This window comes from Acidovorax sp. LjRoot117 (assembly GCF_964252695.1).
GTDB lineage: Bacteria > Pseudomonadota > Gammaproteobacteria > Burkholderiales > Burkholderiaceae_C > Acidovorax.
Genome location: NZ_CAXUPO020000013.1, coordinates 1 through 57,671, shown reverse-complemented (window position 1 = coordinate 57,671; position 57,671 = coordinate 1). Strand labels below are relative to the sequence as shown.

Here is a 57,671-nt window from a genome sequence, read left to right as displayed (position 1 = left end):
AGATCGGGGCGTGGGAGCGCGTCGCGCGCCCGTGGCTAGCCTGGCATCGGTGGCGGCCGACGTGCTGGACTACCACGAGGCAGCGCTGGCCGAGGCGGGTCTCACCGCGAAAGTGGTCGGCGATGCGCATGGCACCTTCGATGTGCCGTTGTTGCGCCGGGCATTGTCCAACCTGCTGGGAAACGCAACCCGCTACGCGAGCACCGGCTCCATCGTTCAGATCAACTTGAGAACTGGTGACGAGGACCGCGTGTTGATCAGCGTCACCAACTACGGCAACACCATCGATCCCGAAATACTTCCCCAGCTGTTTGACCGGTTTTTCCGGGCAGATCCTGCTCGCAGCCATGGGCAGAGCAACCACGGCCTGGGTCTGGCCATCGTGGGCGCGATTGCCCGCATGCACCAGGGCAAGCCGGTGGCCAAGTCAGAGAATGGGGTGACAAGTGTCGGGTTAGAAATTCGCGCTCACTGAAAATCAGCGTCGTTTGTTGGCCCGCTGCCTCGGAGCCACGCCAATATCATGATGAGCACCTGGCGGGTGGGCCTCGCTGGGCTGCATGTGATTGTGTTGAAGTGCCGCAGTGGCCAAGCCGCCCAAGATGCCGCACTCACCGGCGAGGTGGCCTGGTGAGCACTGCTGCTGCAAGCTGCGCAATTCCGACTCCAGTGCCTGGAGTTCCCGGATGCGAGACACCACGTGCCCGATGTGCTCCTGAAGAAGTGCGTCCACCGCGCCGCAGTTTTCATCCGGAGCGTCCTTGAAATGCAACAGCACCCTGATCTCATCGAGGGTCATATCCAGGCATCGGCAATGGCGGATGAAGGCCAGACGCTCGACATGACTGCTGTCGTAGACCCTGTAGTTGCTTTCTGTGCGCATCGCGATCGGCAGCAGGTTCTCGCGCTCGTAGTAGCGGATGGTCTCAGTCTGCGTGCCGGTGGCCTTGGCAAGTTCGCCGATTTTCATAAAGCGTCCTTTGCAAAATCTGGTTTCCGTAGGACAAGGCGGCGAGATTTGGGGAGTCGCTTGACTTTAAGGTCACTACAGGGTTTCCAATTAGGCCATGAAATCAGAAACCAGCACTTCCTCTAGCGTTAATGACACCTGCTGCTCCTCGGGCTGCTCCAGTACCGTTGCCTCGCCTCCTGCCGCCGCAAGCAGCCCAGGCAAAGGCACGCTGTTGCGCATCGCCACCATGGACTGCAGCGCCGAGGAGTCAGAGATCCGCCGGGCGCTGGAACCTCTAGAGGGAGTCCGGTCATTGGGCTTCCAACTGGGCGCGCGCACGCTGAAGATCGATGCAGAGGATGGTGTCTTGCCCTTGGCGCTGGATGCCATCCGCAAGGCGGGTTTCGATCCACAGCCGGTGTCTACTGCGGCACACACTCAGGGTGGCCAGGGCCGGGTGTTTCGCATAGCGACCATGGACTGCAGTGCCGAGGAGGCGGAGATTCGCCGGGCGCTGGAACCTCTGGGTGGAATCCGCTCCCTGGGTTTTCAGCTGGGCGCACGGACGCTGAAGATCGACGCAGAGGAAAGCACCTTCCCGTTGGCACTCGACGCTATCCGGAAAGCGGGCTTCGATCCGCAGCCTGTGGCCAGCTCCGAGGGTGGACAGGCGGGCGGAGCAGCCGACGACCACGACCATGGACATGGTTTTGCAGGTGGCATTACCCGGTTGGTGGCTGCGCTGGTGTTCGCGACTGGGGCAGAGGTCTTGTCGTTCTTTGCACCGGACCAAATGGTCTGGAAGGTGGCGGGCATGGCCATCGCCGCCGTGGCGATCTGGCTGGCGGGGATCGACACCTACAAAAAAGGCATTGCGGCACTTTTGCGCGGCAAGCTCAACATCAATGCGCTGATGTCGGTGGCAGTCACCGGGGCATTCCTGATCGGTCAGTGGCCCGAGGCCGCCATGGTGATGGCCCTGTATGCGATTGCCGAACTCATCGAGGCCAAGGCAGTGGACCGGGCCCGCAACGCCATCAAGGGCTTGCTGGAACTGGCGCCGGAAGAGGCACTGGTTCTGGGAGCAAATGGGTCGTGGTCTGCTACACCGGTGGCTTCGGTGGCCATTGGAGCAACCGTGCGCATCAAGCCAGGCGAGAGGGTGCCCCTGGACGGCAAGGTGACCAAGGGCAACGGGGCCATCAACCAGGCGCCGGTGACTGGAGAGAGCATTCCAGTGGACAAAGCGCCTGGCGACCAGGTGTTCGCAGGGACCATCAACGAAACTGGTGAACTGGAGTTTGAGGTTACTGCCTTGTCCAGCAACACCACCCTGGCCAGGATCATCCAGGCCGTGGAGCAGGCGCAGGGCACGCGTGCACCGACGCAGCGCTTCGTCGACCGCTTTGCCTCGATCTACACCCCGGCTGTCTTCGCCATTGCCGTGGCGGTAGCGGTGCTGACCCCTTTCCTGATGGGCCTGACCTGGCTGGAGGCGCTCTATAAGGCCTTGGTGCTGCTGGTGATCGCCTGTCCATGTGCTCTGGTCATTTCCACACCCGTCACAGTGGTCAGCGGATTGGCCGCGGGAGCGCGCCGCGGGATCCTGATCAAGGGCGGAACCTACCTGGAAGACGCCCGGCTCCTGAAGGCCGTTGCGCTGGACAAGACGGGCACCATCACCGAGGGCAAACCCAAGTTGGTGAAGTGGCAGGTGTGGGGTGCCGGCGATGAGTCCGCAATCCAGCTGATGGCGGCCAGCCTGGCGGCCCGATCCGATCACCCGGTCTCGAAGGCGATTGTTCAGGGCCTGGAGGCGCAAGGCCCAGAGGCTGAGAGCTTCAAGGCCTTGCCGGGGCGCGGTGTCGAGGGCTGGGTCAATGGTGCGCGCCTGGTGCTGGGCAATCACCGGCTGATTCACGAGCAGGGATTGTGCGGGCCGGAACTGGAGGCGGAGCTGGCCATCCACGAAAAGCAAGGTCGCACGGTCACCCTTCTTGCAGACGAATCGCGCGTCCTGGCGCTCTTCGCGGTAGCGGACACCATTCGCGAGACCTCAAAACAGGCCATCGCCGATCTCAAGGCACTGGGAGTGACTTCGGTCATGCTGACAGGCGATAACACGGCCACTGCAAAGGCCATCGCAGCGCAGGCCGGCATTGATGATGCCCGCGGAGATCTGCTGCCCGAAGCCAAGCTTGATGCTATCAAGGAGATGCAAAAGCGCTATGGCGCCACCGGTATGACCGGCGATGGCATCAATGACGCGCCGGCGCTGGCGCAGGCCGACATCGGCTTTGCCATGGGCGGTGCGGGAACCGACACAGCGATGGAAGCGGCCGACGTGGTCATCATGAACGATGACCTGCAGCGCGTCGCCGAGACCGTGCGCCTGTCCAAGCGCACCCATGCCGTTCTCTGGCAGAACATCACCTTGGCGCTGGGTATCAAGAGCGTTTTTCTGGTGATGGCGGTGGTGGGCACTGCGACCATGTGGATGGCCGTTTTTGCGGACATGGGGGCCAGCTTGCTGGTCGTGGGCAATGGACTGCGCCTGCTTCGCGGCACGCGGGTCGAGCCTGCCGCCAAGGCCCAGCCTGCGCAGCCCAAGGAGCATGCCCATTCCCACTAGCGATTACCCGGGACGCACGATGCCTATTTGCCCGCCTTGGAGACCTCCTGGGCTACCAGCTCAGCCAGTTGCTTGGCGCCAAAGCTGGGCAATGGCCGCCCATTCACAAAGAAGGTCGGGGTCTTGTCGACCTTGAGGGCAGTCAGGTCCTGCACATCCTGCTGCAGCATCGCTTCCAGCGTGGGCGATGCCATGTCGGCCCGAGCTCTCGCAATTCCAGACCTGCCTGCTCGGCCGCACTGTAGGCCAATGCCAGATTGGGACTTCCATGGTCTGCCCACTGTGGCTGTGCCGCCAGCAGGGACTCCAAGACCAGGAGGTACTTGTCCTGCCGCCGGGCGGACTCCAGCAGCTTGACCACCTCTCCCGAGCCCTGGTGAAACGGCGCATACCGAATGACCAACCGTACCCGGGTAGGATACTGCTTCATGAGATCTTTCACGACCGGATAGAAAGCGCGGCAGGTTTCACACGCGGGATCGAAGAATTCGACAATTGTCACGGGCGCCTCGCGGGGACCGATGACCGGCGAATGCATGCGCACCAGCCGCTCAGACTGCTCGGAGGCCTGCTGCTCTTGCTTGCTGTGCACACGGCTCTGGTAGAGACTCGCACCTACCCCGAAGGCGGCAAGTGCGACGCCCAGCACGAGGGCGATGATGTATTTGCGGTGGATCATTTTGCTGTTTTGCGCAGATAAAGGCAGAGTGAAACGGCGATAACAATGAACGCCGTCAAGGAAAGCCAGGGCAGTTCAATGCCATAGAAAAAGTCGAGCTTCTGATCGGCGCAGGACACTCCTACAGCGCATGGAACCCATGCCCTGGGAACCAGGCCTGCAGCCAGAAGGCTGTGGTACCCCGCTACGGCCGCGCCTGCAATCGCCAGGGGCAAGGCATAGACCGCTCCCCGGCGGTCATCGCTGTAAAAGGCCATGCCCAGCACCAATGCCAAGGGGAACATGGCAATGCGCTGATACCAACACAGCACGCAGGGGGCCATGCCCATCACCTCGCCGATGAACAGCGCGCAGCCAGTTGCCACAACAGCGGTCAACCAGGCGGCTAGAAGCAGCAATGAGGTCCTTTTCATCGGTGCCTCCATTGCATCCTCAGGGGAGTGCAGCAAGGGGGTGTCGCAGGACTACTTGCGGTGGTTTGCGGGCCAGGCGGCCCAATGGCTATGGACATGAAGAGATCCCGAAGGCATGCGTCAAGGCCGGCCCACAGGGGGCGGCACGCTTGGCAGGGATCGCAGTGGATTGCTGGGCGATACCCTGGTCAGGCCAGGGCGTGCCACTGAGGACGTTCGGGACGGCTGGCAGGCACTGGGGACCAGCGCGCTCTGATAGAAATGCCAAAGTGCTCCTGCCCGACGGCCGCGCAAACGCCGCGCCGCGCGGGCAGCGCCTCTGGACCCTGGGCGTGGCATGTGCCGCACTCCACTTCGATAGCGGCAGTGCCCATTCGAGCTGACTCCCGAGCCCGCTTCTCGTCGGCCGCAGCCAGGCCCATTTGGTGGTGTTCGCACAAGTGCCGTGCTGTCATGAGCGAAACCCCGTACTCCGGCGCGCTGTCGTGCGGCCCCACTGCAGCCCAGACCAATTGCAGCGGCAAAAGCACCAGCAAAAGAACAAGCAGTGGGGAGCGCATCCAGAAAATTGTACTGGCGTCTCGAACGCAGTCGGCACGCGCGCAAGCATGCAGGCGCGCCGGCCGTGCGGGCCACACGGCACGCCCGAGTGGGCGCTATGAACATAACAAACTTGTAATCCTGCGGTGCGCAAGCTGTCGGCATGCGCTCAGCAAACTGTCTGTTGATTTCCACGCAGAAGTGACCCACTGGGGGTGCGGATAAAAAGTTGGACTGGTTTTATGCCGCAAGTCCAAGGCTCGCCCGGTATTCGATGGGGCTGAGGAAGCCAAGGGAGATCTTGATCCGCTTCTCGTTGTACCAGCGGATGTAGTCATCGACCACCTCAATGAACTGCTCAATGGTGACGCTCTTCCAGTCCCGAGGATAGAACAGCTCATTCTTTAGCCGCCCGAAGAAGCCCTCGCAAGCCGCGTTGTCAGAAGAGCAGGCCTTGCGGGACATCGAGCGGGTGAGGTTCGCGTCATTCATTCTCGAGAGCCAGCCAGGCCAGCGATAGTGGCCCCCGCGGTCAGAGTGGACCACTGGTCGGGCGCTTGTTTCAGTCACCGTCTCTATGGCTGCATCCAGCATTGTGTTGACCAGCTGTGCATCAGGGCTCGTGCCAATGGTCCAGCTCACCACCATCCCATCGAAGCAATCGATGATCGGCGACAGGTAGACCTTGCCTGCCGGTATCTGGAACTCCGTGATGTCGGTCAGCCATTTCTCGTTGGGGGCTGCTGCCTGGAAGTCACGGTTGATGATGTTCTCCGGTGCCGGGCTGATCTCGCCCAGGTAGGACGCATACCGCCGCCTCTTGGGCTTTGCAACGACCAGGCTCTCTTGCTTCATCAGCCGCTGCACCACCTTCTCCGAGATGGTGACGTCCTGCTTGGTCAGCGAGGCCTGCAGCCTGCGGTAGCCGTAGCAGCGGTGGTTGGACTCGAAGATCTCGGTAAGGGATTGGCGCACCCCAAGGTACTTGTCGCCAACCGCTGCATGGGCGCGATGGTAGAAGTACGAACTACGTGCAAGACCCAACTTTCCAAGGAGCTCTGGCAAGCCGTAGTGCTCCTTGAGGGCGTCAATCAGCAGTGTCTTCTCCCGGTTGGACAGGAGCTGCAGATCGACGCCCAGGCCTTTTTTTAACAGTTCATTGGCCTTATTCAAGAGGTCCTGCTCCAGGCGCAGTTGCCTGACTTCGCGGCGCAACGCCTCAACCTGGCGCTCGAGCTCGTCGCGCTCACGTGCCTGCGGTGATTGATGAGTGTGTTTCATGGATGCGGGCGCCTCACGTCCCAGAAGCTGGTTCTTCCAGTTGTACAACGTTGGCCGGCACACGCCTAGCTTGTCAGCCACTGCCTGCGCACTTTCCTGCCGAGTGCAAAGCTCCATGACTCCCGATTGCTTCAAGCTCTCGGGATACCTTCGTTGGCCCACACTGCCAACGACAGCCCTCCTAGCCTCAGGGAATGCCTCACGCACCCATTTGGTAAGCGTTCCACGACAGGGGTAGCCCAGCGCCCTCATCGTGGCCGCGATGCATCGGTCATGGGTGAGGTAGTGCTCGATCGCCGCCGCTTTCTGGGCCGGTGAGAACTTGGGTTCTCGACCTGCGTAGCCGGCTGGCAAATCAAGACGTTGCTCGTATTCACGGAACCAGCCCTTCAAGGAATTCTTGGTGGGGTAACCCAGCTGACGGATTGTGGGTCTGACGCGTTTGCCCAGCTTGATATAGAGCTCAACAGCTCGGATTCGATCTTCGTAGGAATACATGAACTACCTCCTGGTAGTCCAAGTTTTTGTCCGCATCCCCGGTGGGTCAGCTTTGCGTGGAAATCAACATCGAGCGTCTTCTACTAGTCGAGGCCATCAGCATTAGCGTGCGATGCGTCGTCGCCCTCAGAAAAGCGTGGCCATCAGGCGCCGAATCCCGCCAACCTCACCCGATACGGCGGGAACGCGGCAGGCACGCCAAGGTACCAGTGCGTGAGCTCCCGGAAGATCTTCGCCTTCGGCGGGCCAGCGACGACGGGACAACACGCGACTTCACCGCAACCGAGGCGACGCTGATCTACAGGCGCACCAAAAACCTACGTGCCTTGCAACTGCTCCTGGGGCACTCCAAGCTTGAGTCGACCGTGAGAGCGGGACCGCTGCGCCCCTGCTGGCAGCCTAAAGACATCGATTGAAGCGCGTGGCCATGGCCGCTATGCGGTACATAGCGTGAGTTCGGCTATACGAATCGAACGGCAGCAAGCGCTGCAGAACCGGCGTCCGGCTTGGCTGCTACAGGCTGATCTCAGTCATTCGTCGATCGAGGCTGGAGTGACTGCTGTTGCCACAAGCCGTCGTGTGCCCTGAGCAACCGTCTTGGAAGTCAAGCGCAATGGTAATTTGGATCCCAAGTGGAGCCGTGCTTGGCAATGGCGTTACACAGCAGCAACGCCGTGAACGTCAGCATGACGACGCGGCAGCCCAGGCGCCTCGTCAGCAGTGCAATGACGGCGCCCCGACAGCTCCGAACAGCGCTGTGACCGTGATCGCTTGGCCAGCGGCGCCGTCGCTGATGCCCAGGTCGGTGGCCATCGCCGTCAGCAGGCTGATCGACAGGAATTCGGCCATCACTAGGCCGAACACGCCCAGCGTCAGCGATGCGATGGCGGGCCAGATTGAAGTGTCTGCAGCTGGCTTGGAAGGCGACTGCACGGGGTTGCCCGAGCAGGTAGAGCCACTGGACGAGGAAGACACTAAAACCCCTTCAAGAAGACGGGAGGCGATACCAAGCTTGGCAACCAGCCATTGCCAGAAAAGACCGGGATCGAAGACGGCTGCTTTCACAACCGCTTCACCCCGTGACCAAAAGCAGCTTGAGGATCTGCTGGGGAACATCGCCAAGCTCAGCCGCATTTGTAAGTTGTTTTTTGTGGTTTTCTGCGCAAAATGCTTCCAAAAAACCAACTTACAAACTGTCGAGCACAAGAAATGTGCGGTGCTGGAGCGCCTTGTTATGAGTTTCCACCACATGATGTACGATCTATTGTGTATTCAGTAATATTTTTTTCATCATTACCTTGATATACATACCTAAACACGACACCTTTAGATAAAGCGATCAACATATTTTCGCTTCCACACAGGCTTTGTGACATAACTGGAAAATAGATTGATTTTACTTCTTCTGGGTCCACTTCATTAGAGGATGCAGAGACTACCGTATTCAAGAAAGTGATTTGCAGTCCATTCTTTTTAACGCTTTCCAATCTCATTTCATCATTTATCATTTTTGGTGTTTTGCCATTTGACTCGGCAACCAAAGCATCAACAATGTCTTTAGCATCAATTTTTTCAATTTCTTTCGCACTTGTATTGAGTGTCGCAATACCTCTATAGGCTCCAAAAACAATGACCGCCAATAAAATAAATGCTGATAGTTTCTTAATCACAAAATAACCTCCAATATTCTCATAACTTGGCGATGGCAAAGTCAAGAGGCGGCGCACGTTCATCGCTACTACGCCGTCGAACGAGCGAGAAGACCGCTCGCTGCAACAACGTGATGAGGCCAAATTTATGCGTTGGCTGCGCCGTCCACCGTAAGTTCCGCTCCGTTGATCGACCGAGCCTGTGGACTGGCAACAAAGGCATACAGAGCGGCCAGCTCGTCGGGGTCCGCGTAACGCGGAATCGCCATGCGCTGCAACTGGAACTGCGCATGCTCGCCGTCCGCGGGATTCATGTCCGTGTCGGTTGAGCCCGGGTGGATGACATTGACCGTGATACTGCGGGAGCCGAGGTCGCGTGCCAGCCCTTTGGTGAGGCCGATCAATGCGGCTTTGCTTGCCGCATACAAGGTCATTCCGCCTCCCGGCACACGAGTCGCTAGGTTGCTGCCTGTGTTGATGATTCGGCCACCATTGCTCATGTAGGCGAGCGCCGCTTGCGTGGCGACGACAACCGCACGCAGGTTGACAGAAAGGGTCTCGTCAATATCCGCGAGGCTGGCGGATTCGATGGAGCCCGTGCGGAAGATCCCGGCGTTGTTGACCAGGATGTCGAGCCCTCCGAGTTCTGCCGCTGCGCGATCGACCGCTGCTTTCACTGAAGTCGGGTCGGCTGCGCTCATCGGGACCGTGACGGCATTGCGTCCGGTGCTGCGAATCGCCTTGGCAATCGCATCCGCTGCCGTGGCGGACTTCTCGTAGCCAATTGCGACATCGGCACCTTCAGACGCAAGGCGACGCGCGACCGCAGCTCCGATTCCACGGCTTGCGCCAGTGACAAAAGCACGTTTTCCAAGAAGTGTTTTCATGATTGCAAGTCCATTTATGTATCGAACGGTGCCTAATGTTGGCGAGCAGCCGAGTTGTGCCGTGCACAGACGCAATCCGTCCCGACCTGCTGGCCGGAACTCGATGCGGAGATTCCCGAATGGGGCTGGCCCTGCGGCTGAAGCCCCGGATCCTGAAAGGAGCGCCCTGTTACGCCTTGTGAGGCGACGTATTCGAGTAGCGCTTCGCAACGTCCCGAAGCCGTTCGCCAAAACGCCTGGCCGTCTCGATATCGCCTTCCAACATTTCGTCAACCCCCGCATCGACCGGTGTTGTGGCCATTGCGCCTGAAGATGAACCGACATAGTTCACGTCGTTGCGCAGAGCTGCCTTGGTATTGGAGGGCATCATGCCGGTGCCCACCCACAGGCCGCTGTGTTGCATGGCAAATGTCATGAAGTACTGCAAGGTGGACAGCTTGTCGCCGCTCATGCTTCCGCTGTTGGTGAAGCCTGCGAAGAGTTTGTCTTTCCATTTCTGGGCCATCCAGGCCGCCGAAGAGTCATCGGCAAATCGCTTGAACTGCCAACTCGCGCTACCCATATAAGTGGGTGAGCCCAGCACAATCAAATCCGCGGCAGCCAGCCCCATCCAGGCGGACTCAGGCAGAGTACCTTGCGCATCAATCTCCAGCAATGCGGCCTCCGCACCTTGGGCAACGGCCTGTGCCAATCGACGGGTATGGCCGTAGCCGGAATGGTAGACAACCACAATGGATGGCATGGTGTGTTTCGCCGTCATTGGGCAGCCCTCCAGCGCTCAGCCGTTTCCAGCGCATAGTCGCGGTAGCTCCGCAACGACGTGCCCAGTTCTTGCTGCATGCGCTCGACTGCACCAGCGGAGCCCACCTCGCCATCCATCTGCATGCGCGCCATCATCAGCCGCATGTCGTACGCCATCCAGGCGGGTGCAAAACTCCGGAACCGCGCTTCAAAAGGTCCGATGTCGTCACCCGCGTACCGGACGGTCTTGCCTAGCACATCGCTCCATACAGCTGCGGCAGTTTGACCCGACAACGCGATTGGCCCCACGACATCCAACACCTCCGTTGGCAAGGGTTCGCTTGCGGCGTCTCGGCGCAGCAGATGTCGCGCGGCAACTTCCGCCACGTCACGCGCGTCCACCATGGAAATGCCTGCACTGCCGATAGGCATGGGGTACACGCCCCGCTCCAGAACATCGGACTGAATCAAGGCATCGTCGTTCTGCATGAAGTAAGCGGGACGCAGAATGGTCGCGTGCATACCGAGCTGTCCGATCATGCGTTCCACCGTGTGCTTTCCAGTGAAATGCGGAACATCGGTGAAACGGTCGCAGTGCATGACAGACAGGTACACGATGCGTTCGATACCCGCTTCGCGCGCCAGGTTGAGCGCAATCAGTGCCTGGGTAATTTCGTCTGCGGCCACAGTGTTGAGCAAGAAAAGCGTTCTCGCGCCAGCCATGGCAGCGCGCATCGAATCCACGTCCTGGAAGTCTCCCTTGACCGCCGTAACGCCGGGTGGAAACTGTCGCTTCTCTGGTGTTCTGGAGAGGGCATGAACGTCTGCGCCTTGCGCGGCTAGCAGCGCTACCACATGTGAGCCGATAAGCCCCGTGCTGCCCGTAACGAGTATGGTCATTAAAGTTCCTTGAGTGTGTGCAATGGTTTCGTGAAGCGGGTCTACGGGCAGGCAAGGAAGCGATCCATGTGTGCTCGTTCGACCCGGCAACAAGCTGAATTGTTTATGGTTTAACCTTGCACAAATAGACTCGTTGTGTAGACACCGGCGTACCGAAATATGAACAATCAAAACTACTCGATCGACGATCTCCAGTGGTTCATCAAGATCGCGGAGGCAGGGAGCCTCTCAGGGGCTTCTCGCCAACTGGAGGTTCCCAAATCAACCTTGTCGCGCCGCCTGGCGCGCATGGAAACGGCAGCAGGGGTCAGCCTCGTCAAGCGCAATACCCGAGCCTTCGCATTGACCGACGCTGGCCAACGCCTGCTGGACGGAACAAGTCCGCTGATCCATAAATTGAACGCCGTCACCCATGACCTTCTTTCTCAGGATCAGACGCCAAGTGGTCGCGTTCGCCTAGCTGCGTCAGCGACATTTGGCAAAGTTGTGCTGCTTCCGCTGGTGACTGAGTACCTGTTCAAACACGAACATTTGGAACTGGATGTCAAGCTCAGCAACCGCCACGTCAACATCGTCGAAGAAGGCATTGATCTGGCGGTGCGCATTGGCGAACTTGCCGATTCCAGTCTGAAGGCCCGTGCCATAGGCACCGTACGTCCAGCTCTATTTGCAAGCCCCGCTTATGCGAACCAACATGGGTTGCCGGTGCATCCCGGTGAACTCAGTGCTCACGCTGGCCTGCTGCAGTCGAGGGAAGCCGCAGAAATCAAGCTGCATTCGCGAAGCAGAACCGCAAAAGGACTTTTGCGCTCACGTTTGATCATCGGCCCTTCCGACGCCTTGCTGGCGCCGACATTGGACGGACTGGGAATCGCCGTACTGCCCGAGTTCCAGGCAGCGCCGCTGGTCGCATCAGGTAAATTGGTCAGAGTGCTGGAGGGCTGGCAAATGTCCGCGCTGAAAGTCCAGCTTGTCTACCCCATGCAACGCCATCAATCGCCAACAGTTCGGGCACTGATGGCGTTTCTCGCGGAACAGATCCCCAAAAGGTTGAAGACACTGTAGATCTGAATCGCCCCGGCATTCCTAGACACCGTTGAGCCGTTGGGAATGTCGCTGTTCGAACTCTACAGGGGATAATCCTGCCGCCGATGAATGACGGCGCTGTGAGTTGTAGAACATTTCGATGTAGTTGAAGACGTCCGCTCTCGCATCATCACGGGTTGCATAGACCCGCCTGCGGATGCGTTCGCGCTTGAGCAGTTGGAAGAAGCTCTCGGCCACAGCGTTGTCGTGGCAGTTGCCACGCCGGCTCATGCTGCTGACCAGGTTGTGCTCGCGCAGGAAGGTCTGCCACTCGTGGCCTGTGAACTGACAGCCTTGATCGGAATGAACCATGACAGGTGCACGCGGCTGGCGGCGCCATAGCGCCATCAGCAGTGCATCGAGGACCAGGCTCGTGTCAATGCGGCTGCCCATGGACCAGCCCACTACCTGGCGTGAGAACAGATCGACCACAACCGCTAGGTACAGCCAGCCTTCGTGGGTTCGGATACCCTCTTTCGCGAAGCCATTTGCCTGCACAAGCAAAAGCACATGTACGACGAATAAAAATCTCAGGCGCATCGTCTTCTCCCTCGAATAAGGCTATTGTTTGCAGCAATTGTCTTGGATGGCCGCACCGCTTCGCATGCGTACTCGTCGGCCTGCGCTTGCACTGGCAACGCAGGTTGCGTTGGTGCCGCCTGAATCTGACCTTGTTCGGTGAGTCCGGCGAATCGAAGCTCAGCTTCCTGACGCCGCCGTGAAACCACGCAGTCGGCGGCACCGTGAGTCGTTGCTTTAGGACACCCGCTTAACCGCCAGAGCAATATTTGGTTTGAACGCCCGGCCAATCGTCACAGCGGCAACGACGCTCGGACGATGGAAAGCAAATCCTCGCTTGGCTCCTGATCGAAACGGGCCACGCCGTTGTTCGTCAACAGCACCGTCAAGCGCTTGGGGCGCATGAACCGGATCTGAACCTTCTCGATAACATGCTTCTTACCGTGTACGAGTGCCTGGGTTGCCCCGAGAACGTCGACACTGCCCTTGATGACCGCTTTGGCCTGGACATTGGAGGCGAGTTCCATCGCTCCCAATTGCAGTGAATCCACGATCCCCACTTCGTTCAAGCGCCGCTGCACTTCGCTCGCCCAGTCCAGCACGTTGACCGAAAGCGGGCTGATCGCCAAAGCAAAGTCGGTTGCCTCCGCCAGCCGGCTGATCATGGTCTGAACGCCGCGGGGGGCGTCCACGAGTTCCAATCCTGGGCCGGCCACTGCCGCCTTGAATTCACAACTTCGGTATTCGACGCGGTGAAAACTCGCCTCCACCCCAAATGGGTCGGTAACGGTATCGTCGTACTCGATCTTCTCCACGAATCTGGCATCGAGAAAATCGTCTCTGACCCGATCCAGAACGAAGCCTTCGACCTGCTCTCCATCAAACGCCTTCACGCGAAGGCGTTTGGCCAGAACTCGCATAGAGATTGGCCATCGAGCCTTTAGCCAGCGATAGCGTTTCATGAAGTGGTCCCCGCTTCCGAATCCGCACCAGCACCCGCCGCCTCGGCGAGCAATTGCGCCAAGACGGTACGGGCAGTCTTCTCGATCATCGCGAGCAGGGTTGCCTTCTCCGCCTCGCTTACCGGGCGGATGTTCTTTGTATACGCGCCATTCTTGAACTTGAGCGCACCATGAATGGAGTAGCGAAACTTCTTGCCGGCCTGCCGATCCTCAAAGCCCGCGTCGCATTCGATGATCGCGTAGGGGTGGACGTTCTGCTTCGCGCGCCAAGTGATCGACGTGATGAAGAAGCCCTTGTCCTTCAGCTCTTGGTACATCTCGGAGGCGACCAGGTTTTCACCGCTGAGCGCCACGTTCTCGACCACGCCGAGCATCTTCTCTTCGGCCTCGTCAACGTCGTCACCGTCCATATCGAAGTCATCGTCCTCTTGCTCCGAGGTCGAATGGGCGACCCGCAGGCGTGAGACGGTCATCAATGGAAAGTCGGGTAACGACGAGATCAGCCGCGTGAAGAACGTCGTTCGCGCCTCAGCCGAGGTCAGGCCAGTCAGCTCAATCTCTTCGAGTTGCACAACGGCCTTCTTGTGAGCTTCAATTCGCTCCCGCAGCTTGTCGACCATGGCACGGGCGCGGTCGGTTGCCGGTATGCGGATCTCGGTGCGCTCCCCGACCTTGGTGAAAACCAACTCTGCATCTCGATCTTGGCGCTGCAGCAGCCGCGTCTTGGAGTAGTCAAACTCGGAGTAGGTCACGTTCATGACGAATTCGGATTCGCTCTTCTTGTGGGCGCGAACGACCTCCTGGACTTCGGCCTTTTGGTATTCGCTGACGATCTCCTTGAGCTCGTCTGGCGACAGTTCGGTGTTCAACGAGATCGTAGCCGTCTTTTCGCCCCGCTTCGAGGCCTCGCGCCGCTCCAGAATGCCGCACACATCCGCGTAGTCGTGTGGGAGCAGCGACAGGTACTGAACCAGCGCCTCTCTTGACTCGGCTGGCGAACTGAAGATGCCGCGGTCGCGCAGCAGCTCCAGCAAGACCGCTTCCGTCACCTTCTGCTTGGCGGAGAACAGCAGGTCGTGGATCTCTTTGTTCGTGGCGAAATACAGCTGCCCAGGATCACGCATAGTCCATCCCCAGATCGATCGAAGAGAACTCCGTGATGGCCTGCGTCATCTTCGTGTAGCCGATGGCGTTGACCTTCGCGGCCAGCTCAGTCGAGTGGCCGTCGTCGCCCAGGCTCTCGACGTAGCGCTGCTTGGCCTTTTGAAAGCGTGCAGCGGCTGCAGCATCCGAGGCCATGGACCGAATGTCCACCTTGGTCGCATCCTCCAGGACTTGGTAGTGGCGCAAGAAATCGAGAAGGTACATGAACTCCTCTTCGGTTTCTCCGGATCGGCGATAGAACACGATGACACCTCGCTGGGCGAGAGCAGGCCCATGTTTGTACTCGAACACGATCCAAGGCGATGTCAGCATCTCCAGCGTGGCCGCGCGTGCCTTCTCCGGCTGGAGATTGGCTCGTCCGTCCAATTGCGGATAGAAGAACTTGCAATGCTGCGCCGCCGGCAAGGCAGCTGGCCCAGCGGCGCCACGCAGTTGTCGAATGTCGTACCGAACGTTGTCGATCCAGTGCACGTCGCGCGGGCCCAAGACGAACAGCCGCGCACCCTTGGGCAGCAGCAGATCCTTGGGCGTGGCTGCGCTCAGCACAGACGAGAAGTCCTTGTCGTACTCACCGTCGTGGTTGTAGACGAAGAGCAGTCCGCAGACGTTCGGCGTCACGTTGCCATGCATGTAGAGGTCCCGCCAGCGCTCGCTCTTCTCTGCGCAGGCGATCTGCTTCGCGAGGCTGGCAATGGCCCCCTGCAAGGTCGCGGTAGTGATGGAGCCCTTTGCGTAGCTCTTCAGGTCGCAATGAACGAACGTCCTGCGCTGCGCATACGGCTCGTCGTAGTAGAAGACCACATCCGCCGGATGCGTGTCGACTCCATGAAGGACCTTGTCCTCACAGGGCCAGTTCTGATCTTCGGGGCCGACCTTTGTCCAGAAGAATTCTGAGAACACTTCATCAGACAGTTTCATAGCCATTAATGCGATCTTGCTCGTTTCTGACACTGAGCCTCCCTAAATACGGCTTCTTTACACTGTTTATAGATTATGGATGGAGCCGTGCTTTTGGTGGCCAGCGGTCACGGGAGGTCGTAGTTGTGTTCCTTGGCAAGTGCTAGCGCCCTTGCGCGGACGACTGCTTGAGGTCAGCCAGCGTGAGTTCGCTCACGTCAAGCCACCGTCTGCAACCGCTGCATTGCAGACAAAGCCTAGTATCGGTACTTTTCTGAGAATACCGTCTACGCTGTGGTGACTCGATGAGGAGACGCGATTCCCGAGCACGACAGGATTCACTTGTTGCCCGCAAAGTGGGTAAATCTTCAACGGCTGCAAGGATGCGCTCCTATACGCCTAACAGGCTGCTGAAATACTCCCCGCCAACCCTCTGCGCCTGCCACCGAGGCAGGACAATCGAGACATTCCCCCGAACCACCAGACAAGCCATCCATGCGCGGAGCCGACACCTTCACCGAGAGCCTGTTCACCATGCGCCATCTCGATGACTTCGTGCCCGCGGACCATCCTCTGCGCGTGATTCGCGTGATGGTCAACAAGACGCTGGCAAACATGGATGGGCTGTTTGCCCAGATGTACGCAGCCGACATCAAAGGTGGACGCCCCAGCATCGCCCCTGAGAAGATGCTGCGCGCCATGCTCATTCAGGTGCTCTACAGCGTGCGCTCAGAACGCCAGCTCATGGAGCAAACCCAGTACAACCTGCTGTTTCGCTGGTTCATTGGCCTGGCCATGGACGATGCGGTCTGGGTGCCCACCGTCTTCAGCAAGAACCGCGAACGCCTGATCGAGCACGATGCGGTCATAGAGCTCTTCAACCAGATCGTGCAGCAAGCCCAGGAACAGGAGCTACTCTCGGGCGAACACTTCAGCGTGGACGGCACCCTGATCCAGGCCTGGGCGGGCCACAAGAGCTTTGTGCGCAAAGACCGCCAGGGCGACGACGATACCGATGCGGGCAACTTCAAAGACCAAAAGCGCAGCAACGACACCCATGAATCCACCACGGACGGGGACGCACGGCTGTACCGCAAGGGCAAAACGGCCAGCGAGTTGCGCTTCATGGGCCACACGCTCACCGACAACCGCCATGGGCCGGTGGTCAGTGCCGTGGTCACCCAGGCCGACGGGTATGCAGAGCGCGAAGCGGCCAAGGCCATGATCAACGATGCGCGACAGGCATTGCCCGGCGATGAGCCCATCACGATCACGCTGGGCGCGGACAAAGGCTACGACGCCAAGGAATTCATTGAAGCCCTGCAAGAGATGAACGTACTGCCCCATGTGGCGCAGAACAAATCAGGGCGCCAATCTGCGGTGCCCGAGGGAATAGCAGACAGCGAAGGCTACGCCATCTCGCAGCAAAAGAGAAAGCTGATCGAACAGGGCTTTGGCTGGGCCAAGACGGTGGGTCACATGCGCCAGGTGCTGGTGCGCGGGATCAAGAAAGTGGACCAGATGTTTGTGCTGACGATGGCGGGCTACAACCTCACGCGACTGCGCAGCCTGGGGCAAATCCGTCTGCAGGGGCGGGTGTGAGGGAAAAAGAGGCGGGAGATGGGCCGGGAAAGGCAAAAAACCGGCCTGATGGAGTGCTGAATTTCAAGATACGGAAACTTGGCGAAAAAACAGCGCCAGGGCCAAGGGAGGCAGGCCGCAGGTGGGGGAGTATTTCAGCAGCCTGCTAAGGCCTCAAAGTAGCGCTTGAGGACAGCTTCAGCATTTATGTCTTTTGCGACTCTCGTGGCCAGGCCCTTTGTGTCGGCAAAGCCCGGGAGCAGACTCTGTGGAAGGAAATGAATCTCGTCTTCAACAGAATGCGTGATGTGCAGACCATAGCCCTAGTACATCACCCGGAGCGCAATCAGGAGTTCAAACCAGGCTACGAGAAGCTACGTCAACCCAAAGACACCAAACTGGAATTGTTCGATCTCGCTTGGTACTTCAGCGCATATATCGTTGACGATGGAATGATTGACGACTTGGAGCTTTGATGGTGAGGAGTTTCGCCAACAACCTGCTCAACGTGCGTATGGAAACCTTTGCTCATTCAAAAGCTTAGGCCCTAGAAGGCATCCGAATCAGTACTCACGCCAGTATCTTACGGTGGTATTTTTTACATGCATCCATTGGCATGTAAGAGGCCAATACCTCGCCTGAATACACCTTGGTTCACTAGGTACTGGAATAGGTCATCAACATGGATGACCTCATTGCCATCACAGAGAGACTCATCACCCAATAGGGGCTCAAACAAATAGCCTTTGCTTGCTCTCATCTAGCGAATGCTTGTTCGCTGTATAACAGCCTATCAGTAATTTTTTACTGTGAACCTCCCTATGTTATGGATAAGAACAAGGTAGGGATAACAAGGTGCATGTAGGTACAGAACACTCATTCGACCAATGGTCGTGATATCACTGATTCAAATAGCACAGGAATAAACACGCGCACTTACCGTTTCTCAAATGATGCGTCAATCAAGCGCACCAGAGAGCACAGCCCTTCCTACTTGTTTACATCCAAAGCACGCCCCTTTGAGGGGCGTTTTTACTTTTGACCTCGAGAAAGGGTATTACCATGACATATCACCTCAGCGTGAAGACGGGAGGCAAGGGCGCTGCAGCGCGCCATGCAAAATACATCGGACGTCGCGGAGCCTTTGAGAGCAAAAGCGAAGACCTCGTGGACACATTCTCCGGCAACCTTCCCGGTTGGACCAGTGGCGATACCACCAAATTCTGGCAGACCGCCGACAAGTACGAGCGTAGCAACGCTGCCGTGTACCGCGAGTACGAGGGCGCGTTACCAGCCGAACTAACCCATACACAAATGCGCGAGGCTCTCGAGGAGTGGATGCAGCACGTCGCACCCAACAAGCCCTATGAAGTTGCCATCCATGAGCCCGTTGCCGCCCTTGGTGGAGTGCCACAACCGCATTTCCATGCGATGGTTTCGGATCGGGTACTCGATGGAATCGACCGCCCGGCGGAGCTGCATTTTCGACGTTACAACCCCAAGAAGCCGGAAGCAGGGGGCAGCAAAAAAGACAGCGGTGGCCGCACACCCTTGGCCTTGCGCAACGAGTTGAAGGAAACACGCAAAGCGTTTGCCGATCTCTTGAACCGGCATTTGACAGCGAATGGACATGACCCGCGGCTCGATCATCGAAGCCACCAGGAGCGAGGACTCTCCGCCGAGCCGGGGCGGCACCTCGGACCTGCCAGGGTCCAGCGACTGCGGGCGGCACAAGCGCAGTCTGCGACATCGCCATAGGCTCAAAACGCGAGATTTCTGCTGCCGGCAGCAGAAATTCCGTGTTTTTAGACACAGAGGCCTTCAATTTTCGCTCGAAGAACGCCGTGAGCCGAGGTGACTAAAAAGCTCTTGGCGGTCTTGGCTGCGCAAACTGCACCAGATCGATCTGCGCCTCACGTCCAAGGTTTTCCAAGAAGCGCCGTCACACGCCAAAGGACTAAAGGTAGGTGGATTGGTAGAACGGCGAACACCACCGCAAGCAACCTAGCTGCAGGTCGGCGGAGAAAAGCCTGCCGCCTCAGTGGTCCATCGGCATCTTGCAGCGTGCATTGAGCATCACGAGTCACTGTTCAACCAATCGCCACAATGGTAATGTGGGTTCAGATGATGTCCATTGGAATCCTAAAACGTCCAACCTGATCCAGTGTTCATTGGTAGAAAGGATGGAGCTCAGGTCCCTGGCAAAATCCGCTGCCCAACTCGTGGTGAAGGCGATCATGGCTCGGAAAGCGAAGGACTTAACTGCCCTTGAAGTGTCACGACTGACCTGCCAGGGTCACCATGCCGTGGGAGGCGTTGCTGGGCTGTATTTGTATGTCACGGGCTCTGGTGCGAGATCCTGGGTGCTGCGCATCATGATCGGCGACAGGCGGCGGCACATGGGCCTTGGGAGTTTTCCAGAAGTCACACTTGCGCAAGCCAGATCAAAAGCCCGTGAAGCCAAAGACTGGCTGGATCAAGGGGTCGATCCGATTGAGCGTCGGACCGCACTCATGACCTCTTTGAAAGCACAGCAGGTGCTACCCATGACGTTCGAGCAGGCAGCCAATGCCTACATCGCAACACGCGAGAGTGAATGGAAGAACCTCAAGCACCGCAGTCAGTGGTCTTCCACTCTCAAGACCTACGCATATCCTCATATTGGAAATACGGCAGTTCAGGACGTATCGACTGAGCAGGTACTGTCCATCCTCAAACCGATATGGACCACCAAAGCAGAGACAGCTTCGCGCCTTCGGGGGCGGATTGAAGCAGTACTGGATTGGACGACCATTGGGGGACAGCGTAGTGGCGACAATCCAGCTCGATGGAGAGGGCACCTAGACGCGTTGCTGCCTCGACCATCCAAAGCCCGGGAGATCCAACTCCACGGCGGACATCCGGTCACCAACATGCCAGAGTTCATGTGCAACCTCCGCCGTCGCCCAGGAACTGCAGCACGTGCCCTCGAGTTTTGCATTCTCACTGCAGTCCCTAGCGATTGGGTGCTCATGGCCCGATGGGGTGAGATTGATTTGAGAGCTGGTGTCTGGACGGTGCCCGCTGAGCGTGCGGCGTTGGATGAACCGTATCGAATCCCACTTAGTAGCAGTGCGATATCTGTACTGAAGTCAGAGGTGCTTCACATTCCGCCAGACACTCACTTGGTCTTTGCAAAGGACAAAGAATCATCCCTCTCAGAGGCGATACTGGTTGACGTATTGAAACGGTTGAGTCTGGAGCTCTATCCCGACGACTTCAGGCGCACTTTCCGAGACTGGGCTGTTAATAAGGCCCGGTACCCCCAGAAACTCGTAGATATTTCATTGGCGAGTGCTGCCAAGAGAAATGAAAAATCATTAAAACCTGATGACGTTGAATTGGGGCAGAGAAGGGAAATGATGAACGAATGGGACCAATTTATCATGCAAAAAGCGTCGAAGATCGCTTTTCCGTTTGCTTTGAGAGCCTTTTGATCTATGAGCTCAGCCTATAAAGATGCCTCTAGTCGCTTAGAAAACATCGCTGGAAAATTCGGCTTGGCCCCTAAAAAGGTGCTCGCCAATTTATTGGAGCACGGTTTCAAGTTTTATGTTCAGATTCCGAGTGACCTTGTTGCGGTAGCTGTTAATAAACAGATCTTCGATGGCCATGGTGTGGATAACCGGCAAGCGTATGCAGTGCTGAATCACATCAGGCCATTCGTTCTGAAGTCAGCTCGGATGCTTGAGATTGATGCCGCAGGATTGCTGAACGCCAAGGATTTTTGGTGCACGGATTTTGCAATCGCTCTTCAACTCGAGGCGAAGCGCTGGGCTGCCTGCGATATTTTTTCAAGTTCATCTGAAACTGGCCGCCGCCTCACATTGGGTGGTGCAAATATCATTTTGCAACTCCGCCCATCCTCTGAAGAGTATTTTGGGGAGCGTTACAGTGATCTCCGGACTGCGGAGCCAATTCAGATAACCATTGATAATCTTCATGTGCATCCAGAGAAGGTGGGTGATGCGGAAGCTTTATTGCATGTTGACGGCAAAGAAGTCGATCCTCTATTGGATTTGAGTGCGCCTCACTTTTCAGAGGCTTTGATCGTACTGTGGGATATTTTTAGGGAGACCTGGTTCCTTCGAGACCTAACAGTTCAGGAAGTCCGTGATTGGAAACGCTCAGCCATCGTTGAATTGAAAGCCAGGTCGGAAGTTTTTAATTCGGCAAATTCAAGTGAAACAGCATTAAAATTTATTACTCCCCGTGACCTTGATTTGTATAAACGAAAGTGGACGGATGGCGTTGTAAAGCCCGCCGAGAACGGCGAGATTGATCCTCGTTTCGATTGTCTATTAAAAGCCTCGGATCATTTTTGGAAGCCGTATTTTGAAAAATCCGCTAAAAGCAATGGGCAAGTAAAAATTAAGAAAGTGAGCCAGGAAAATATTGCTCAGTACATTCGGGATTCCAATGGTGAGCTGTTTACTCAGGTTGAGAGTAAAGTGGCGGCTATGATTATTAATCCTTTTCCTGATCTTGCAAAGCGGAAGAGTCGCAAGAAGTCTTTGGAGGTAATCAAGCAGAATAAAACAATATTTGGTCCTAAGGTGCTGTCCGATTTATGATGCCTGTATTGCCAGAAATTTTCTGATCTCATCAGCCTCGCAGTGGAAAATTGTGGTTGAGCGCAATGTCTGCAACTCCATTGTCAATGTTCTGCCTAAACGACAAACAGACCAAGAGCCTATTGAGCCAAAACTGATGAATTCGCGTGAGAGGGTCTTTACACCACGCGCCGAGACGAGACTTGATGTGCTCGATTAGGATCATGCCGACCTCACATGCCGATTGGGGCTAGCGCCGAGTTCGCCTCGTTTTGATGTCCTGTTGTTGCCTGCCGACGTACTCCCCGCATCTGTCGTACCGAGGCGCGCGGCGTGTTCTACACATTGGGCAAAGTCCAACAGCTTGCGAAGTGTTCCAGGGATCTTGACGAGGTCACGGTGGCGAGCCTTGCTATGCCCGGACTTGTTATTGATCAATTGAAACGCGCGTTCGACTTTGAAACCGATGGGGGCGTTGACCAGCACAGATTGTCTTGGATTTGCGGTTCGCGCGCTTGTGTGCTGCATCTTGCGCTTGCCGTACTGTTTGACTGCATGCCCGTTGACTTCGATGCCCTACTGGTCATCGCGCTAGCTCATTCCCTGCTGGTTCACGTCGGCCACTAAATCTGTAGGTCTCCACGCACAAACACATGCGCTTGTGTCACGTCCTTGAAGTTGGCCGCTTTACTCACAGCCGAGCATGAGCCCCAAGCCCGGGTCTCCCCTTGTGCGCCTGCTATTTCTGAGATCCCAGTGGCTGCCCTATTGGTCAGGTACTTCGTTGGGGACTCGTCGGATTCAATTGCTTAGATTGCTTCTTCGTCACATCTCACCCGGGGTGCCAGAGTTGTGCAATTCCCCCTTGGTGACAAGCCTGACCGGGGTCATTGAGCGCATGCGGTCCTCTATGTATGACTAGCCGTTTGCTGACCTCTTCAGCTCATCTCCTCGTTATATGGCGGCAGAGATCTTTAGTTGCCAGGAAAGCAGAGTAAGAACCAAGAAGTTGTATGCCCGGCTCGTAGGCTTACGTGGCCTATGCTCACAGTGCTGGTATTTTATACAGTGAAAATTCCGAAGATGACGCTAAGTTGAGCTTTGGCGACCATTGAGTCTCTTTGAAAGGAGTCGCAATGACCACAACAACTTCCGGCATCTGCCGGTTAAACGAGCTAAAGGCTCTCACCGGCTTAGGCCGTTCCACGATCTATGCCAAGGGAAACCCCCGCAGTCGTCAGTATGACGAGAAGTTCCCGCGGAGAGTGCGCTTGGGGACCGCCAATAGCCGATCTGTTGGCTGGCCTCGGGCAGAGGTTCTCGCGTGGCTTGATCTGACGGCTACAACGCGACGTGTGGTGTGACTATGCACAAACCGCAAACCCCTAACGCGCTAGTTACTAGACGCTACATCACGACCGCCGACAATCAGGTCTTTGAACCTGGGCCGTATCCCGTTGAGCAATTTCCAGATCTCTTACGTGAAGTCTTAATTGAAATTTCCCAACGGCGGGGCTTGAAGCCCCAGCTTATCGGAGGAGCACTCCTTGCTGCTTGCGCCGCTGCGCATCAACCTGCCATCAAGGTGCAAGGGTCCAATGCCCAAACTGTCGGATTGAACTTGAGTGTCCTGACAATCGGGATTCGCGGAGCGGGTAAGACGACCGTCGATGATTTGCTTTTTTTTCCTGAGAGAGTATCAGAGTGAGCAAGATAAAATTCATGAAAAGGCGTTGAAGACGCACGAAATTAAAATTCGAATTCATAAAATAAAGGTTCGCTTAATCGATAAATTCATTAATCAATGCGTCAATCAAGGTAAGGACTATGATGATTATGAAAGAGATCAGGAGGAACTCCAGGAAAAAGAGCCGCGACTGCCAAAGGAGGAAAATGTATTAATTCAGGATGCAACTCTTGCTGGAATTCTTGAGGTTTTGAACAAAGGAATTCCTGTAACTACCATCAGTATTGCGGAGGCAGAGAGATTTTTTTCTGGTAAATCCAAAGGAGACTTGGCGACGCTCAATGATCTTCACGATCCTTCCTCACATATGTCTGTTCTTCGGAAGGGATGTAAAATGGTATTTGAGGAGCCTGTCGTAACTCAAAACTACTCGATCCAACATGATGCAGTAAAAAAGTACATTCAGCGGTCTCGTGAAATGGGCAATGTTGGGCGTGCCCTCATTTGTGAAATTTCCGAGATCCCTGAGACAGTTGCAGAATCCAATGCTCCCTTTAAGGCTCTGCCATTGCTTCAGGCCAAGCTAGCAGATTTTTTAAGTATTGGAATGAGGAGAAGGCATGATGATAATTTTAAATTTGATGTTATCATGACTTCTCCGAGCGCCGACATGATGTTTGTTGAGTATTTCGCAAAGCTGCGTGAGTCCATCAAACCGGGAGGGCGCTTTAGCGATGTTGATGATGCTGTCGCGAAGATGAGAGCTAATGCCCTAAAAATCGCAGGGATTTTTCATCTGATGGGGGGAAAAACTGGATTCATCGAAGGCGACACCATGAAAGCAGCGCTCCACGTTTGTACTTGGTATCTGCTCGAGTTCCAACGCCTCTTTGGCCGAATCGGTGAACTGAGCGACGAGCAAACCTACGCACGAGTGCTTGAGGAATGGCTATGGGCTCGCTTCAAAGTAAAAAGGGCCATGTTCAACGTCAGAGTGGGGGAGGTCAGGGACATGGGGCCTAATTGTTTCAGGCCACCGAAGCGAGAGAATTTGGACTTGGCGATCCGCGCGCTGGAAAAGAAAGGTGTTGTTGAGGTGCAGGATATTAGGGGGGAAATGCAATTGAAAATTAATCGCGAGTATTTTCTGACAAATCCAGCCCCTGGCAATGTGCTGAATCTGATGAAGGATTTTGCTTACTTGGACAGTCCGAACGGACGGTATGGCCTTGGATCCAGAAGTTACCAGCCGCCGACGATTGGGAGGGGCTGATATGTGGGTAGGGGCAACTGTAGATGGTTGCCTCCTTCCCTCGGTGCTCTTCAGCCTAGGATTGAGTTGCAATGGACCGCAGTTGTTGCTGGCGATGCCGACGATGACACTCCCAAAGCCGCCTTGTCAGGCGGCTTTGTCATTGTGGGGCGCTCATCTTTTCTATCGCTCTAAGTATGGAGGCAATGTTGCGTCCGATGGCTCACCAAGCGTCCTTGCGAAGCTAGTTGATGCTGCGCCCGCCGAGGTGTTGATAGCAACGCACGAGTGTCCCGCGTGCACGACCCGGTCCAGATTCAATAGCAGCCAACAGGGTGCGATCAGATAAAGGGAAAGGGTCTCAGGCCACTGATAGGTTAGGCTGAGATGGAACTGGCTGAAAACACAGTGTTTCTGTATACTGGATAAACAATCAGTATTTCATCCAGCCTTATCCGGAGCATGCCATGACCGTCCAGCAAAAGTACCGCCAGTACAGTACGCCTCCTCGCGTGTCTTCGCCCACATGGCTGCGAAAGGTCTGGGGCTGGCTGTGAGCATTGGCCATACGGTGTGGCAGATGCATCGGGCCGACATCCACGTGAACTCGTGGATGGGTCCGCGACAGTGTTCAGTCTGTGCGGGATCCGCATCGACTTGGCCAGGACTGACTCATGTAAGGTGAGGTTCCATGGCCACTGGTAGGCCGGGGGGCTGACTCCAGCGTTCCGATATTGGTCGGCGATTTGCGTCCTAGCTCCGTCCAGGCCGGGTTCCCATCGCCCGCAGAAGACAATATGGTTCAGCGTGTGGATCTGATGGCCGAACTGATTAAACATCCACAAGCCAGCTTCCTGCTGCGCATCCGTGGGGAGTCCATGCGTGATGTCGGCATCTTTGACGGGGACGTGGTGTTGGTAGATCGCGCCATCACCCCCCCGCTCTGGTCATGTGGTCGTCGCTGTTGTCGAAAACGAATTCGTCTGCAAAACCTTGCAGATAAGGGCAGGGCGCATCAAACTCAAAGCCGCCAACCCCACGTACCCCGACCTCGTTCCCAAAGAAAGCCAGACTGTTCAGGTGTGGGGCGTCGTGGTAGCCGCCATCAAACAGTTCAAGGCCTGACCAACGTGTACGCCCTGATCGATGGCAATAATTTCTACGTGTCCTGCGAACGCGTATTCAGACCGGACCTTAACGACCGTCCCGTCGTGGTGCTGTCCAACAATGACGGCTGCGCCATCGCCCGCAGCAACGAAGCCAAAGCGCTGGGTATCAAGATGGGGGCCCCCTGGTTCCAGATCAAACATCTGGAAGAAGAAGCTGGTCTGGTAGCCCCGTCAGCCAACTTCTCTCTCTACGGAGATATGAGCGACCGCATGATGAGTCTCGTGGCGGGATTAGGCCACCAGCAGGAGGTCTATTCCATCGACGAGAGCTTTATCGATCTCGCAGGCATTCGGGGAGACATGATCCGAAGAAGCCGACTCATCAGGCAGAGGCTATTGCAATGGACCGGCATCCCCACCTGCATCGGTATCGGCCCCACAAAAACCCTGGCCAAACTGGCCAACCACATCGCCAAAACTGCCGAACGCAAACCCGGTGTCTATCCCGAGCGCTTTCCAGGTCATGGTCCAGACGGCTCCATCGCCCAGATTTGCCACCTGGGGATACTCAGTGACGACGACAAACGAACCTTGTTCGAACGCACCGCTGTGACTGAAGTCTGAGGGGGTGAGGCCACAAATCGGCAGACAGTTGAAAGACATCGACATCGCCACCGTTCAAGATCTGGTGCAACTCGACCCAGTGGTGGTTGCCAGACGTTGGTCAGTAGTTCTGGAACGCACCGTGCGAGAGCTGCAAGGCATACTCTGCATAGACTTGGAAAACGCCCCCTTGCCTATACAGCAGATCGCCTGCACCCGCAGCTTCGGTCACCCTGTGACTGAACAGGCAGAACTGGCGCAGGCGATTACAGAGTTCGCGTCGCGTGCTGCTGAAAAGCTCCGGCGCCAAAAGCAGCAGGCCAGCCAGATTCTCACCTTCGTGAGAACCAGCCCGTTCAGGCGTCAGGACGATCAATACTCCCTTTCCATGGCCTTGGCTCTGGTGCGTCCCACGCTGAACACCGGTGTGCCGGTCAACGCCCCATTGGAAACCCTCAAGGCCATCTATCGCCCAGGCTTCAACTACGCAAAAGCCGGAGTATTGCTGTTGGACCTCATGCCGGAAGGATTTGTGCAGGGTGAACTGGCCTGGGGTGAGCCTTCATCCGCAACGGGCCGAGACACCAAAGACCGCAGTCGAGTGATGAGTGCTATCGACAACCTGAACACCCGCTATGGCCGAGGAACTGTCAAACTGGCAAGTGGTGGTATCGAACATGGCCGCTTGCTCCAACTAGGAGCCGTACAATCCAGCTGGAAGATGAAGCAGGAGAGGCGCACGCCGCGCTACACCACCCACTGGCAGGAGTTGGCTGTCGTTAAAGGCTGACTGACCTGCTTCGGTCCGGACGAATCAATTCCGCCAGAAGGCAGAACAGCGGATACTCCTTCATGCGGAACTACCCTCAGGTGCATCCAGTAGGAGGAACAAGGTTTCAAGCGCTTGCCGCTTCTCTTCCATATAGTCATGCCCGTCATAGTGACGGTTCTGTACCCCGCTGATACCGTGCGACTGCAAGCGGCCACGATCATCTGAGCTGATACGAGCGCGGGCAAGAATGGTCTCCACACCTGAACGAATACGCTTTGCTTGGAAGTCGGCCAGCGTGGTGGCATCGACTGCCCACGCGCTCAGTGTGGTCGCGGCAAGGTGAGTAACGCCTTTGTCGGTGCTCAAGGCATAGGTGCCTTGTGGCTCGCACTCCTGCAGCGCAGTCGCTGCTTGAGGAATCAGCGGCACCGTATGTGGGCGGGGAGGCTTGCCAGGTCTACCCTTGCCATCGAAGAGCACGATGCTTTCAGCCGTTACGTTTTCCGTACGCAGTTTCACCAGTTGCGCGATGCGTTGCCCACCAGTTAGGAGATGTAGCCTCAGGACCGCACCCCGAAATCCTGGCAGGAGCTTGATGGCTTGCCAGTAGGAACGAAGCTCCTCAGTTGTCAGGGGGCGCTTGTCAGCCTTGTTGGCGCTTTCGTCGGGTTCTGTGTCTGCCGCAGGGTTGTGGGTGACGTTGTAGCTTTTGAACTTCACCGGAATGCTGGGTTTGGAGCGTGCAGCCTTCGCGGTCTGGTATGCAGCCCTGATATAGCTGCGCAGCTTGTTACTTGTGCGAGCTTTTCCCTGCTCAATTACCTGGCGCATCATGTCTGCTATCTGTTCTCCAGTCACTTCATTGGCAGGCAGGGCAGCGATCTTGGGCCATGCCTCCAGCACATGCAGCTTGAAGATGCTTCGGGCGTCACTGTGCGAATCGCGTTCCAGGGCTTTCAGGTGGTCGCAGTAGTCAGTCAACAGCGCCTGCAATGTGAACTTTGCAGCTTCTAGCTTTGCTGTTTCGGCCTTGTCCTTCGCCTCCTGCTCCGCCGCCTTCACGCCAGCGAATCCACCGTTGGCTAGATTGGCATGGTGCTGCTCTGCAAGGGCCTCCGCAGCACGCATTGCGGCCAAGACAGAAAACCCCTTGCCTGTCGGCTTCAGGCTTTTGGGCGGTGCGCTCGGGTCGTATATGCCGATCACTTCGCGAGCAGTCTTGCCGTTGATCGTGACGCGCCAGTAGAAGGTGACGGCACCAGATGCTAGTTTTCGTACCTCCAACGATCCTGACGGGATCACTTTGCCCATTTTCAGGAACTGCCCTGGCGACAGTTCGTTGATACTTTGTCCGCTGGTTTTCGTAGCCATGATCTAAGTCCGTTTGCCACCCTGGTGACAGTCTGGTGACAGTTTGAGCGTGAATGGTATCACCCACTAACGGACTGATTTGGACAATAAATCTATTAAAAACAAAGGTTTATGGTGCTGGTGACAGTCCAGCAATGTCCATTGTTGTCTAGCTTTTGGGGACTTTTAATCCGTTGGTCACTGGTTCGAATCCAGTACGTCCTACCAAGTACATGAGGCCCTGTAGCAATACAGGGCCTTTTTTGTTGCCCCTGGTACCCTGGCAGGCAGGGAGCAGGGGCGGTGTGGGGTCAGGGTGGCGTCGAGCGGTTGCCAGTGCTGGGCGCAAACAGGTCCCAGGTGGCAATGAACAGCGCCGCAATCACGGGCCCGATGACGAAGCCGGTCAGGCCGAACAGAGCCATGCCGCCCAGGGTCGAGATCAGCACGACATAGTCGGGCATCTTGGTGTCCTTGCCGACGAGGATGGGACGCAGCACGTTGTCCACCAAGCCGATCACGAACACACCGTAGGCGATCAGCACCACGCCCTGCCACACCGCACCCGTGGCGAGGAAGTAGATGGCCACCGGCAGCCAGATGAGGCCTGCGCCCACGGCCGGCAGCAGTGACAGGAAGGCCATCAGCACGCCCCACAGCACGGGCCCCTGGATGCCCAGGATCCAGAAGATCAGGCCGCCCAGGGCGCCTTGCGAGGCCGCCACGACGATGTTGCCTTTGACCGTGGCGCGGATCACGGTGGTGAACTTGTCCACCAGTTGGCGCTTGTGGGCTTCGTCGAGCGGTGTGGCTTGGCCAATGCGCAGGGCCAGGCTGTTGCCGTCGCGCAGCAGGAAGAACAGCAGGTACAGCATGATGCCGAAGCTCACCACGAACTCCAGGGTGTTCTGGCCGATGCTCAGGGCCTGCGCGGCGACGAACTGGCTGGCTTGCACGGCCACCGAGGAGAATTTCTCCTGCAGTTCGGATACGGACGTGAGATTCAGGCGTTCGAGCAGGTTCACGGCCCAGCCGGGCAGGGCCGAGATGATCTGCTGCAGGTACAGCCCGAAGTTGAGTTGCCCAGAGCGCATGCGCTCGTAGACCACGGTGGCTTCCTGGATGAGCGAGATCGTGATCGCTGTCATGGGCAGGATCACGACGACCAGGCATAGCGCCAGCGTGCTCAGGGCTGCGAGGTTGGTGCGCCGGGGCATGCGCCGCAGCAGCTTGCGGTGCAGGGGGGCAAACAGGATGGCGAGAATCACGCCCCAGAAGACGGCCCCATGAAACTGCCAGAGAATGGCCCCGAAGGCCACGGTGACAAGGATCAGCAGCAGCAGAAAGGCTTTGGACTGGAGGTTGGCAGGCGTCATGTTGTGTGTGGCAAAGGAATACACGCAATGTAAGCGAGCCGCGCCCGATGCCCCAGATGGAGACTGCTTTTTTGGCCCCTGCAAGACCCGCAAAGTTGGGTAGTTGGCGGTTCGGTGGCACAATGGCGCCCGCAACCAGGCCCTTCCCCAGCCACTGTCGCATCCGCCAATCGGTTCAGCCGTGTCGCGGAAGGTTTCTCAACCAGCTAATGCTTTCCCAAGGAAAGCGGAGGTCAGCGGAATATGAGCGATACGACATCCGTCTATCAAGCCTACCAAGGCAACACCTACCTCTTCGGCGGCAACGCGCCGTATGTCGAAGAGATGTACGAAAACTACCTTGCCAACCCAGGTAGCGTGCCAGACAACTGGCGCGAGTACTTTGACGCACTGCAAAATGTGCCTGCAGTGGACGGCAGCAATGCCAAGGACGTCCCGCACCTCCCCGTCATCAATGCCTTTGCCGAGCGTGCAAAGCAGGGCGGCACCAAGGTCGTCGTCGCCACGGGCGCCGACTCCGAACTGGGCCGCAAGCGCACCGCCGTTCAGCAGCTGATTGCCGCATACCGCAACGTGGGCCAGCGCTGGGCCGATCTGGACCCCCTCAAGCGCACCGAGCGCCCCGCGATCCCTGAACTCGAACCGTCGTTCTACGGGTTCAGCGACTCCGACCAGGAAGTCGTGTTCAACACCAGCAACACGTTCTTCGGCAAGGAATCGATGCCGCTGCGCGAACTGATCAACGCCCTGCGCGAAACGTATTGCGGCTCCATCGGTGCCGAGTACATGTACGCCACCGACCAGAACCAGAAGCGCTGGTGGCAGGAAAAGCTGGAAACCATCCGCAGCAAGCCCAGCTTCGGTGCAGACAAGAAAAAGCAGATTCTCGACCGCCTGACGGCTGCTGAAGGCCTGGAGCGCTTCCTGCACACCAAGTACGTCGGCCAGAAGCGTTTCTCGCTCGAAGGTGGCGAAAGCTTCATCGCCGCGATGGACGAGCTGATCCAGTCTGCCGGCGCCAAGGGCGTGCAGGAAATCGTGATCGGCATGGCCCACCGCGGCCGCCTGAACGTGCTCGTCAATTCGCTGGGCAAGATGCCCAAGGACCTGTTCGCCGAGTTCGACCACACCGCACCCGAAGACCTGCCATCGGGCGACGTGAAGTACCACCAAGGCTTCAGCTCCGACGTGACCACCCCTGGCGGCCCGGTCCACCTGTCGCTGGCGTTCAATCCTTCCCACCTGGAAATCGTGAACCCCGTGGTCGAAGGCTCGGTGCGTGCCCGCATGGACCGCCGCGCCGACCCCCAGGGCAAGCAGGTGCTGCCCGTGCTGGTGCACGGCGACGCGGCCTTTGCCGGCCAGGGCGTGAACCAGGAAACGCTGGCACTGGCACAGACCCGTGGTTATTCCACGGGCGGTACGGTGCACATCATCATCAACAACCAGATCGGTTTCACCACGTCCGACCCGCGCGATGCACGCTCGACGCTGTATTGCACCGACATCGTGAAGATGGTCGAGTCGCCCGTGCTGCACGTGAACGGCGACGACCCTGAAGCCGTAGTGCTGGCCACCCAGCTCGCCCTGGAGTTCCGCATGGAGTTCCAGAAGGACGTGGTCGTGGACATCATCTGCTTCCGCAAGCTGGGCCACAACGAGCAGGACACACCTGCTCTGACGCAGCCGCTGATGTACAAGAAGATCGGTCAGCACCCCGGCACGCGCAAGCTGTATGCCGACAAGCTGGCCACGCAAGGCCTGGGCGAGACGCTGGGCGACGACATGGTCAAGGCCTACCGCGCCGCCATGGACTCGGGCAAGCACACCATCGACCCCGTGCTGACCAACTTCAAGAGCAAGTACGCCGTGGACTGGAGCCCGTTCCTGGGCAAGAAGTGGACGGACGCTGGCGACACGGCCATCCCCCTGGCCGAGTGGAAGCGCCTGGCCGAGAAGATCACCACCATCCCCGAGAGCGTGACGCCGCACCAGCTGGTCAAGAAGGTGTACGACGACCGCGCTGCGATGGGCCGTGGCGACATCCCCGTGGACTGGGGCATGGGCGAGCACATGGCTTTCGCCTCCCTGGTGGCCAGTGGCTTCCCGGTGCGCTTGTCGGGCGAAGACTGCGGCCGCGGTACCTTCACGCACCGCCACTCGGTCATCCATGACCAAAAGCGCGAGAAGTGGGACATCGGCACCTACGTGCCACTGCAGAACGTGAGCGAGAACCAGGCTCCGTTCGTCGTGATCGACTCCATCCTGTCCGAAGAGGCGGTGCTGGGCTTCGAATACGGCTATGCGTCCAACGACCCCAACACGCTGGTGATCTGGGAAGCCCAGTTCGGCGACTTCGCCAACGGCGCGCAGGTCGTGATCGACCAGTTCATCGCCTCCGGCGAAGTGAAGTGGGGCCGCGTGAACGGCATCACGCTGATGCTGCCGCACGGCTACGAAGGCCAGGGCCCCGAGCACAGCTCGGCACGCCTGGAGCGCTTCATGCAGCTGTCGGCCGATGCCAACATGCAGGTGGTGCAACCGACGACGGCGAGCCAGATCTTCCACATCCTGCGCCGCCAGATGGTGCGCGATCTGCGCAAGCCGCTGATCATCATGACGCCCAAGTCGCTGCTGCGCAACAAGGACGCCACCTCGCCGCTGTCCGAGTTCACCAAGGGCAGCTTCCAGACGGTGATCCCTGAGCAGGACGAGGCCATCGTGAAGAAGGCCGCCAAGGTCAAGCGGGTGATCGCCTGCTCCGGCAAGGTGTACTACGACCTCGTGAAGAAGCGCACCGAGCGTGAAGACGACGACGTGGCCATCATCCGCGTGGAACAGCTGTACCCGTTCCCGCACAAGGCCTTTGCTGCAGAGCTCAAGAAGTACCCCAACGCGACGGACATCGTGTGGTGCCAGGACGAGCCACAGAACCAGGGCGCCTGGTTCTTCATCCAGCACAACATCCACGAGAACATGCTCGAAGGCCAGAAGCTGGGTTACTCCGGCCGCGCGGCATCGGCGTCGCCTGCGGTGGGTTATTCGCACCTGCACCAGGAACAGCAAAAGGCGCTGGTCGACGGCGCATTTGCCAAGCTCAAGGGGTTTGTCCTGACCAAGTAAGGCCAGCTACCCGAACGAACACAGAACAAACAGAACCCTACTGAAAGAATTCAAAATGGCTATCGTAGAAGTCAAAGTCCCCCAGCTGTCCGAATCCGTGGCAGAAGCCACCATGCTGACCTGGAAGAAGAAGGCCGGTGAAGCCGTGGCCGTGGACGAAATCCTCATCGAGATCGAAACCGACAAGGTCGTGCTCGAAGTGCCCGCGCCATCCGCTGGCGTGCTGGCTGAAATCATCCAGGGCGATGGCGCCACCGTGGTGGCCGACCAGCTCATCGCCAAGATCGACACCGAAGGCAAGGCAGGCGCTGCGGCTCCTGCGGCGGCCCCTGCCGCTGCTGCTGCACCGGCACCCGCCGCTGCGGCTCCTGCACCTGCTGCTGGCGGTTCCAAGGGTGACGTCGCCATGCCTGCCGCTGCCAAGCTGCTGGCCGAGAACAACCTGTCCGCATCGGCTGTGGCCGGTACGGGCAAGGATGGCCGCGTGACCAAGGGTGACGTGCTCGGCGCCGTCGCTGGTGGTGCTGGCGGTACCGCCAAGGCTGCGGTCGCAGCCCCCAGCACGATCCCGACGGGCGTACCCACCAAGGCGCTGCCCCAGGTGTCGGCCCCTGCTGCCAAGGAAGACCTGAGCGGCCGTCCCGAGCAGCGCGTGCCCATGAGCCGCCTGCGCGCCCGCGTGGCCGAGCGTCTGCTGCAGTCGCAGTCGACCAACGCGATCCTGACCACGTTCAATGAAGTGAACATGGCCCCTGTGATGGACCTGCGCAAGAAGTTCCAGGACTCCTTCACCAAGGAGCACGGCACCAAGCTGGGCTTCATGTCCTTCTTCGTGAAGGCCGCCGTGCACGCCCTCAAGAAGTACCCCGTGCTGAATGCGTCGGTGGACGGCAACGACATCGTCTACCACGGCTACTTCGACATCGGTATTGCCGTGGGCTCGCCCCGCGGCCTGGTGGTGCCCATCCTGCGCAATGCAGACCAGATGAGCTTCGCCGACATCGAAAAGAAGATCGCCGAGTTCGGCAAGAAGGCGGCCGAAGGCAAGCTGGGCATCGAAGAGATGACCGGTGGCACGTTCTCCATCTCCAACGGCGGCACCTTCGGCTCGATGATGTCCACCCCCATCATCAATCCACCCCAATCGGCCATCCTGGGCGTGCACGCCACCAAGGATCGCGCCATGGTCGAGAACGGCCAGGTCGTGGTGCGCCCGATGAACTATCTGGCCATGTCTTATGACCACCGCATCATCGACGGCCGCGAAGCCGTGCTGGGCCTGGTGGCGATGAAGGACGCGCTGGAAGATCCATCGCGCCTGCTGTTCGATATTTGAGATGCAACCCCCTGAGTCGCTTCGCGCCTTCCCCCTTCTCTCGAATTGCTGCGCAATTCGGGAATGGGGACACCGCCAGCGCGGCGGGGCGGCCCTTGCGCGGCGGTCGCTGGCAGGGCACCGCGCGTCTCACAGGCCGCTGGGAGTGGCGCATAGCGCCCTTTGAGATGCATCTTACGGACCCACTCGTGCGGCTGGCTCATGCCAATTCCGCCGGTGGGTTTTTTTCCAATGAACGATTGATTGAGTGAGACCGACATGAGCAAACAATTCGACGTGATCGTCATCGGTGGCGGCCCCGGCGGCTACATCGCCGCCATCCGCGCTGCCCAGCTGGGCTTCAATGTGGCCTGTATCGACGAGTGGAAGAACGAAAAGGGCGGCCCTGCACCGGGCGGCACCTGCACCAACGTGGGCTGCATTCCGTCCAAGGCGCTGCTGCAGTCGTCCGAACATTTCGAGCACGCCAACAAGCACTTTGCCGAGCACGGCATCACGGCCAGCGACGTCAAGATGGACGTGGCCAAGATGATCGCCCGCAAGGACGCCGTCGTGAAGCAGAACAACGACGGCATCCTGTACCTGTTCAAGAAGAACAAGGTCAGCTTCTTCCATGGCCGTGGTTCCTTTGTGAAGGCTGCCGAAGGCGGCTACGAGATCAAGGTGGCAGGCGCCGCCGAAGAGTCCATCACCGGCAAGCAGATCATCATCGCCACCGGCTCCAACGCCCGTGCGCTGCCCGGCACGCCGTTCGATGAAGAATTCGTGCTGTCCAACGACGGCGCGCTGCGCGTGGGCGCCGTGCCCAAGAAGCTCGGCCTCATCGGCTCGGGCGTGATCGGCCTGGAAATGGGCTCGGTGTGGCGTCGCCTGGGTGCCGAAGTCACCATCCTCGAAGGCCTGCCCACGTTCCTGGGTGCGGTCGACGAGCAGATCGCCAAGGAGGCCAAGAAGGCTTTCGACAAGCAGGGCCTGAAGATCGAGCTGGGCGTGAAGGTCGGCGAGATCAAGACCGGCAAGAAGGGCGTCTCCATCGCCTACACCAATGCCAAGGGCGAAGCCCAGGCGCTGGAGGTGGACAAGCTCATCGTCTCCATCGGCCGCGTGCCCAACACCATCGGCCTGAACACCGAAGCCGTGGGCCTGGCCCTGGACGAGCGCGGTGCGATCGTGGTCGATGCCGACTGCAAGACCAACCTGCCCGGCGTGTGGGCGGTAGGCGACGTGGTGCGTGGCCCGATGCTGGCGCACAAGGCCGAGGAAGAAGGCGTTGCCGTGGCCGAACGCATTGCCGGCCAGCATGGCCACGTGAACTTCAACACCGTGCCCTGGGTCATCTACACCAGCCCCGAGATCGCCTGGGTGGGCCGCACCGAGCAGCAGCTCAAGGCCGACGGCGTCAAGTACAAGGCCGGCACCTTCCCGTTCCTGGCCAACGGCCGCGCACGTGCGCTGGGCGACACGACCGGTATGGTCAAGATGCTGGCGGATGCCGACACCGATGAAATCCTGGGCGTGCACATCGTGGGCCCACAGGCGAGCGAGCTGATCTCCGAAGCTGTGGTGGCCATGGAGTTCAAGGCCAGCAGCGAAGACATCGCACGCATCTGCCACGCGCACCCCAGCTTGAGCGAAGCCACCAAGGAAGCGGCGCTGGCCGTGGACAAGCGCACCCTCAACTTCTGATATTTGAATAAAAAACGGCCCTACCGCTTGCCAGGAAAGCGGTAGGCGCTATCAAATTCATAGTATCAGAGTGGTGCCCATCCCGTGACTGTCAAACAGGCTTATCTGGCCGAACTGGCCTCCAAAGGCTACCAAAGCGACCCCGCGCAGTTGCGGGCCGTGGATGCGCTGCAGCGCTGCGCCGACGAGTGGGCGCAGTACAAGGAGCGGCGTTCCAATGCGCTCAAGAAGCTCATCAACCGGCCGGACATTCCGCGCGGCGTGTACATGTACGGCGGGGTGGGGCGGGGCAAGAGCTTCCTCATGGAGTGCTTCTTCAACGCCGTGCCCTTGAAGCGCAAGGTGCGGCTGCATTTCCACGAGTTCATGCGCGAAGTGCACCGCGAGCTGGTGGGGCTGCAGGGCACGGTGAACCCGCTCGATGTGCTGGGCGAGCGCATTGCCAAGCGCTACAAGCTCATCTGCTTCGATGAGTTCCATGTGGCGGACATCACGGACGCGATGATCCTGCACCGGCTGCTGGTATCGCTGTTCGACAACGGGGTGGGGTTCGTCACCACCTCCAACTTCATGCCCGACGAGCTGTACCCGGGCGGCCTGCACCGCGACCGCATCCTGCCGGCGATTGCGCTGCTCAACGAGCGGCTGGAAGTGGTCAACGTCGACAATGGCACCGACTACCGCCGCCGCACCATGGAGCAGGTCAGGCTCTACCACACGCCCCTCGGGCCCGAGGCCGATGCCGAAATGGGCGAGGCGTTCGACAAGCTGGCCGAAGTGCACGACGAAGACCCGCTGCTGCACATCGAACAGCGGGAGATCCGCGCCCGGCGCAAGGCGGGCGGGGTGGTCTGGTTCGATTTCAAGACGCTGTGCGGCGGCCCGAGGTCGCAGAACGACTACCTGGAGATCGCCACGCAGTTCCATACGGTGCTGCTCTCCGACGTGCCGTACATGCCGGTGAGCATGGCGTCGCCTGCGCGGCGCTTCACCTGGCTGGTCGACGTGCTGTACGACCGCCGTGTCAAGCTCATCCTGTCGGCCGCCGTGCCGCCCGAGCAGCTGTACACCGAAGGGCCCTTGGCGCACGAGTTTCCGCGCACGGTGTCGCGGCTCAACGAAATGCAGTCCAAGGAATTCCTGGCGCTGGAGCGCCGCAACGTGGACACTGGGCTGACATGATGAAGTATCTGGCCCTCTCCCTCGCAGCGCTGCTGGCTTGCACGCCTGGCGCGATCGCGCTGGCGCAATCTGCCCCGGCAGCTGCAGCTTCTGCCTCTGGTCCCAACGACGCCACCACCAGTGCCCGCGCAGCGTCTGCGGCCCACCGCAAGGCCGAGCATGACCGCATCCGCCATGAACGCGAGGCGGTGAAGGCCCAGCGCACGAAGGACGAGGCTGCCTGCTACCAACTCTTTGCGGCAGAGGACTGCCTGAAAATCGTTCGCGCACGGGTGCGCGATGCCGAGACCCGCCTGCGGGCGCAGGAGATCGAGCTCAACGATGCCGAGCGCAAGGAAAAGGCGGCCGATCGCCGCAAGTCCATCGAAGAGAAACAGCGCCCCATGCCCGCCAACACGCCGGCAGGCGCCGGCCCTGACGCCGTGCTGCGCAATAAGCCCGCGGCCGACCCGCAGGCCACCAAGGCGCAGCGGGACCACGAGGCAGAGTTGCGGGCGCAGCAGCAGCGCAGCAATCTGCAAAAGCACACCGAAGAGCAAAAGAGCCGGGCCGCAGAGAACGCCGAACGTGCAGCGCAGGCCCGCGCCAAGCACGCCGAAGCGCTCAAGGCCGCTGAGGAGCGCCGTGCCCGCGTGGAGAAGGCCCAGGCCGACGCGGCAGCCCAGGGGCGCAAGCCCGCTGCGCCGCTGCCACCTGCGTCGGCGGCTCAGTAGGCCGCTCGGGCCGCGGGCAGGCCTGGATTTGCAGGCTGGCTCTGCGGCCTCCCGTGAAGGGACTGGCCGCGCATCTGAAGCAAATCCTGCGAGAGTCGACGGCGAAGCTGAGGCAAAAATGGCCCTCGCCATTTCGCTCCGAACTGGGTGGAACCAGAGCTCAGACCACCATGCCCGCTCAGGGCCGGCCTGCCTCCACAGGGGTCAGGCGAGGCACCTTCTTTTCTTCCACCAGCGCCTCCATCTTGACGATGACCAGCGACAGGTTGTCGCCGCCGCCGCGGGCCCGGGAGCGGGCTTTTTCGATCAGAAATTCCGTGGCCTCGCGGGGCGAGAGGGAATCGACCACGGACCCGAGCTCCGTCGGCGAGAAATAGTGCCACACGCCATCGCTGCAGGCCATCAGCACATCGCCGGGCTGCAGTTGGGGGATCACGTGGGTGGTGATGGGCGGGTCGCTTTCAGTGCCCAGGCAGCCCACCAGGATGTTCGAATGGGGATGGTTGTTGGCTTCCGCCTCGGTCAGTTCACCCCGGTCCACGAGCGCCTGCACGTACGAATGGTCGCTGGTGCGAAACACCATGCGCGCCCCCTGGAAGTGGTAGATGCGCGAATCGCCTGCATGCACCCAGTGGCAATCGCCGCGGGGGTTGATGAGGAAGGCCGCAATGGTGCTGTGGGGTTCCTGCTCGGCGGAGATGGCCGTGAGGCGAATGACGATATGGGCTTCTTCCACCATGCTCTTGAGCATGGTCACCGGGTCGTCCGTGTCGGGTGAATAGCGCTCGAACAGCTGGCGCGCCGTCATCATGACCTGGTCGGACGCCTTGCGCCCGCCGCTGCGGCCGCCCATGCCGTCGGCAATGACGCCCAGCACGCAGCCGTTGTGCCGCTCATGCGAAATCAGGGCCACCTGGTCTTGCTGGTACTCCCGGTCGCCCTTGTGGATGCCGGTGGACGCGATGAGGCGAAAGGCTTTGGTCATGCTGTGGATTGTGTGGGCGCGTGCCGTAGCGGCCTCCGCAGAGCGGGGGCCAAAGGCTTATTATCTGCCCGCCTGTGGCATTTTTGCCAAGTGATGGCTGCTTTGCCTTGAATCCTCCATTTTTCACGTCCCGCCGGTGGCTCGCTGGCCCTCCGGTGTGTGCCCGCCGCGTCGCCCTGCACGCACCGGCCCAAGCGCTTGCTTTCATTCCCCACCACCGCCCGCCGCTGCACGGCGTCGACCGGTGCGGCCACGCCCGCGCGCGCGTGTGGCCGCGTCTTGCGAGCGGTGACCTGAGAGTGCCCGGCTGATGGCCCTGGCCGATATGGTGCAAGAGGTGTTCGCGCCGCTCGGGGTGCTGGCGCGGGCAGACCCGCATTTCCAGCCGCGCGAGGGCCAGACCCGCATGGCAGCTGCTGTGGCCAAGACGATGGAGGAGGGCGGTGCCCTCGTGGTGGAGGCCGGCACTGGCGTGGGCAAGACCTTTGCGTACCTCGTGCCCGCGCTGCTCAGTGGCGAGCGCGTGTTGCTGTCCACCGCTACCAAGGCGCTGCAGGACCAGTTGTTTGCGCGCGACCTTCCGCTGCTGGCCCAGACGCTCGGGCTGCCTGTGCGCATGGCGCTGCTCAAAGGCCGTGCCAGCTACTTGTGCCTGTACCGGATGGAGCGCGCCCGCCACGATGTGCTGGGGCAGGAGCGCGGCGTGGCCCGCGTGCTGGCCAAGGTCGAGGAGTGGTCCCGCAGCACGCGCTCGGGCGACCTGTCCGAGTTGACGGGCCTGGACGACCGTTCGCCGGTGATCCCGCTCGTCACCTCCACGCGCGAGAACTGCCTCGGCTCGCAGTGCCCGCGGTTTCGGGAATGCCACGTGCACCTGGCCCGCCGCGAGGCCCTGGCTGCGGACATCGTGGTCATCAACCACCATTTGTTCTTTGCGGACGTGGCGGTGCGAGAGTCCGGAATGGCAGAGCTGCTGCCATCAGTGCGTGTGGTGGTCTTCGACGAGGCGCACCAGATCAACGAAACGGGTGTGCAGTTTCTGGGGCTGCAGCTGTCTACCGGACAGCTGATGGACTTCGGCCGGGACCTGCTGGCAGCGGGCCTGCAACACGCCCGCGGGTTGGCCGACTGGCAGGGCCTAGCCGCTGGCGTCGACCAGGCCGTGCGGGATCTGGTCCTGGTGGCGGGCGACTCCCGCGGGCCCTCCCGGCTGCGCTGGACCGATGAGGCGCCCGAGGGTGTGCGCGAGGCTGACTGGAGCGCCGCGCTGCACCGCGTGGGCCAGGCGTGCGCCGACGCGCAGGAAGCCCTGGACACCGTGAGCGAGATGGCCCCGGATTTTGTGCGCCTGTACGAACGGGGTTCTGAGTTGCTGGCGCGCCTGGCCCGGTTTGCCGGCCCCCCGCAGCCCGACGCCGTGCGCTGGGTCGACACGGGCGGCCAGTTGCGGCTGATCGAATCACCACTGGACATTGCCGAGGCCATGCGCACGCGGTTGCTGGCGGCTCCTAAGGATGAATCGGACCCTGATGGATGGCCGGTACCGGCCGCAGAAGCGGGCCCGGGCAGGGCGTGGATCTTCACGTCCGCCACGCTCGGCGACGACGACCAACTCACCTGGTTCACGGAGCGGGCCGGCCTGCAGGACGCGACCATCCTGCGGGTCGCGAGCCCGTTCGACTACGCGGTGCAGGCGGCGCTGTATGTGCCGCGGCACCTGCCAGCGCCGGCGGACCCGGCCCACAGTGGCGCCTTGGCACGCTGGGTGGGCGACGTAGCGGCGGTATTGGGCGGGCGCACCCTGGTGCTCACCACCACGCTCAGGGCGCTGCGCACCATTGGCGATGCACTGACCGCGCGGTGGGGTGCCACCGGGGCGCTGGAGGTGCTGGTGCAAGGCAACGGGCCCAAGCGGCGCTTGATGGAGCGCTTCCGTGAGGGATCGGACCACGGCCAGCCTGGCTGCATCCTGGTGGCGTCTGCCACGTTCTGGGAGGGGTTCGACGTGCCCGGCGATGCGCTGCAACTGGTGGTCATCGACAAGCTGCCGTTTCCGCCACCTGGCGACCCGCTGGTCGAGGCGCGCACGCAGCGCATCGAAAAATCAGGCGGCAAGGCGTTCAAGGCCTACGCATTGCCAGAGGCTGCGGTGGCCCTGAAGCAGGGCGCGGGCCGGCTGATCCGGCGGGAGACCGATCGGGGCATCCTGGTGGTGGGCGACACCCGCTTGGTCACCATGGGCTACGGCAAGCGCCTGCTGGCCGCGCTGCCGCCCATGCGGCGGCTGGAATCGGATCAGGAATTCAACGAAGCGCTGGAGGCGCTTACCAGACCTTCCACCACGGATCCGACTTGCCCTTGACGTCGCCACGCAGGTAGGCGCTCTGGGGGTAGGAGCTGTCCATCACGCGGCGTGCATCGTCGCGCAGTTGGGTCATACCCAGCGCGTCATACGACTGGATCAGGATGTACAGGGCTTCTTCGAGGGCTGGCACGCCCTGGTAGTCGGCCAGCGCCACCTGTGCGCGGCTGATCGCCGCCACATAGGCGCCGCGCTGGAAGTAGTAGCGGGCCACGTGCACTTCGTACTGCGCCAACGAATTCACGATGTACGTCATGCGCTGGCGGGCGTCCTGCGCGTAGCGCGAATCCGGAAACCGCGTGGCCAGCTCGCTGAACGACTCGAACGAATCTTTGGCGGCCTTCTGGTCACGCTCGGACAGGTCCTGGCGGGAGATGAACGAGAACAGCCCCAGGTTGTCGTTGAAGTTGACCAGGCCCTTCAGGTACAGGGCGTAGTCGAGGGCCGGGCTGGCGGGGTGCAGCTTCATGAAGCGGTCCAGCGTGGCGATGGCCTGGGCCTTTTCGCCGGCCTTGAAGTGCGCGTAGGCCTTGTCCAGCTGGGCCTGTTGCGCCAGCGGCGTGCCGGCGGCGCGGCCTTCGAGCTTTTCGAGCAGCGGGATCGCCTTGTCGTAGGCGCCGCTGTTCATTTCGTCCTTGGCTTCCGAATGGATGCGGTTGGGGCTCCAGCCGGCCGTCTTGTCGTCGGTGGTGGTGGAGCAGGCTGCCAGCAGACCAGCGACCAGCAAGGCGGAGACAAGGGGCAGTGGAGCACGCAGCATCGAAAGAGGCTTTCAGCAAAAAAGAAACAGAGTGTGCCTGGCTGGCCAGAGCGCTGGCCGCGGTCGCGGCGAGGGCTGCCCTGTGCCAGCCGGTCTCGATCCGGCCTGGGGCCCGGGAGGCAAAAGGGCATTGTACCGGCCGCAGCACTGCCCCTGATGGGGTGGGTATCGCGAGTTTTGTGCGGCGCGGGGCGCTGGGCTTTTTACAATGGCCCTCTATGTTTGTTCACCTGCGCCTGCACACCGAGTTTTCCGTCGTTGACGGTACCAACCGAATCGATGAGGTGGCCAAGGCTGCCGCCAAGGACGGCCAGCCCGCCCTGGCCATCACCGACCTCAACAACCTTTTCGGTGCCATCAAGTTCTACAAGGAGGCGCGGGGCAAGGGCGTCAAGCCGCTGATCGGTGCCGAAGTCAATGTCGCCGCCGAGTCCGGCCCTCCGGCGCGCATCGTGCTGCTGGTGCAGAACAAGCAGGGCTACCTGAATCTGTGCGAACTGCTGGCCCGTGCCTGGACGCGCAACATCGTCAAGAACGTGCCTGTGTGCACGTGGGCCTGGCTGCGCGAACTGGGCGAGGGCCTGATTGCACTGGCCGGGGCGCAGGCCGGGCCGGTGGGCCAGGCGCTGATGAAAGGGGACGACGCCGGGGCCGCCAACGCAGCGCTGGAATTGGCGGGCATATTTCCTCACCGCTTTTACATGGAGATCCAGCGGGCCGGCCGTGCGGACGACGAAGCCCATGTGATCGCGGCCGTGCAACTGGCCGCGCGCCTGAGCCTGCCCGTGGTGGCCACGCACCCGGTCCAGTTCGCGACGGCCGACGACTACGAGGCCCATGAAGCGCGCATCTGCATCGCCGAAGGCGAGATCCTGGCCAACCAGCGCCGGGTGCGCAAGTTCACGCGCGAGCAGTATTTCAAGACCAGCGCCGAGATGCAGGCCCTGTTCGCCGACGTGCCCACGGCCATCACCAACACCCTGGAAGTGGCCAAGCGCTGCAACCTGACGCTGGTGCTGGGCAAGCCGCAATTGCCCGATTTTCCGACGCCCAACGGCATGCCGGCCGACGAGTACTTCCGGTTTGCGTCGTTCGAGGGGCTGGAAGCGCGCTTGAAGCACCTCTTTCCCGACGAGGCCAAGCGCGACAAAGAGCGCCCACGTTATGTGGAGCGCCTGGAGTTCGAGCTGGGCACCATCCTCAAGATGGGCTTTCCGGGCTACTTCCTCATCGTGGGGGACTTCATCCAGTGGGCCAAGACCAACGGCTGCCCGGTGGGGCCGGGCCGGGGGTCGGGTGCGGGATCGCTGGTCGCGTATGCGCTCAAGATCACCGACCTCGACCCGCTGGAGTACAACCTGCTGTTCGAGCGGTTCCTGAACCCGGAGCGGGTGTCCATGCCCGACTTCGACATCGACTTTTGCCAGTCCAACCGCGACCGCGTGATCGACTACGTGAAGGACAAGTACGGCAAGAACGCCGTGAGCCAGATCGCCACCTTCGGCACCATGGCGGCCAAGGCGGCCATCCGCGACGTGGGCCGCGTGATGGACATGAGCTACATGTTCTGCGACGGCATCTCCAAACTCGTGCCCGGCAAGCCCGGCATGTCCTACACCCTGGCGTACCCGCCCGAGGTGAAGAAAGAGGGCGACAAGAACAACTACGCGCTGGAACTCGAGCCCATGCTCTACGAGCGCCTGCGCAAGGAAGAAGACGTCAAGACCATCATCGAGATGGCGCAAAAGCTCGAGGGCATGACCCGCAACATCGGCATGCATGCCGGGGGCGTGCTGATCGCGCCGGGCAAGCTCACCGATTTCTGCCCGCTGTACCAGCAGCCCGGCAGCGAGTCGGCCGTGAGCCAGTACGACAAGGACGACGTGGAGGCCATCGGCCTGGTGAAGTTCGACTTTCTGGGCCTGGCCACGCTCACCATCCTGGAGATCGCGCGCGAGTTCATCATGAAGCGCCACAAGGGCCAGGAGAACTTTGCGTACGAGAACATTCCATTGGACGACGGACCGACCTACCGGCTGTTCTCCGAAGGCAAGACCGAGGCCGTGTTCCAGTTTGAAAGCCGCGGCATGCAGGGCATGCTGAAAGAGGCGCGGCCCAGCCGCCTGGAAGATCTGATCGCGCTGAACGCGCTGTACCGCCCCGGTCCCATGGACCTGATCCCCAGTTTCGTGAACCGAAAGCACGGCAAGGAGGTGGTGGAGTATCCGCACCCCGCCGTGGCCGACATGCTCAGCGAGACCTACGGCATCATGGTCTACCAGGAGCAGGTGATGCAGACCGCGCAGATCCTGGGCGGCTACAGCCTGGGCGGCGCCGACCTGCTGCGCCGGGCCATGGGCAAGAAGAAGGCCGAAGAAATGGCCGAACACCGCGAAAAGTTTCGCGCTGGCGCCCTGGCCACCCACGGCATCGACCAGGCCAAGGCCGACGAAGTGTTCGACCTGATGGAGAAGTTCGCGGGCTATGGCTTCAACAAGTCGCACGCTGCCGCGTATTCCCTGCTGGCGTACCACACCGGCTGGCTCAAGGTGCACTTCACCGCCGAGTTCTTCTGCGCCAACATGACGGTGGAAATGGACGACACCGACAAGCTCAAGGTGCTGTTCGAGGATGCGGTCAAGCATTTCGGCATCACCTTCGAACCGCCGGACGTGAACCGCGGCAAGTACCGCTTCGAGCCCGTGACGGACAAGATCATCCGCTACGGCCTGGGTGCCGTGAAGGGCACGGGCCAGCAGGCCATCGAGGCCATCGTGGCAGCGCGCGAAGGGCGGGGCGAGGGCCCGAACGGCTCCACCACAGGTCCCTTCAAGAGCCTGTTCGATTTTTGCCTGCGCGTGGACAAGGCTCGCATGAACAAGCGCTCGGTGGAGGCGTTGATCAAGGCCGGCGCGTTCGACTCGATCAACATGAACCGCGCGGCGATGGTCGCATCCATCGACCGGGCCTTCGACTTTGCCGCCGCCACGCTGGCCAATGTGAACCAGGGCGGGCTGTTCGACATGATGGGCGACGACGCGCACGGCTCCAGCACGCAGGAGCCCGAGCTGGTCGATGCATTGCCATGGGGCATCAAGGAGCGGCTCACGCTCGAAAAAACCGCCGTGGGCTTCTACCTGTCGGGCCACCTGTTCGACGAAGTCGCCACCGAGGTGCGGCGTTTCGTTCGCACGTCCATCGAGGAGCTGCTCGACAGCCGCGAGTCCCAGGTGCTCGCCGGAATCATCAGCGACTTTCGCGTCATCAACGGACAGCGCGGCAAGCTGGCGTTGTTCAAGCTCGACGACAAGTCGGCGGTCATCGAGGCCTCGGCCGACGAGGCGCTGCTCAACACCTACCGCAACCAGCTCAAGGAAGACGAGTTCGTGGTCATGATGGGCCGGCTGCAGCTTGACCACTTCAGCGGCGGGCTCAGGGTCAAGGTGCAGCAGGTGTGGGACCTGGCTGGTGCGCGCTGCCGTTTTGGCAAATATCTGCACGTGCAGGTGGGCGACAAGGGCCCGGACGTGCCCCGCCTGGTGCGGGAGTTCCCCCCGCGCCGCGAGGAACTCACCGAGGGCGAGCCGCTGGTGCACGGCCTCAAGGTGCGCATGGGCGTGCGCTGCGCCGCCGAGGGGGTCGCCGCCGTGGCGGAACTGCAACTGGGTGAAAGCGCGCGTTTCTACCCCACCGATGCCGCGCTGGCCGCCTGGACGGCCCAGGTGGGCAGCGGTTCGGCGACCGTGGTGTACGACCACGGCTGAGGGTGTAGCGGCATGGACTTGAAAAAAACAGTATCAACGCCAGATTTCTCTCGCGGCAGCAGGCCGCGCGGATGGCTAGAATGATTTTCATGGCAACTCAACCACCTTCACCCCCCACCGCGCCGCCCGTCACACGGCCAGCGCGGGATGACGGCGGTTCGGTCGTGCTCGAGAGACGCACGCAAAAGACCCAGCCGCCGCAGATGTACCAGGTGGTCATGCTCAATGACGACTACACCCCCATGGAGTTCGTCATCGTGGTTTTGCAGGAATTCTTCAGCAAGGACCGTGAACAAGCGACCCAGATCATGTTGAAGATCCATCTCGATGGCAAAGGCGTTTGCGGGGTGTATTCCCGCGACGTGGCCGCCACCAAGGTGGAGCAAGTGCTTGACGCCGCCCTCAAGGCGGGCCACCCACTGCAATGTGTCAGTGAGCCTGTTGAATAACAGGTCTTTTGTCCCGATCTAAAGTTATCCCTTCCACGCAAGCACAAAGGAGTTCACATGATTGCCCAGGAACTGGAAGTCAGCTTGCACATGGCCTTTGTTGAGGCCCGTCAGCAGCGCCACGAGTTCATCACCGTGGAGCATCTGTTGCTTGCATTGCTCGATAACCCCAGCGCAGCGGAGGTGCTGCGCGCATGTTCGGCCAACATCGATGATCTGCGTTCATCGCTGTCGAACTTTATCAAAGACAACACGCCCCAGGTCGCCGGCACCGACGAGGTGGACACCCAGCCGACCCTGGGCTTCCAGCGTGTGATCCAGCGCGCCATCATGCACGTGCAGTCCACGGGCAATGGCAAGAAGGAAGTCACCGGTGCCAACGTGCTCGTGGCCATCTTCGGCGAAAAGGATTCGCATGCCGTGTACTACCTGCACCAGCAGGGCGTGACGCGCCTGGACGTGGTGAACTTCATCGCCCACGGCATCAAGAAGGGCGAGCCGCCAGAACCCGCCAAGGCCGAGAACCAGGCCGAGGGCGAAGAGGGCAGTGGCGGCGAGCGCAGCGAAAAGGCGTCGCCGCTGGAGCAGTTCACCCAAAACCTGAACCAGGCAGCCAAGGACGGCAAGATCGATCCGCTGATCGGCCGCCACTACGAAGTCGAGCGCACGATCCAGATCCTGTGCCGCCGCCGCAAGAACAACCCGCTGCTGGTGGGCGAAGCCGGCGTGGGCAAGACGGCCATCGCCGAGGGCCTGGCCTGGCGCATCACGCAAAACGACGTGCCGGAGATTCTGGCCGAGGCCGTGGTGTATTCGCTCGACATGGGCGCGCTGCTCGCGGGCACCAAGTACCGCGGTGATTTCGAGCAGCGCCTCAAGGGCGTGCTCAAGTCGCTCAAGGACAAACCCAACGCGATCCTGTTCATCGACGAGATCCACACCCTGATCGGTGCGGGCGCAGCCTCGGGCGGCACCCTCGATGCATCCAACCTGCTCAAGCCGGCGCTGTCCAGCGGCCAGCTCAAGTGCATCGGCGCGACCACCTTCACGGAGTACCGTGGCATCTTCGAAAAAGACGCCGCGCTGTCGCGCCGTTTCCAGAAGGTGGACGTGGTCGAGCCCACGGTGCAGGAAACCATCGACATCCTGAAGGGCCTGAAGTCGCGCTTCGAAGAGCACCACAGCGTGAAGTACGCTGCGGCCGCCCTGCAGGCCGCGGCCGAGCTGAGCGCCAAGTACATCAACGACCGCCATCTGCCCGACAAGGCGATCGACGTCATCGATGAAGCCGGTGCTGCCCAGCGCATCATGGTGCCCAGCAAGCGCAAGAAGACCATCGGCAAGGCCGAGATCGAAGAGATCGTGGCCAAGATCGCGCGCATTCCGCCGGCCAATGTCTCCAACGACGACCGCGGCAAGCTGCAGACGCTGGAGCGCGACTTGAAGAGCGTGGTGTTTGGCCAGGACAAGGCACTCGAAGTGCTGGCGTCGTCGGTCAAGATGGCGCGCTCGGGCCTGGGCAAGGGCGACAAGCCGATCGGCTCGTTCCTGTTCAGCGGCCCCACGGGCGTCGGCAAGACCGAAGCGGCCAAGCAACTGGCCTACATCATGGGCATCGAGCTGATCCGCTTCGACATGTCGGAGTACATGGAGCGCCATGCCGTGAGCCGCCTGATCGGCGCGCCTCCGGGCTACGTCGGGTTCGACCAGGGTGGCCTGCTGACCGAAGCCATCACCAAGAAGCCGCACGCGGTGCTGCTGCTCGACGAAATCGAGAAGGCACACCCGGACATCTTCAACGTGCTGCTGCAGGTCATGGACCATGGCACGCTGACGGACAACAACGGCCGCAAGGCCGACTTCCGCAACGTGCTCATCATCATGACCACGAACGCTGGCGCCGAGACCATGAACAAGGCGACCATTGGCTTTACCAACCCGCGGCAGGCGGGCGACGAAATGGGCGACATCAAGCGCCTGTTCACGCCCGAGTTCCGCAACCGGCTGGACGCCATCGTCAACTTCAAGGCGCTCGACGAGCAGATCATCCTGCGCGTGGTGGACAAGTTCCTGCTGCAGCTGGAGACGCAACTGGCCGAGAAGAAGGTGGAAGTCACCTTCACCGACACGCTGCGCAAGCACCTGGCCAAGAAGGGCTTCGATCCGCTGATGGGCGCCCGCCCGATGCAGCGCCTGATCCAGGACACCATCCGCCGCGCGCTGGCCGACGAACTGCTGTTCGGCCGCCTCACCGACGGCGGCCGCCTGACGGTCGACATCGAGATCAAGACCGACGACAAGGGTGTGGAAACCCCCGAGGTGCTGCTGGACATCCAGCCGGCCTCCAAGAAAGAGCGTGCCGCCAAGTCGGAGCCTGCCGAGCCGGAAGAGGCCACTGCCGATTGATCGGCGACCGGGTCTTGGCTTCATCGCCTGACCCGGCATAGCTGCTAGGCACCGGGTTGAGCAGCCGGTGCAGTGTCTGCAGTGCTTGGAGCGGTCACCCGACCCACGCCATCAAAAAGCCAGCCATCGTCACGATGGTTGGCTTTTTTGCTTGGGGCTGGTGCTTCGTGGTCCTGGTGCCACGGTGTTTGGGTGTTGTGCTGGGGCGCAAGCCTGCGTCTGTCAGCGGCCGGCGCTACTGTACGACGGGCTTTTCGTGCAGTGCGCCTGCGGCAATGGCGCGACTTGCAGGAAACCGCCATCCGCAGGTCTGCGCGTCCTTTCAGACCGCGTGCAAGCTGCTATGTTCACTCCACACAGCGCAGCGGCCCCCCGAAGGACCATGCGCTGGCATCGTTTCGTCATTCACAACAAGGAGCCCTGCCCATGATCACCACCGAACCCACCATGACCAATCTCTTCCTGCAACTGGGCCTGGATGAAAGCGAGCAGGGGATCGCCGACTTCATCAAAGGCCATCAGCTCCCCACAGAAGTGGCGCTGGGCGATGCGCCGTACTGGAGCGATTCGCAGCGCCAGTTCCTGGTCGAGCAACTCAAGGCCGATGCGCCCTGGGCGATGATCGTGGACCAGTTCAGCGAATCGCTGCACTCCGACGCGGTCAAGCGCAGCACGGGGCTCTGAAGCGCCCGCAGGGCGCAGCGGTGGTGTGCTGCCGCCGCGCCCTTCCTTGCGTTATCGCGCGGGCGCGGCAGTGGGCGCTGTGCCTGGCGCTGCTGGGGTCGCCGCGCCGCGCAGGCGCGCGAGCAGGTCGGCGGTGGCGTAGCCGTCCGCCACCAGCCCTTCGCTTTGCTGATAGCGGCGCAGTCCCGCCCGGGTGGCCGGGCCCAGCACGCCGTCTGGCGTTCCGGTGTCGAACCCCCGTTCGTTGAGTGCCACTTGCAGCGCCAGCACCTGGTCCCGCGAGAGGGCGGGCAGGTCACGCGGCCAGGCGGCGATGATGGGCGCGCCGCCGTCGATCTGCTGAGACAGCTGGGCTACGCCCAGTGCGTACGTCACCGCGTTGTTGTAGCGCAGCAGCGTGCGGAAATTGTGGCCCACCAAAAACGCTGGGCCCCGGGCACCGGCCGGTGCCAGGATGGAGGCAGCCTCCAGTGCCGGCAATGGGCGCCCGTCCATGGTCTGCACGCCTTCGGCGGCCCACTGCGCCGCGCTCTGGCGCACGCTGAGCTCCGTGCGTGCATGGTCAAAACCCGCGGGCAGCTGGACTTCGGTGCCCCAGCTCTCGCCGCGCCGCCAGCCTTCGCCGGCCAGGAATGCCGCGGTGGACGCAGCCACGTCCGGCACGCTGCCCCAGATATCGCGGTGGCCGTCGCCATCGGCATCGACGGCATGGCGCAAGAACACCGAGGGCAGGAATTGCGTGTGCCCCATGGCGCCCGCCCACGATCCGATCATGCGGTCGGCAGCGATGTCGCCCTGGTCGATGATGCGCAGGGCGGCCAGCAGCTCGTTTTGCGCCCAGGCGCGGCGCCGCCCCTCGTAGGCCAGCGTGGCCAGCGCATCCACGGTGCGGAAGGTGCCGAAGTTGCTGCCGTAGTTGCTCTCCATGCCCCAGATGGCGGTGATCAACGTCGCCGGCACGCCGTAGCGTGCGGACGCCGCCTGCAGCGCTGCGGAATGCTCGGCCAGCTTGGCCTGGCCCTGCGCCACGCGCTGCGGCGACACCGCGCTGTCGAGGTACGCCCACGGTGTGCGTGTGAACTCGGGCTGGGCGCGGTCCAGCTCCACCACACGGGGTTGCCACTGTGCCGTGGCCAGCACATTGCGCACCGTGTCGGGGCGGATGCCGGCCTGCAAGGCCTGCGACTGAAAGGCGCTGTTCCACACGGCGAAGCCTGCGATGTGGTCGGCGTCCGAGCCCGTGGCCGGGGCAGCAGCCTGGGCAGCCGTCGGGGCAAGCGGTGAGGCGCCGGGCTGCGGCGGGCTGGGGACCGCGGCAGCGGGTGTGGCAGCGGTCGCTGGGGCTGGGGCTGGGGCGGGGGCCCGGTTGGACGCCTGGGCAGGGCCGCTGCCATTGGCGGGGGCAGCGCAGCCTGCCAAAGCCAGCGCGGTGGCCAGCGTCACGAGCGCTGCAGGCGTTGCCTTGGGGCGGCGGGTGGAGTCGGTGGAAACAAGCGTGTTACGGGTCATGCGCCATTGTCCCGCCCCTGCCGGGCGTTTGCTGCACTGCAGGTGTATCACTGCGTGAAGACGCTGCGTCAGCAGCATGGCGTCGGCAGGCGGGATGAGAAAGGCGGTTTACTATGGTTTTGATAGCTGCCAGCGCTTGAACGGCAAGCGGTAGGGGCCCAAATCGCTTCAAAATGGGGTTACATTTGGCGCACCGTGGCGGGCCCGTCGTCCGCCGCCCGTTCAGTTTCACTGTCACCGACAAGCCCACCGTCCTCGTCCTCCGTCCATGGCTTCACACACCTTTCTCTGGCACGACTACGAAACCTTCGGCGCCAACACGCGGCGCGACCGGCCCGCGCAGTTCGCGGCCATCCGCACCGATGCCGATCTCAACGAGATCGGCGAGCCCCTGAACATCTTCTGCCAGCCGGCCAACGACTACCTGCCCGACCCGCAGTCGTGCCTGATCACCGGCATCACGCCCCAGCAGTGCCTGGAGCAGGGCGTGCCCGAACACCAGTTCGCCGCCCGCATCGAGGCCGAGTTGGCGCAGCCCGGCACCATCGGCGTCGGCTACAACACCATCCGCTTCGACGACGAGATCACGCGCTTCATGTTCTGGCGCAACCTCATCGATCCGTATGCCCGCGAGTGGCAGAACCAGTGCGGCCGCTGGGACCTGCTGGACGTTGTCCGCATGACCTATGCCCTGCGGCCCGACGGCATCACCTGGCCCAAAAAGGAAGACGGCGCCCCCAGCTTCAAGCTGGAGCACCTCTCCAAAGCCAACGGCCTGCTGCACGAGGCCGCGCACGATGCCCTGTCGGACGTGCGCGCCACCATTGCGCTGGCGCGCCTCATCCGCCAGCACAACACCAAGCTCTTCGACTTTGCGCTGTCGCTGCACAAGAAGGACCGCGTGGCGACGGAACTGCGCCTGCCGGCCACCAGCGTCACGGCGCGGCCTTTCCTGCACGTCTCGGGCATGTTCCCGGTGGACCGGGGCTGCCTGGGCGTGATGTGGCCGCTGGCCAGCCACCCCACCAACAAGAACGAACTCATCGCCTGGGACCTGTCCCAGGACCCGACACCCCTGGCCACCATGGGTGTCGACGAGATCCGCCTGCGCATGTTCAGCAAGGCCGACGCGCTGCCCGAAGGCGTCACGCGCCTGCCGGTCAAGACCATCCACCTCAACAAGTCGCCCATGGTGGTGGGCAACGTGAACACCCTCACGCCCGCGCTGGCGCAGCGCTGGGGCATCGACATGGAGCAGGCCGCGCAGCATGCCGACGCGGCGCGCAGCCTGCCCGACATGAGCGGCATCTGGCCGGCCGTGTTTGCCCGCCCGCCCGAGGCCACGCCCGATGTGGACCAGGACCTGTACGGCGGTTTTGTGGGCAACAACGACCGCCGCCTGCTCAACGACCTGCGCACCATGAGCGGCGAGAAGCTGGCCCGCTCCCGCGCCGCGTTCGACGACCCGCGCCTGGCCGAGCTGCTGTGGCGCTACCGGGCGCGCAACTTCCCCGCTACGCTGTCGCCTGAAGAAGCGCAGCAGTGGGAGGCGCACCGCGCAGCCTGCTTGTTCGACGGGCAGGGCGGGGCGCGCACGGTGGAGCAGCTGTTCACCGAAATCGACACCTTGTCGGAGACCGCTGAAGACGACCGTACGCAGGACATCCTGGGGGCCCTGTACGATTACGCGGAGCACATCGCGCCTGAACGGTAGCCCCCCCTGAGGCGCTGCGCGCCTTCCCCCCTGAGGGGGGACGCACCCGGTGGCCTGGCGAAGCCAGTTCCACGGGTGCACTGGCGTTAAGGGCGCGCCAGTTTCAGAGCTTGTGACGATAGCTGACCCAGAAATCCGCTTACTTGTATGACGACACCGCAGAACCACCATTTCACGACCGAGATCCTCCACGCCGACCGCCAGGGCGGCGCGGAGCATGGGGCCATTCACAAGGCGATCCACACCTCGGTGCAGTACGGCTACGACCAGGTCGAGGACCTGATCGCCGTGTTCCAGGGCACCGCCAAGGGCGGCTTCAATTACGCGCGGCAGGGCACGCCCACCACGGCGGCGCTGGAGGCCAAGATCACGCAGATGGAAAAAGGGCAGGGCACCATCGTGTTCGCCACGGGCATGGCGGGCATCTGCGCCATCTTTCTCACGCTGCTGAAGGCGGGCGACCACCTCGTGGCCAGCCAGTTCGTGTTTGGCAATACCAACAGCGTGTTCGGCACGCTGGCTGACCTGGGCATCGAGGTGACCCTGGTGGACGTGACCGACGCCGCCAACGTGGCGGCTGCGGTGCGGCCCAACACCCGCATGGTGTTTGTCGAGACCATCGCCAACCCCGGCACGCAGATCCCTGATCTTGAAGGTGTCGGCACCGTCTGCCGCGAGCGCGGGCTGCTGTACGTGGTGGACAACACCGTGGCGTCGCCCTACCTGTTCCGTGCGTCCACGGTGGGCGCGGGCCTGGTGCTCAACTCGCTCACCAAAAGCATCGGCGGGCAGGGCGCGGCGCTGGGCGGCGCGGTCACCGACACCGGCCTGTTCGACTGGAGCACATACCCCAACATCTTCGCCCCCTACCGCAAGGGCGACGCCAAGGGCTGGGGCCTGCAGCAGGTGCGCAAGAAGGGCCTGCGCGACATGGGCGGCACGCTGTCGTCCCACGCCGCGCACCAGATCGCGCTGGGCGCAGAGACCCTGTCGCTGCGCATGGACCGCACCAGCGCCACGGCGCTCGCGCTGGCCCAATGGCTGGAGCAGCACCCCGCCGTATCGCGCGTGCTGTACCCTGGACTGCCTTCGCACCCCCAGTACGCTTTTGCGCAAAAGCACCTCAAGGCCGGCTCGTGGCTGCTGTCGTTCGAGCTGCGCAACCCCGACCACTGCCTGCCCGTGTGCAACCGCCTGCAGCTGCCCATCAAGGCCACGGGCCTGGCGGACACGCGCACGCTCGTCATCCCGGTCGCCCACACCATCTTCTGGGAGGCCGGCCCCCAGGTGCGCGCCGCCATGGGCATTGCCGATAGCATGATCCGCTTGTCGGTAGGTCTGGAGGAAGTCGAGGACCTGCTCGCGGACTTCGAGCAGGCGCTGGCGGGGCTCTGACCGGGCCTACTGCGAAGTCCACCCCGGCTGCCCCCACCGCCCCATCCACACCATGGCCACCGCCACCTCTGCACCGCCCGCCAACATCGGCAAGTACCGTATCGAGCGCGAGCTGGGCCGGGGCGCCAGCGGCATCGTGTTCCTGGGGCTGGACGGCTTTCGGGGCCGCAAGGTGGCCATCAAGCAGACCCACGCGCATCTGCTGAAGCAACCCGAGCAGGCCGAGCGCTACCGCAAGCTGCTGCGCAACGAGGCCGCGCTGTCGGGCCGGCTGCGCCACCCCAACATCGTGCGCCTGCTCGACGCGGATGAAGAAGCCGTGCCGCCGTACCTGGTGCTCGAATACGTCGACGGCCAGCCTCTGTCGGCCTACGCCACGCCCGACGCGCTGCTGCCCGTGCCCCAGGTGCTGGACATCGCCTTCAAGTGCTGCAACGCGCTCGAATACGCCTACCGCGAAGGCCTGGTGCACCGGGACATCAAGCCCGCCAACCTCATGCTGGCGCAGGGCGGCGACATCAAGCTCACCGACTTCGGCGCCGCCCTGTCGCTGCGCAGCGATGCCACCCAACTGTCGGGCCTGGTGGGCTCGCCGTCGTACATGTCGCCCGAGCAGGTGCGCGAGCAGGACCTGACCCACCACAGCGACATGTTCTCGCTGGCCGTGGTGGTGTACGAGCTGCTCACCGGCCGCCGCCCGTTCGACGGCGACACCGACTTCGCCACGCTCTACAAGATCAGCAACGAAGCGCCCACCCCGCCCAGCTTGCTGCGCGCCTCGCTGCCCAGCCATGTCGACGACGTGCTGCTACGCGCCCTGGCCAAGAAGCCGGCCGACCGCTTTGCCACCTGGCAGGACTTTGCCCAGGCCCTGCTGGCCGCCCACCAGGGCCTGCCCCGCCAGAAGTCGCAGGACACCGAGGCCGAACGCTTTGCGCGGCTGCGGGCGCTGCCTTTCTTTGCAGACTTTCACGACGTGGCGCTGTGGGAGCTGATGCGCCTGGGCCACTGGCGCCGGCTGGAGCAGGGCACCGTCCTCATGCGCGAGAACACGCCCGGCGACTCGTTTTGCATCCTCATCGAAGGCCAGGTCAGCGTCAGCCGCCAGGGCTGGACCCTGAGCACCCTGGGCCCCGGCGTCACCCTGGGCGAGATGACCTACCTGCGGCCCGAGGACAAGATGCGCACCGCCACAGCCGTGGCAGAGACCGAGGTGCTGGTGCTCAAGGTGCGCAACCCCGCGCTGCAGGGCGCATCGGAAGACCTGCAGTCGCGGTTTGACAAGGCGTTCATCAAGCTGCTGGTGGGGCGGCTGATTGCCACCAACGAGCAACTGGGGGAGTGGGAGCTGGTGGCGGCGCCGGGGGCGGCGGGCGACGAGTGATAGTTCTGGCGGGGGTGTCGTGCGCAGCGCTGCTGTCCATGGGCCTGACGCTGCGGACGGCTGCCAGGCAGCGTTTCTGCCATCTGCCATCTGCCATCTGCGCCTTGTCTTTGAACGCTTACTATCGGCCAGATGGGGACATCGCCCTCGGTCACTTGGGCATGTGAGTTGTTGCAAGCTTTGGGGGCGAAGCAAACCATGGATCTGATGAAGTTGCTGCGAAGTCTTGAGGAGTTCGTCTTCGAGGCGATAGCTCTGCTGTTCTTCTACCCCAAGACGCTGTTGCGAATCGTCTCAAGGCCGCTCCAGGCCATGGAGTACGCCGAGCAGGAAGAGACTGCGAACAAGCCCGATGCCTATGACAGTGCGGTGAGCCCGCCCTTGCTGTTGTTGCTCACGTTGCTGTTGGTCAATGCCGTGGGCACGGCATTGCATGTCTCGCAAGCAGCGGATGCCGCCCCCCTTGCCCGCCAGATTCTCAACTCTCCGCAGAACCTGCTGCTTTTTCGCAGCCTGCTCTTCAGTCTGATTCCGCTGTCAGCCGCAGTGCTGCTGCTGAGAGCGCGCGGGCAACTCACGTCGCGCACCACTTTGCGCCAGCCTTTCTTCGCGCAGTGCTACCTGACCTCGCCATTTGCGTTGGTTGTCTCGATGGGCCTCATCGCCACACAATTGCACGAGCGCAGCACGGCAGCGGTAGGTGCGATTGCGTTCGCTTTGGCGTGCATGTGGATGCTGGGCGTTCAAGCCGCCTGGTTCCGCGTCAAGCTTGGCATCGGCTGGCTGGCTGCATTGGCCATCGGCTTCGGGCTCCTGGTGTGGTCCGGTGCGTGCGTGCTTGGCGTGGTGGCCTTGGTCGCCAGCTTTTGAGTTTGCAAAGGGTCTCACCATCGTGCGTCTCAAACCTCACTGGGTTATCGGGCCGGGCATCTACCTCGCCTATGCAGGCTGGGTGGCTGCGGCATGGGCATTCTTTGGCATCGACTATGCGTCGCTGGGTACGTCGGCAAACCTGCTGCGGGGTGTCATCCTGCCGTTGGGCCTGGCGGCGCTTGCGCTGTGCATTTTCAACGGGCTGGCGCAATGGTGGCCACAGACCACCCGCGAACCCCGCATGCACGCGCCCATGTATCAGCTCGCGCTGGCGCTGCCCATGTGCGCCTTCATTGCGCTGAACATTCAAGGTGCCGACTGGGCATCGATGGGGCTGCAGCATGCCCTGGTGTTGGCCGGGGCGATGCTGCTCGTGGGTTTTTGCGAAGAGATGGTCCATCGTGGCATCTTGCTGGTGTGCCTGCGCCATGCCCTTGGATCGGAAGCCTGGGTGTGGTTCTGGTCAAGCGCGCTCTTCGGCCTCATGCACGCCAGCAACGCGTTCTTTGGCCTTGGCGCGGCGGCGCTGCTGCAGGTGGTACTGGCGTTTTGCGCGGGCACGGCGCTTTATCTGCTGCGCCGGTTGACTGGCAGCCTCTGGGTCGCAATGCTCTTCCACGCCTTGTGGGACTTCTCGAGTCTGGCACATGCCCTGGGGCATGCCACTCAATCCGGCGCTGCAGTCGCCGCTCTCGGAGCCACCTATCTGAGTGCATTCGTGGTACTGGTCCTGGTTCTGCGCAAGAGGCCGGAGGTGGTCATCAACACGTACGATCCAAGCTGACAGGTGCAAGTATCTCAACGCAGAAAGCTAGGGCGTTGCAGGGGAGTCGGGGCGGTTGGTCGTGGCTTCCTGGACATCTGCCCTTGGGGTGCGACGTCGCGACCCCGGTTGAATCCGCATGTCTTTCAGAAGAAGTCGGTATCCAAAAACCTGTGTATGTTGCAGCAAGTTCCGCAGGTATTTCCTCAAAACTTCGCTAGGGATTCTCTGCACGAATCGAGCTGCCAAGTGTGCGCTGCGGATCGGGATGGAGTGCAAGGCGCAAAACGCAGCAATAGCCGTAGCTATTGCGAGTATTTGCAACGCCGCAGGCCGCCCGAGACCGCAGATGCACACGGCGCGATGATTCGTGCAGAGGGTCCCTAGGGATTCTCTGCACGAATCGAGCTGCCAAGTGTGCGCTGCGGATCGGGATGGAGTGCAAGGCGCAAAACGCAGCC

46 protein-coding genes and 2 pseudogenes (1 of these 48 running past the window's edge) are annotated in these 57,671 nt (G+C 61.0%); 29 read left to right on the top strand and 19 right to left on the bottom strand.

Features of this window, described 5'->3' with window-relative positions:
- Positions 1-475, top strand: partial view of a heavy metal sensor histidine kinase gene (locus ACSQ3D_RS23625; protein WP_082493263.1) — the end only. It extends 863 nt beyond the left edge of the window; only the last 475 of its 1,338 coding nucleotides appear in the window; its start codon lies off the left edge, out of view; the stop codon is at positions 473-475.
- A 3-nt stretch (positions 476-478) separates the two neighbouring features.
- Here the strand turns inward: ACSQ3D_RS23625 and cadR are convergent, their stop codons facing one another.
- The gene (gene cadR, locus ACSQ3D_RS23620; RefSeq protein ID WP_056419711.1) at positions 479-970 is read right to left on the bottom strand and encodes a Cd(II)/Pb(II)-responsive transcriptional regulator; all 492 of its coding nucleotides are present in this window, start codon (positions 968-970) and stop codon (positions 479-481) included.
- Positions 971-1,199: 229 nt separating this feature from the next.
- Here cadR and ACSQ3D_RS23615 point away from each other — a divergent pair, with 229 nt between their 5' ends.
- Positions 1,200-3,584 carry a heavy metal translocating P-type ATPase gene (locus tag ACSQ3D_RS23615; RefSeq protein ID WP_056419714.1) on the top strand — a complete coding sequence of 795 codons (2,385 nt, stop codon included), beginning with the start codon at positions 1,200-1,202 and terminating at the stop codon, positions 3,582-3,584.
- Positions 3,585-3,607: 23 nt separating this feature from the next.
- Here the strand turns inward: ACSQ3D_RS23615 and ACSQ3D_RS23610 are convergent, their stop codons facing one another.
- The 4 genes from ACSQ3D_RS23610 to ACSQ3D_RS23595 form a co-directional block, all read right to left on the bottom strand.
- The gene (locus tag ACSQ3D_RS23610; RefSeq protein WP_235504081.1) at positions 3,608-3,754 is read right to left on the bottom strand and encodes a DsbA family protein; all 147 of its coding nucleotides are present in this window, start codon (positions 3,752-3,754) and stop codon (positions 3,608-3,610) included.
- Complete coding sequence (locus tag ACSQ3D_RS23605; RefSeq protein ID WP_235504082.1) at positions 3,727-4,263, bottom strand: DsbA family protein; 537 nt, start codon at positions 4,261-4,263, stop codon at positions 3,727-3,729. Before ACSQ3D_RS23605 ends, ACSQ3D_RS23610 begins: the two co-directional genes overlap by 28 nt.
- Positions 4,260-4,676 (bottom strand): disulfide bond formation protein B, encoded by a 417-nt coding sequence (locus tag ACSQ3D_RS23600; RefSeq protein WP_056419932.1) that lies wholly within the window; start codon positions 4,674-4,676, stop codon positions 4,260-4,262. The genes ACSQ3D_RS23605 and ACSQ3D_RS23600 overlap by 4 nt, the downstream gene beginning before the upstream one ends.
- Positions 4,677-5,456: 780 nt before the next feature.
- Positions 5,457-6,995 carry an IS3 family transposase gene (locus ACSQ3D_RS23595; protein ID WP_056419717.1) on the bottom strand — a complete coding sequence of 513 codons (1,539 nt, stop codon included), beginning with the start codon at positions 6,993-6,995 and terminating at the stop codon, positions 5,457-5,459.
- A gap of 224 nt (positions 6,996-7,219) precedes the next feature.
- On the opposite strand from ACSQ3D_RS23595, the pseudogene ACSQ3D_RS23590 reads away from it, so the two are divergent.
- Positions 7,220-7,411 (top strand): annotated as a pseudogene (locus ACSQ3D_RS23590) (hypothetical protein); the annotation flags it as partial.
- Between the two features lie 298 nt (positions 7,412-7,709).
- On the opposite strand, the gene ACSQ3D_RS23585 reads toward ACSQ3D_RS23590, so the two are convergent.
- From ACSQ3D_RS23585 to ACSQ3D_RS23565, 5 genes are all read right to left on the bottom strand, one after another.
- Positions 7,710-8,246 (bottom strand): MFS transporter, encoded by a 537-nt coding sequence (locus tag ACSQ3D_RS23585; protein ID WP_124514002.1) that lies wholly within the window; start codon positions 8,244-8,246, stop codon positions 7,710-7,712.
- A complete protein-coding gene (locus ACSQ3D_RS23580; protein WP_124514001.1) occupies positions 8,228-8,728 on the bottom strand; it encodes a hypothetical protein in 501 nt (166 codons plus the stop codon). The genes ACSQ3D_RS23585 and ACSQ3D_RS23580 overlap by 19 nt, the downstream gene beginning before the upstream one ends.
- A gap of 62 nt (positions 8,729-8,790) precedes the next feature.
- On the bottom strand, positions 8,791-9,531 hold the full coding sequence (locus ACSQ3D_RS23575; RefSeq protein WP_056419724.1) for an SDR family NAD(P)-dependent oxidoreductase: 741 nt from the start codon (positions 9,529-9,531) through the stop codon (positions 8,791-8,793).
- Between the two features lie 169 nt (positions 9,532-9,700).
- Entirely contained in the window at positions 9,701-10,273 is a 573-nt protein-coding gene (locus tag ACSQ3D_RS23570) for a flavodoxin family protein (protein ID WP_056419935.1), read from the bottom strand.
- A 14-nt stretch (positions 10,274-10,287) separates the two neighbouring features.
- Complete coding sequence (locus ACSQ3D_RS23565; protein ID WP_056419726.1) at positions 10,288-11,172, bottom strand: NmrA/HSCARG family protein; 885 nt, start codon at positions 11,170-11,172, stop codon at positions 10,288-10,290.
- Between the two features lie 159 nt (positions 11,173-11,331).
- Between ACSQ3D_RS23565 and ACSQ3D_RS23560 the strand changes: the two genes are divergently transcribed.
- Positions 11,332-12,237: a LysR family transcriptional regulator gene (locus ACSQ3D_RS23560; RefSeq protein ID WP_082493268.1), complete on the top strand. Its 906-nt coding sequence runs from the start codon at positions 11,332-11,334 to the stop codon at positions 12,235-12,237.
- Between the two features lie 21 nt (positions 12,238-12,258).
- Here ACSQ3D_RS23560 and ACSQ3D_RS23555 read toward each other — a convergent pair.
- The 4 genes and pseudogenes from ACSQ3D_RS23555 to ACSQ3D_RS23540 all read right to left on the bottom strand — a co-directional run.
- Positions 12,259-12,726 (bottom strand): annotated as a pseudogene (locus tag ACSQ3D_RS23555) (IS3 family transposase); the annotation flags it as partial.
- A gap of 344 nt (positions 12,727-13,070) precedes the next feature.
- Positions 13,071-13,739, bottom strand: a complete 669-nt coding sequence (locus ACSQ3D_RS23550; RefSeq protein ID WP_124514000.1) for a hypothetical protein — start codon at positions 13,737-13,739, stop codon at positions 13,071-13,073.
- The gene (locus ACSQ3D_RS23545) at positions 13,736-14,863 is read right to left on the bottom strand and encodes a hypothetical protein (RefSeq protein ID WP_056419734.1); all 1,128 of its coding nucleotides are present in this window, start codon (positions 14,861-14,863) and stop codon (positions 13,736-13,738) included. The genes ACSQ3D_RS23550 and ACSQ3D_RS23545 overlap by 4 nt, the downstream gene beginning before the upstream one ends.
- The gene (locus tag ACSQ3D_RS23540) at positions 14,856-15,827 is read right to left on the bottom strand and encodes a hypothetical protein (protein WP_233589904.1); all 972 of its coding nucleotides are present in this window, start codon (positions 15,825-15,827) and stop codon (positions 14,856-14,858) included. Before ACSQ3D_RS23540 ends, ACSQ3D_RS23545 begins: the two co-directional genes overlap by 8 nt.
- Positions 15,828-16,295: 468 nt before the next feature.
- Here ACSQ3D_RS23540 and ACSQ3D_RS23535 point away from each other — a divergent pair, with 468 nt between their 5' ends.
- The 10 genes from ACSQ3D_RS23535 (at position 16,296) to ACSQ3D_RS23490 (ending at position 27,414) form a co-directional block, all read left to right on the top strand.
- Positions 16,296-17,402 (top strand): IS5 family transposase, encoded by a 1,107-nt coding sequence (locus tag ACSQ3D_RS23535; protein WP_056419738.1) that lies wholly within the window; start codon positions 16,296-16,298, stop codon positions 17,400-17,402.
- 257 nt (positions 17,403-17,659) lie between these two features.
- Complete coding sequence (locus ACSQ3D_RS23530; protein WP_199226355.1) at positions 17,660-17,857, top strand: hypothetical protein; 198 nt, start codon at positions 17,660-17,662, stop codon at positions 17,855-17,857.
- Positions 17,858-18,443: 586 nt separating this feature from the next.
- Positions 18,444-19,139 carry a MobA/MobL family protein gene (locus ACSQ3D_RS23525; RefSeq protein WP_082493271.1) on the top strand — a complete coding sequence of 232 codons (696 nt, stop codon included), beginning with the start codon at positions 18,444-18,446 and terminating at the stop codon, positions 19,137-19,139.
- Positions 19,140-19,450: 311 nt separating this feature from the next.
- Complete coding sequence (locus tag ACSQ3D_RS23520; protein ID WP_124513999.1) at positions 19,451-20,857, top strand: tyrosine-type recombinase/integrase; 1,407 nt, start codon at positions 19,451-19,453, stop codon at positions 20,855-20,857.
- Between the two features lie 3 nt (positions 20,858-20,860).
- On the top strand, positions 20,861-21,994 hold the full coding sequence (locus tag ACSQ3D_RS23515) for a hypothetical protein (RefSeq protein WP_146186019.1): 1,134 nt from the start codon (positions 20,861-20,863) through the stop codon (positions 21,992-21,994).
- A 312-nt stretch (positions 21,995-22,306) separates the two neighbouring features.
- Complete coding sequence (locus ACSQ3D_RS23510; protein WP_056419743.1) at positions 22,307-22,600, top strand: hypothetical protein; 294 nt, start codon at positions 22,307-22,309, stop codon at positions 22,598-22,600.
- A gap of 509 nt (positions 22,601-23,109) precedes the next feature.
- Positions 23,110-23,337: a helix-turn-helix transcriptional regulator gene (locus ACSQ3D_RS23505; protein WP_082493275.1), complete on the top strand. Its 228-nt coding sequence runs from the start codon at positions 23,110-23,112 to the stop codon at positions 23,335-23,337.
- A 306-nt stretch (positions 23,338-23,643) separates the two neighbouring features.
- Positions 23,644-24,933 carry a DUF3987 domain-containing protein gene (locus tag ACSQ3D_RS23500; RefSeq protein WP_436128526.1) on the top strand — a complete coding sequence of 430 codons (1,290 nt, stop codon included), beginning with the start codon at positions 23,644-23,646 and terminating at the stop codon, positions 24,931-24,933.
- Between the two features lie 797 nt (positions 24,934-25,730).
- Complete coding sequence (locus tag ACSQ3D_RS23495; RefSeq protein ID WP_436128525.1) at positions 25,731-26,645, top strand: S24 family peptidase; 915 nt, start codon at positions 25,731-25,733, stop codon at positions 26,643-26,645.
- Between the two features lie 28 nt (positions 26,646-26,673).
- Positions 26,674-27,414 carry a DUF4113 domain-containing protein gene (locus tag ACSQ3D_RS23490; protein ID WP_326938734.1) on the top strand — a complete coding sequence of 247 codons (741 nt, stop codon included), beginning with the start codon at positions 26,674-26,676 and terminating at the stop codon, positions 27,412-27,414.
- A gap of 60 nt (positions 27,415-27,474) precedes the next feature.
- Here the strand turns inward: ACSQ3D_RS23490 and ACSQ3D_RS23485 are convergent, their stop codons facing one another.
- A complete protein-coding gene (locus ACSQ3D_RS23485; RefSeq protein WP_056419748.1) occupies positions 27,475-28,767 on the bottom strand; it encodes a tyrosine-type recombinase/integrase in 1,293 nt (430 codons plus the stop codon).
- 290 nt (positions 28,768-29,057) lie between these two features.
- Positions 29,058-30,122 carry an AI-2E family transporter gene (locus ACSQ3D_RS23480; protein WP_396505230.1) on the bottom strand — a complete coding sequence of 355 codons (1,065 nt, stop codon included), beginning with the start codon at positions 30,120-30,122 and terminating at the stop codon, positions 29,058-29,060.
- Between the two features lie 243 nt (positions 30,123-30,365).
- Between ACSQ3D_RS23480 and ACSQ3D_RS23475 the strand changes: the two genes are divergently transcribed.
- The 5 genes from ACSQ3D_RS23475 (at position 30,366) to ACSQ3D_RS23455 (ending at position 38,162) form a co-directional block, all read left to right on the top strand.
- The gene (locus ACSQ3D_RS23475; RefSeq protein ID WP_056419757.1) at positions 30,366-33,245 is read left to right on the top strand and encodes a 2-oxoglutarate dehydrogenase E1 component; all 2,880 of its coding nucleotides are present in this window, start codon (positions 30,366-30,368) and stop codon (positions 33,243-33,245) included.
- Between the two features lie 55 nt (positions 33,246-33,300).
- A complete protein-coding gene (gene odhB / locus ACSQ3D_RS23470; RefSeq protein ID WP_436128524.1) occupies positions 33,301-34,581 on the top strand; it encodes a 2-oxoglutarate dehydrogenase complex dihydrolipoyllysine-residue succinyltransferase in 1,281 nt (426 codons plus the stop codon).
- A gap of 258 nt (positions 34,582-34,839) precedes the next feature.
- Entirely contained in the window at positions 34,840-36,267 is a 1,428-nt protein-coding gene (gene lpdA / locus ACSQ3D_RS23465) for a dihydrolipoyl dehydrogenase (protein ID WP_436128523.1), read from the top strand.
- Positions 36,268-36,351: 84 nt separating this feature from the next.
- A complete protein-coding gene (zapE, locus tag ACSQ3D_RS23460) occupies positions 36,352-37,449 on the top strand; it encodes a cell division protein ZapE (RefSeq protein ID WP_056165510.1) in 1,098 nt (365 codons plus the stop codon).
- A complete protein-coding gene (locus ACSQ3D_RS23455) occupies positions 37,446-38,162 on the top strand; it encodes a hypothetical protein (RefSeq protein WP_436128522.1) in 717 nt (238 codons plus the stop codon). The genes zapE and ACSQ3D_RS23455 overlap by 4 nt, the downstream gene beginning before the upstream one ends.
- Before the next feature lie 178 nt (positions 38,163-38,340).
- Here ACSQ3D_RS23455 and ACSQ3D_RS23450 read toward each other — a convergent pair whose 3' ends face one another.
- A complete protein-coding gene (locus ACSQ3D_RS23450) occupies positions 38,341-39,147 on the bottom strand; it encodes a PP2C family protein-serine/threonine phosphatase (RefSeq protein WP_056419770.1) in 807 nt (268 codons plus the stop codon).
- Positions 39,148-39,457: 310 nt separating this feature from the next.
- Between ACSQ3D_RS23450 and ACSQ3D_RS23445 the strand changes: the two genes are divergently transcribed.
- Positions 39,458-41,509 carry an ATP-dependent DNA helicase gene (locus ACSQ3D_RS23445; RefSeq protein ID WP_436128521.1) on the top strand — a complete coding sequence of 684 codons (2,052 nt, stop codon included), beginning with the start codon at positions 39,458-39,460 and terminating at the stop codon, positions 41,507-41,509.
- Here ACSQ3D_RS23445 and ACSQ3D_RS23440 read toward each other — a convergent pair.
- Complete coding sequence (locus tag ACSQ3D_RS23440) at positions 41,472-42,269, bottom strand: outer membrane protein assembly factor BamD (protein ID WP_056419774.1); 798 nt, start codon at positions 42,267-42,269, stop codon at positions 41,472-41,474. The genes ACSQ3D_RS23445 and ACSQ3D_RS23440 overlap by 38 nt on opposite strands.
- A 218-nt stretch (positions 42,270-42,487) precedes the next feature.
- On the opposite strand from ACSQ3D_RS23440, the gene dnaE reads away from it, so the two are divergent.
- From dnaE to ACSQ3D_RS23420, 4 genes are all read left to right on the top strand, one after another.
- The gene (gene dnaE, locus ACSQ3D_RS23435) at positions 42,488-46,033 is read left to right on the top strand and encodes a DNA polymerase III subunit alpha (RefSeq protein WP_436128520.1); all 3,546 of its coding nucleotides are present in this window, start codon (positions 42,488-42,490) and stop codon (positions 46,031-46,033) included.
- Between the two features lie 80 nt (positions 46,034-46,113).
- Complete coding sequence (gene clpS / locus ACSQ3D_RS23430) at positions 46,114-46,482, top strand: ATP-dependent Clp protease adapter ClpS (RefSeq protein WP_056419941.1); 369 nt, start codon at positions 46,114-46,116, stop codon at positions 46,480-46,482.
- 57 nt (positions 46,483-46,539) lie between these two features.
- Entirely contained in the window at positions 46,540-48,888 is a 2,349-nt protein-coding gene (clpA, locus tag ACSQ3D_RS23425; RefSeq protein WP_436128519.1) for an ATP-dependent Clp protease ATP-binding subunit ClpA, read from the top strand.
- 426 nt (positions 48,889-49,314) lie between these two features.
- Positions 49,315-49,572 carry a DUF2789 domain-containing protein gene (locus tag ACSQ3D_RS23420; protein ID WP_056419783.1) on the top strand — a complete coding sequence of 86 codons (258 nt, stop codon included), beginning with the start codon at positions 49,315-49,317 and terminating at the stop codon, positions 49,570-49,572.
- A 51-nt stretch (positions 49,573-49,623) separates the two neighbouring features.
- Here the strand turns inward: ACSQ3D_RS23420 and ACSQ3D_RS23415 are convergent, their stop codons facing one another.
- Positions 49,624-51,081 carry a lytic murein transglycosylase gene (locus ACSQ3D_RS23415; protein ID WP_436128518.1) on the bottom strand — a complete coding sequence of 486 codons (1,458 nt, stop codon included), beginning with the start codon at positions 51,079-51,081 and terminating at the stop codon, positions 49,624-49,626.
- Positions 51,082-51,349: 268 nt separating this feature from the next.
- Here ACSQ3D_RS23415 and sbcB point away from each other — a divergent pair, with 268 nt between their 5' ends.
- The 5 genes from sbcB (at position 51,350) to ACSQ3D_RS23390 (ending at position 57,231) form a co-directional block, all read left to right on the top strand.
- Positions 51,350-52,795, top strand: a complete 1,446-nt coding sequence (gene sbcB, locus ACSQ3D_RS23410) for an exodeoxyribonuclease I (RefSeq protein ID WP_436128517.1) — start codon at positions 51,350-51,352, stop codon at positions 52,793-52,795.
- A gap of 147 nt (positions 52,796-52,942) precedes the next feature.
- The gene (locus ACSQ3D_RS23405; protein ID WP_436128516.1) at positions 52,943-54,190 is read left to right on the top strand and encodes a cystathionine gamma-synthase family protein; all 1,248 of its coding nucleotides are present in this window, start codon (positions 52,943-52,945) and stop codon (positions 54,188-54,190) included.
- Positions 54,191-54,242: 52 nt separating this feature from the next.
- Positions 54,243-55,574, top strand: coding sequence for a protein kinase domain-containing protein (locus ACSQ3D_RS23400; RefSeq protein ID WP_436128515.1), 1,332 nt, complete (start codon positions 54,243-54,245; stop codon positions 55,572-55,574).
- Positions 55,575-55,772: 198 nt separating this feature from the next.
- Positions 55,773-56,444: a permease gene (locus ACSQ3D_RS23395; RefSeq protein WP_156370496.1), complete on the top strand. Its 672-nt coding sequence runs from the start codon at positions 55,773-55,775 to the stop codon at positions 56,442-56,444.
- A gap of 22 nt (positions 56,445-56,466) precedes the next feature.
- A complete protein-coding gene (locus tag ACSQ3D_RS23390; RefSeq protein WP_436128514.1) occupies positions 56,467-57,231 on the top strand; it encodes a CPBP family intramembrane glutamic endopeptidase in 765 nt (254 codons plus the stop codon).
- Positions 57,232-57,671: the final 440 nt, after the last annotated feature.

Bases quoted from the DNA above. Each gene is read 5' to 3' on its own strand.
- cadR (WP_056419711.1), bottom strand. From the start codon at position 970: ATGAAAATCGGCGAACTTGCCAAGGCCACCGGCACGCAGACTGAGACC.
- ACSQ3D_RS23615 (WP_056419714.1), top strand. From the start codon at position 1,200: ATGGACTGCAGCGCCGAGGAGTCAGAGATCCGCCGGGCGCTGGAACCT.
- ACSQ3D_RS23610 (WP_235504081.1), bottom strand. From the start codon at position 3,754: ATGCTGCAGCAGGATGTGCAGGACCTGACTGCCCTCAAGGTCGACAAG.
- ACSQ3D_RS23605 (WP_235504082.1), bottom strand. From the start codon at position 4,263: ATGATCCACCGCAAATACATCATCGCCCTCGTGCTGGGCGTCGCACTT.
- ACSQ3D_RS23600 (WP_056419932.1), bottom strand. From the start codon at position 4,676: ATGAAAAGGACCTCATTGCTGCTTCTAGCCGCCTGGTTGACCGCTGTT.
- ACSQ3D_RS23595 (WP_056419717.1), bottom strand. From the start codon at position 6,995: ATGTATTCCTACGAAGATCGAATCCGAGCTGTTGAGCTCTATATCAAG.
- ACSQ3D_RS23585 (WP_124514002.1), bottom strand. From the start codon at position 8,246: ATGTGGTGGAAACTCATAACAAGGCGCTCCAGCACCGCACATTTCTTG.
- ACSQ3D_RS23580 (WP_124514001.1), bottom strand. From the start codon at position 8,728: ATGAACGTGCGCCGCCTCTTGACTTTGCCATCGCCAAGTTATGAGAAT.
- ACSQ3D_RS23575 (WP_056419724.1), bottom strand. From the start codon at position 9,531: ATGAAAACACTTCTTGGAAAACGTGCTTTTGTCACTGGCGCAAGCCGT.
- ACSQ3D_RS23570 (WP_056419935.1), bottom strand. From the start codon at position 10,273: ATGCCATCCATTGTGGTTGTCTACCATTCCGGCTACGGCCATACCCGT.
- ACSQ3D_RS23565 (WP_056419726.1), bottom strand. From the start codon at position 11,172: ATGACCATACTCGTTACGGGCAGCACGGGGCTTATCGGCTCACATGTG.
- ACSQ3D_RS23560 (WP_082493268.1), top strand. From the start codon at position 11,332: ATGAACAATCAAAACTACTCGATCGACGATCTCCAGTGGTTCATCAAG.
- ACSQ3D_RS23550 (WP_124514000.1), bottom strand. From the start codon at position 13,739: ATGAAACGCTATCGCTGGCTAAAGGCTCGATGGCCAATCTCTATGCGA.
- ACSQ3D_RS23545 (WP_056419734.1), bottom strand. From the start codon at position 14,863: ATGCGTGATCCTGGGCAGCTGTATTTCGCCACGAACAAAGAGATCCAC.
- ACSQ3D_RS23540 (WP_233589904.1), bottom strand. From the start codon at position 15,827: ATGGCTATGAAACTGTCTGATGAAGTGTTCTCAGAATTCTTCTGGACA.
- ACSQ3D_RS23535 (WP_056419738.1), top strand. From the start codon at position 16,296: ATGCGCGGAGCCGACACCTTCACCGAGAGCCTGTTCACCATGCGCCAT.
- ACSQ3D_RS23530 (WP_199226355.1), top strand. From the start codon at position 17,660: ATGAATCTCGTCTTCAACAGAATGCGTGATGTGCAGACCATAGCCCTA.
- ACSQ3D_RS23525 (WP_082493271.1), top strand. From the start codon at position 18,444: ATGACATATCACCTCAGCGTGAAGACGGGAGGCAAGGGCGCTGCAGCG.
- ACSQ3D_RS23515 (WP_146186019.1), top strand. From the start codon at position 20,861: ATGAGCTCAGCCTATAAAGATGCCTCTAGTCGCTTAGAAAACATCGCT.
- ACSQ3D_RS23505 (WP_082493275.1), top strand. From the start codon at position 23,110: ATGACCACAACAACTTCCGGCATCTGCCGGTTAAACGAGCTAAAGGCT.
- ACSQ3D_RS23500 (WP_436128526.1), top strand. From the start codon at position 23,644: ATGATTTGCTTTTTTTTCCTGAGAGAGTATCAGAGTGAGCAAGATAAA.
- ACSQ3D_RS23495 (WP_436128525.1), top strand. From the start codon at position 25,731: ATGGCCGAACTGATTAAACATCCACAAGCCAGCTTCCTGCTGCGCATC.
- ACSQ3D_RS23485 (WP_056419748.1), bottom strand. From the start codon at position 28,767: ATGGCTACGAAAACCAGCGGACAAAGTATCAACGAACTGTCGCCAGGG.
- ACSQ3D_RS23480 (WP_396505230.1), bottom strand. From the start codon at position 30,122: ATGACGCCTGCCAACCTCCAGTCCAAAGCCTTTCTGCTGCTGCTGATC.
- ACSQ3D_RS23475 (WP_056419757.1), top strand. From the start codon at position 30,366: ATGAGCGATACGACATCCGTCTATCAAGCCTACCAAGGCAACACCTAC.
- odhB (WP_436128524.1), top strand. From the start codon at position 33,301: ATGGCTATCGTAGAAGTCAAAGTCCCCCAGCTGTCCGAATCCGTGGCA.
- lpdA (WP_436128523.1), top strand. From the start codon at position 34,840: ATGAGCAAACAATTCGACGTGATCGTCATCGGTGGCGGCCCCGGCGGC.
- ACSQ3D_RS23455 (WP_436128522.1), top strand. From the start codon at position 37,446: ATGATGAAGTATCTGGCCCTCTCCCTCGCAGCGCTGCTGGCTTGCACG.
- ACSQ3D_RS23450 (WP_056419770.1), bottom strand. From the start codon at position 39,147: ATGACCAAAGCCTTTCGCCTCATCGCGTCCACCGGCATCCACAAGGGC.
- ACSQ3D_RS23445 (WP_436128521.1), top strand. From the start codon at position 39,458: ATGGCCCTGGCCGATATGGTGCAAGAGGTGTTCGCGCCGCTCGGGGTG.
- ACSQ3D_RS23440 (WP_056419774.1), bottom strand. From the start codon at position 42,269: ATGCTGCGTGCTCCACTGCCCCTTGTCTCCGCCTTGCTGGTCGCTGGT.
- dnaE (WP_436128520.1), top strand. From the start codon at position 42,488: ATGTTTGTTCACCTGCGCCTGCACACCGAGTTTTCCGTCGTTGACGGT.
- clpS (WP_056419941.1), top strand. From the start codon at position 46,114: ATGATTTTCATGGCAACTCAACCACCTTCACCCCCCACCGCGCCGCCC.
- clpA (WP_436128519.1), top strand. From the start codon at position 46,540: ATGATTGCCCAGGAACTGGAAGTCAGCTTGCACATGGCCTTTGTTGAG.
- ACSQ3D_RS23420 (WP_056419783.1), top strand. From the start codon at position 49,315: ATGATCACCACCGAACCCACCATGACCAATCTCTTCCTGCAACTGGGC.
- ACSQ3D_RS23415 (WP_436128518.1), bottom strand. From the start codon at position 51,081: ATGACCCGTAACACGCTTGTTTCCACCGACTCCACCCGCCGCCCCAAG.
- sbcB (WP_436128517.1), top strand. From the start codon at position 51,350: ATGGCTTCACACACCTTTCTCTGGCACGACTACGAAACCTTCGGCGCC.
- ACSQ3D_RS23405 (WP_436128516.1), top strand. From the start codon at position 52,943: ATGACGACACCGCAGAACCACCATTTCACGACCGAGATCCTCCACGCC.
- ACSQ3D_RS23400 (WP_436128515.1), top strand. From the start codon at position 54,243: ATGGCCACCGCCACCTCTGCACCGCCCGCCAACATCGGCAAGTACCGT.
- ACSQ3D_RS23395 (WP_156370496.1), top strand. From the start codon at position 55,773: ATGGATCTGATGAAGTTGCTGCGAAGTCTTGAGGAGTTCGTCTTCGAG.